Source organism: Anabaena azotica FACHB-119, assembly GCF_014697625.1.
In the GTDB taxonomy this organism is placed as follows: domain Bacteria; phylum Cyanobacteriota; class Cyanobacteriia; order Cyanobacteriales; family Nostocaceae; genus Trichormus; species Trichormus azoticus_A.
The window spans coordinates 115,344-173,014 of sequence record NZ_JACJSG010000013.1 but is presented as its reverse complement, the minus strand read 5'-3'; the positions used below and the strand labels follow the sequence as shown (position 1 = coordinate 173,014).

The 57,671-nt window shown below is 41.4% G+C and carries 52 protein-coding genes (1 of these 52 only partly in view); 25 read left to right on the top strand and 27 right to left on the bottom strand.

The features are described 5' to 3' along the window. Positions 1 to 92: 92 nt before the first annotated feature. From H6G83_RS11995 to acnB, 3 genes are all read right to left on the bottom strand, one after another. Positions 93 to 803: a DUF4276 family protein gene (locus H6G83_RS11995; RefSeq protein WP_190471843.1), complete on the bottom strand. Its 711-nt coding sequence runs from the start codon at positions 801 to 803 to the stop codon at positions 93 to 95. A gap of 24 nt (positions 804 to 827) precedes the next feature. Further along, positions 828 to 2,006 carry an AAA family ATPase gene (locus H6G83_RS11990; protein WP_190471840.1) on the bottom strand — a complete coding sequence of 393 codons (1,179 nt, stop codon included), beginning with the start codon at positions 2,004 to 2,006 and terminating at the stop codon, positions 828 to 830. 84 nt (positions 2,007 to 2,090) lie between these two features. Next, entirely contained in the window at positions 2,091 to 4,721 is a 2,631-nt protein-coding gene (gene acnB / locus H6G83_RS11985; RefSeq protein ID WP_190471837.1) for a bifunctional aconitate hydratase 2/2-methylisocitrate dehydratase, read from the bottom strand. Positions 4,722 to 5,004: 283 nt separating this feature from the next. Between acnB and H6G83_RS11980 the strand changes: the two genes are divergently transcribed. The 4 genes from H6G83_RS11980 (at position 5,005) to H6G83_RS11965 (ending at position 7,580) form a co-directional block, all read left to right on the top strand. Further along, positions 5,005 to 5,322 (top strand): 2Fe-2S iron-sulfur cluster-binding protein, encoded by a 318-nt coding sequence (locus H6G83_RS11980; protein ID WP_190471833.1) that lies wholly within the window; start codon positions 5,005 to 5,007, stop codon positions 5,320 to 5,322. A gap of 275 nt (positions 5,323 to 5,597) precedes the next feature. Beyond that, on the top strand, positions 5,598 to 5,780 hold the full coding sequence (locus tag H6G83_RS11975; protein ID WP_190471830.1) for a hypothetical protein: 183 nt from the start codon (positions 5,598 to 5,600) through the stop codon (positions 5,778 to 5,780). Positions 5,781 to 5,860: 80 nt separating this feature from the next. After that, positions 5,861 to 6,895 (top strand): DUF3326 domain-containing protein, encoded by a 1,035-nt coding sequence (locus H6G83_RS11970; RefSeq protein WP_190471865.1) that lies wholly within the window; start codon positions 5,861 to 5,863, stop codon positions 6,893 to 6,895. 97 nt (positions 6,896 to 6,992) lie between these two features. Next, entirely contained in the window at positions 6,993 to 7,580 is a 588-nt protein-coding gene (locus tag H6G83_RS11965) for a CPBP family intramembrane glutamic endopeptidase (RefSeq protein ID WP_190471828.1), read from the top strand. 540 nt (positions 7,581 to 8,120) lie between these two features. On the opposite strand, the gene purN is transcribed toward H6G83_RS11965, so the two are convergent. Further along, positions 8,121 to 8,798 carry a phosphoribosylglycinamide formyltransferase gene (gene purN, locus H6G83_RS11960; RefSeq protein WP_190471825.1) on the bottom strand — a complete coding sequence of 226 codons (678 nt, stop codon included), beginning with the start codon at positions 8,796 to 8,798 and terminating at the stop codon, positions 8,121 to 8,123. A 297-nt stretch (positions 8,799 to 9,095) separates the two neighbouring features. On the opposite strand from purN, the gene H6G83_RS11955 reads away from it, so the two are divergent. Beyond that, on the top strand, positions 9,096 to 9,977 hold the full coding sequence (locus tag H6G83_RS11955) for a carbohydrate ABC transporter permease (protein ID WP_190471823.1): 882 nt from the start codon (positions 9,096 to 9,098) through the stop codon (positions 9,975 to 9,977). 185 nt (positions 9,978 to 10,162) lie between these two features. On the opposite strand, the gene H6G83_RS11950 is transcribed toward H6G83_RS11955, so the two are convergent. From H6G83_RS11950 to fraC, 3 genes are all read right to left on the bottom strand, one after another. Further along, positions 10,163 to 10,936: an ABC transporter permease gene (locus H6G83_RS11950; RefSeq protein ID WP_190471820.1), complete on the bottom strand. Its 774-nt coding sequence runs from the start codon at positions 10,934 to 10,936 to the stop codon at positions 10,163 to 10,165. A gap of 158 nt (positions 10,937 to 11,094) precedes the next feature. After that, a complete protein-coding gene (fraD, locus tag H6G83_RS11945) occupies positions 11,095 to 12,123 on the bottom strand; it encodes a septal junction protein FraD (RefSeq protein WP_190471817.1) in 1,029 nt (342 codons plus the stop codon). A 55-nt stretch (positions 12,124 to 12,178) separates the two neighbouring features. Beyond that, entirely contained in the window at positions 12,179 to 12,721 is a 543-nt protein-coding gene (fraC, locus tag H6G83_RS11940; RefSeq protein WP_190471813.1) for a filament integrity protein FraC, read from the bottom strand. Positions 12,722 to 12,978: 257 nt separating this feature from the next. Here fraC and H6G83_RS11935 point away from each other — a divergent pair, with 257 nt between their 5' ends. From H6G83_RS11935 to H6G83_RS11925, 3 genes are all read left to right on the top strand, one after another. Further along, positions 12,979 to 14,115: a cob(I)yrinic acid a,c-diamide adenosyltransferase gene (locus tag H6G83_RS11935; RefSeq protein ID WP_190471810.1), complete on the top strand. Its 1,137-nt coding sequence runs from the start codon at positions 12,979 to 12,981 to the stop codon at positions 14,113 to 14,115. A gap of 566 nt (positions 14,116 to 14,681) precedes the next feature. Beyond that, positions 14,682 to 15,602 (top strand): thylakoid membrane protein ThyD, encoded by a 921-nt coding sequence (gene thyD, locus H6G83_RS11930; RefSeq protein ID WP_190471808.1) that lies wholly within the window; start codon positions 14,682 to 14,684, stop codon positions 15,600 to 15,602. Positions 15,603 to 16,168: 566 nt separating this feature from the next. Continuing rightward, complete coding sequence (locus H6G83_RS11925) at positions 16,169 to 16,675, top strand: GNAT family N-acetyltransferase (protein ID WP_190471802.1); 507 nt, start codon at positions 16,169 to 16,171, stop codon at positions 16,673 to 16,675. A 206-nt stretch (positions 16,676 to 16,881) separates the two neighbouring features. Here H6G83_RS11925 and H6G83_RS11920 read toward each other — a convergent pair whose 3' ends face one another. Beyond that, on the bottom strand, positions 16,882 to 17,283 hold the full coding sequence (locus H6G83_RS11920) for a fasciclin domain-containing protein (RefSeq protein WP_190471801.1): 402 nt from the start codon (positions 17,281 to 17,283) through the stop codon (positions 16,882 to 16,884). Between the two features lie 160 nt (positions 17,284 to 17,443). Here H6G83_RS11920 and H6G83_RS11915 point away from each other — a divergent pair, with 160 nt between their 5' ends. The 4 genes from H6G83_RS11915 to H6G83_RS11900 all read left to right on the top strand — a co-directional run bounded on the left by H6G83_RS11915 (position 17,444) and on the right by H6G83_RS11900 (position 23,281). Next, positions 17,444 to 18,391 (top strand): putative 2-dehydropantoate 2-reductase, encoded by a 948-nt coding sequence (locus H6G83_RS11915; protein WP_190471800.1) that lies wholly within the window; start codon positions 17,444 to 17,446, stop codon positions 18,389 to 18,391. Between the two features lie 192 nt (positions 18,392 to 18,583). Further along, positions 18,584 to 21,598: a valine--tRNA ligase gene (locus tag H6G83_RS11910; protein WP_190471794.1), complete on the top strand. Its 3,015-nt coding sequence runs from the start codon at positions 18,584 to 18,586 to the stop codon at positions 21,596 to 21,598. Positions 21,599 to 21,888: 290 nt separating this feature from the next. Further along, positions 21,889 to 22,332: a hypothetical protein gene (locus tag H6G83_RS11905; RefSeq protein WP_190471778.1), complete on the top strand. Its 444-nt coding sequence runs from the start codon at positions 21,889 to 21,891 to the stop codon at positions 22,330 to 22,332. A gap of 373 nt (positions 22,333 to 22,705) precedes the next feature. After that, the gene (locus H6G83_RS11900) at positions 22,706 to 23,281 is read left to right on the top strand and encodes a Uma2 family endonuclease (protein ID WP_190471774.1); all 576 of its coding nucleotides are present in this window, start codon (positions 22,706 to 22,708) and stop codon (positions 23,279 to 23,281) included. Between the two features lie 37 nt (positions 23,282 to 23,318). Here H6G83_RS11900 and H6G83_RS11895 read toward each other — a convergent pair whose 3' ends face one another. Next, a complete protein-coding gene (locus H6G83_RS11895) occupies positions 23,319 to 23,810 on the bottom strand; it encodes a GNAT family N-acetyltransferase (RefSeq protein ID WP_190471770.1) in 492 nt (163 codons plus the stop codon). A 552-nt stretch (positions 23,811 to 24,362) separates the two neighbouring features. Between H6G83_RS11895 and H6G83_RS11890 the strand changes: the two genes are divergently transcribed. Next, positions 24,363 to 25,286 carry a hypothetical protein gene (locus H6G83_RS11890; RefSeq protein ID WP_190471767.1) on the top strand — a complete coding sequence of 308 codons (924 nt, stop codon included), beginning with the start codon at positions 24,363 to 24,365 and terminating at the stop codon, positions 25,284 to 25,286. A 198-nt stretch (positions 25,287 to 25,484) separates the two neighbouring features. Here the strand turns inward: H6G83_RS11890 and H6G83_RS11885 are convergent, their stop codons facing one another. After that, complete coding sequence (locus H6G83_RS11885; RefSeq protein WP_190471765.1) at positions 25,485 to 27,134, bottom strand: dipeptide ABC transporter ATP-binding protein; 1,650 nt, start codon at positions 27,132 to 27,134, stop codon at positions 25,485 to 25,487. A gap of 169 nt (positions 27,135 to 27,303) precedes the next feature. Between H6G83_RS11885 and H6G83_RS11880 the strand changes: the two genes are divergently transcribed. Both H6G83_RS11880 and H6G83_RS11875 read left to right on the top strand, forming a co-directional pair. After that, entirely contained in the window at positions 27,304 to 27,624 is a 321-nt protein-coding gene (locus H6G83_RS11880) for a hypothetical protein (protein WP_190471764.1), read from the top strand. Continuing rightward, positions 27,615 to 27,998, top strand: a complete 384-nt coding sequence (locus H6G83_RS11875) for an aspartyl protease (protein WP_190471763.1) — start codon at positions 27,615 to 27,617, stop codon at positions 27,996 to 27,998. The genes H6G83_RS11880 and H6G83_RS11875 overlap by 10 nt, the downstream gene beginning before the upstream one ends. Positions 27,999 to 28,097: 99 nt before the next feature. On the opposite strand, the gene H6G83_RS11870 is transcribed toward H6G83_RS11875, so the two are convergent. Next, positions 28,098 to 29,390, bottom strand: coding sequence for a DHA2 family efflux MFS transporter permease subunit (locus H6G83_RS11870; RefSeq protein WP_313935870.1), 1,293 nt, complete (start codon positions 29,388 to 29,390; stop codon positions 28,098 to 28,100). Positions 29,391 to 29,674: 284 nt separating this feature from the next. Continuing rightward, positions 29,675 to 30,025 carry an MFS transporter gene (locus H6G83_RS11865; RefSeq protein WP_242044547.1) on the bottom strand — a complete coding sequence of 117 codons (351 nt, stop codon included), beginning with the start codon at positions 30,023 to 30,025 and terminating at the stop codon, positions 29,675 to 29,677. Between the two features lie 318 nt (positions 30,026 to 30,343). On the opposite strand from H6G83_RS11865, the gene H6G83_RS11860 reads away from it, so the two are divergent. Continuing rightward, positions 30,344 to 30,952, top strand: coding sequence for a TetR/AcrR family transcriptional regulator (locus tag H6G83_RS11860; RefSeq protein ID WP_190471759.1), 609 nt, complete (start codon positions 30,344 to 30,346; stop codon positions 30,950 to 30,952). A 34-nt stretch (positions 30,953 to 30,986) separates the two neighbouring features. Here H6G83_RS11860 and patD read toward each other — a convergent pair whose 3' ends face one another. After that, complete coding sequence (patD, locus tag H6G83_RS11855; RefSeq protein WP_190471756.1) at positions 30,987 to 31,322, bottom strand: heterocyst frequency control protein PatD; 336 nt, start codon at positions 31,320 to 31,322, stop codon at positions 30,987 to 30,989. Positions 31,323 to 31,607: 285 nt separating this feature from the next. Here patD and H6G83_RS11850 point away from each other — a divergent pair, with 285 nt between their 5' ends. Next, the gene (locus H6G83_RS11850) at positions 31,608 to 33,863 is read left to right on the top strand and encodes a RelA/SpoT family protein (protein WP_190471755.1); all 2,256 of its coding nucleotides are present in this window, start codon (positions 31,608 to 31,610) and stop codon (positions 33,861 to 33,863) included. 81 nt (positions 33,864 to 33,944) lie between these two features. Here the strand turns inward: H6G83_RS11850 and H6G83_RS11845 are convergent, their stop codons facing one another. Continuing rightward, positions 33,945 to 34,100, bottom strand: a complete 156-nt coding sequence (locus H6G83_RS11845; protein ID WP_190471752.1) for a hypothetical protein — start codon at positions 34,098 to 34,100, stop codon at positions 33,945 to 33,947. Here H6G83_RS11845 and H6G83_RS11840 point away from each other — a divergent pair. Next, positions 34,099 to 34,332: a hypothetical protein gene (locus tag H6G83_RS11840; protein ID WP_190471749.1), complete on the top strand. Its 234-nt coding sequence runs from the start codon at positions 34,099 to 34,101 to the stop codon at positions 34,330 to 34,332. The two genes, H6G83_RS11845 and H6G83_RS11840, sit on opposite strands and share 2 nt — an antisense overlap. A 451-nt stretch (positions 34,333 to 34,783) precedes the next feature. On the opposite strand, the gene H6G83_RS11835 is transcribed toward H6G83_RS11840, so the two are convergent. From H6G83_RS11835 to prfC, 4 genes are all read right to left on the bottom strand, one after another. Further along, positions 34,784 to 35,287 (bottom strand): RNA recognition motif domain-containing protein, encoded by a 504-nt coding sequence (locus tag H6G83_RS11835; RefSeq protein WP_190471746.1) that lies wholly within the window; start codon positions 35,285 to 35,287, stop codon positions 34,784 to 34,786. A gap of 769 nt (positions 35,288 to 36,056) precedes the next feature. Beyond that, positions 36,057 to 36,200: a hypothetical protein gene (locus H6G83_RS11825; RefSeq protein WP_190471740.1), complete on the bottom strand. Its 144-nt coding sequence runs from the start codon at positions 36,198 to 36,200 to the stop codon at positions 36,057 to 36,059. Positions 36,201 to 36,335: 135 nt separating this feature from the next. Continuing rightward, positions 36,336 to 38,510 (bottom strand): zinc metalloprotease HtpX, encoded by a 2,175-nt coding sequence (locus H6G83_RS11820; RefSeq protein WP_190471737.1) that lies wholly within the window; start codon positions 38,508 to 38,510, stop codon positions 36,336 to 36,338. 328 nt (positions 38,511 to 38,838) lie between these two features. Further along, on the bottom strand, positions 38,839 to 40,461 hold the full coding sequence (gene prfC, locus H6G83_RS11815) for a peptide chain release factor 3 (protein WP_190471734.1): 1,623 nt from the start codon (positions 40,459 to 40,461) through the stop codon (positions 38,839 to 38,841). Positions 40,462 to 41,234: 773 nt separating this feature from the next. On the opposite strand from prfC, the gene hemB reads away from it, so the two are divergent. Both hemB and H6G83_RS11805 read left to right on the top strand, forming a co-directional pair. After that, the gene (gene hemB, locus H6G83_RS11810) at positions 41,235 to 42,215 is read left to right on the top strand and encodes a porphobilinogen synthase (protein WP_190471731.1); all 981 of its coding nucleotides are present in this window, start codon (positions 41,235 to 41,237) and stop codon (positions 42,213 to 42,215) included. A 241-nt stretch (positions 42,216 to 42,456) separates the two neighbouring features. After that, positions 42,457 to 42,792, top strand: coding sequence for a XisI protein (locus H6G83_RS11805; RefSeq protein WP_190471728.1), 336 nt, complete (start codon positions 42,457 to 42,459; stop codon positions 42,790 to 42,792). A gap of 104 nt (positions 42,793 to 42,896) precedes the next feature. Here H6G83_RS11805 and H6G83_RS11800 read toward each other — a convergent pair whose 3' ends face one another. Further along, complete coding sequence (locus tag H6G83_RS11800; protein WP_190471723.1) at positions 42,897 to 44,042, bottom strand: tetratricopeptide repeat protein; 1,146 nt, start codon at positions 44,040 to 44,042, stop codon at positions 42,897 to 42,899. 297 nt (positions 44,043 to 44,339) lie between these two features. Between H6G83_RS11800 and H6G83_RS11795 the strand changes: the two genes are divergently transcribed. Continuing rightward, a complete protein-coding gene (locus H6G83_RS11795; RefSeq protein WP_190471721.1) occupies positions 44,340 to 46,424 on the top strand; it encodes an elongation factor G in 2,085 nt (694 codons plus the stop codon). Positions 46,425 to 46,599: 175 nt separating this feature from the next. After that, complete coding sequence (locus H6G83_RS11790; RefSeq protein WP_190471718.1) at positions 46,600 to 46,788, top strand: hypothetical protein; 189 nt, start codon at positions 46,600 to 46,602, stop codon at positions 46,786 to 46,788. A gap of 37 nt (positions 46,789 to 46,825) precedes the next feature. Here the strand turns inward: H6G83_RS11790 and H6G83_RS11785 are convergent, their stop codons facing one another. Then, positions 46,826 to 47,617, bottom strand: coding sequence for a hypothetical protein (locus H6G83_RS11785; protein ID WP_190471715.1), 792 nt, complete (start codon positions 47,615 to 47,617; stop codon positions 46,826 to 46,828). After that, complete coding sequence (locus tag H6G83_RS11780; protein WP_190471712.1) at positions 47,614 to 48,000, bottom strand: mCpol domain-containing protein; 387 nt, start codon at positions 47,998 to 48,000, stop codon at positions 47,614 to 47,616. The genes H6G83_RS11785 and H6G83_RS11780 overlap by 4 nt, the downstream gene beginning before the upstream one ends. A 96-nt stretch (positions 48,001 to 48,096) precedes the next feature. Between H6G83_RS11780 and H6G83_RS11775 the strand changes: the two genes are divergently transcribed. Beyond that, complete coding sequence (locus tag H6G83_RS11775; RefSeq protein ID WP_190471709.1) at positions 48,097 to 48,744, top strand: Uma2 family endonuclease; 648 nt, start codon at positions 48,097 to 48,099, stop codon at positions 48,742 to 48,744. A 180-nt stretch (positions 48,745 to 48,924) separates the two neighbouring features. Here H6G83_RS11775 and H6G83_RS35305 read toward each other — a convergent pair whose 3' ends face one another. Genes H6G83_RS35305 through H6G83_RS11765 form a run of 3 tightly spaced genes read right to left on the bottom strand, consistent with a single transcriptional unit; the run spans position 48,925 to position 49,621 of the window. Continuing rightward, complete coding sequence (locus H6G83_RS35305; protein ID WP_242044546.1) at positions 48,925 to 49,221, bottom strand: PIN domain-containing protein; 297 nt, start codon at positions 49,219 to 49,221, stop codon at positions 48,925 to 48,927. A 6-nt stretch (positions 49,222 to 49,227) separates the two neighbouring features. Next, positions 49,228 to 49,374 carry a PIN domain-containing protein gene (locus tag H6G83_RS35300; protein WP_242044545.1) on the bottom strand — a complete coding sequence of 49 codons (147 nt, stop codon included), beginning with the start codon at positions 49,372 to 49,374 and terminating at the stop codon, positions 49,228 to 49,230. Then, entirely contained in the window at positions 49,364 to 49,621 is a 258-nt protein-coding gene (locus tag H6G83_RS11765; protein WP_190471706.1) for a ribbon-helix-helix domain-containing protein, read from the bottom strand. Before H6G83_RS11765 ends, H6G83_RS35300 begins: the two co-directional genes overlap by 11 nt. Before the next feature lie 819 nt (positions 49,622 to 50,440). On the opposite strand from H6G83_RS11765, the gene psaK reads away from it, so the two are divergent. Then, positions 50,441 to 50,701, top strand: a complete 261-nt coding sequence (gene psaK / locus H6G83_RS11760) for a photosystem I reaction center subunit PsaK (RefSeq protein WP_190471702.1) — start codon at positions 50,441 to 50,443, stop codon at positions 50,699 to 50,701. 228 nt (positions 50,702 to 50,929) lie between these two features. Here psaK and ftsH read toward each other — a convergent pair whose 3' ends face one another. Continuing rightward, positions 50,930 to 52,828, bottom strand: a complete 1,899-nt coding sequence (ftsH, locus tag H6G83_RS11755; RefSeq protein ID WP_190471697.1) for an ATP-dependent zinc metalloprotease FtsH — start codon at positions 52,826 to 52,828, stop codon at positions 50,930 to 50,932. Between the two features lie 1,046 nt (positions 52,829 to 53,874). Between ftsH and H6G83_RS11750 the strand changes: the two genes are divergently transcribed. After that, a complete protein-coding gene (locus tag H6G83_RS11750; RefSeq protein WP_190471694.1) occupies positions 53,875 to 54,981 on the top strand; it encodes a hypothetical protein in 1,107 nt (368 codons plus the stop codon). Between the two features lie 940 nt (positions 54,982 to 55,921). Here H6G83_RS11750 and H6G83_RS11745 read toward each other — a convergent pair. Together H6G83_RS11745 and cobD are read right to left on the bottom strand one after the other, a co-directional pair. Then, entirely contained in the window at positions 55,922 to 57,403 is a 1,482-nt protein-coding gene (locus H6G83_RS11745; RefSeq protein WP_190471691.1) for a dihydrolipoyl dehydrogenase family protein, read from the bottom strand. A gap of 47 nt (positions 57,404 to 57,450) precedes the next feature. Then, positions 57,451 to 57,671: the final stretch of a threonine-phosphate decarboxylase CobD gene (gene cobD / locus H6G83_RS11740; protein WP_190471688.1), read on the bottom strand. 934 nt of this gene lie beyond the right edge of the window; the window shows 221 of its 1,155 coding nt (coding positions 935-1,155); its start codon lies off the right edge, out of view; it ends in the stop codon at positions 57,451 to 57,453.

Below are 57,671 nucleotides of genomic sequence, written 5' to 3'. Positions count from 1 at the left end.
TAATAGTGATACATGATAAGTTACTAAAATAAATTTAATAGCGACTTGTTGAAAAAACTCATTGTAAACCGTTTCACGGTTATAAATTTATATTATATTAAAAACTTATCAATTTCTTTAATAAAATATCCGAGATATTTAACAGTATTAACTAAATCAAGATATATAAATTCATAATCAAGATTATTGACTATATCTTGTACATCATTAGCATTCTTGCTATATGTCTTATTTACTAAATTATAAATAAAGTTTAAATCTTCAGAAGGGTCTAATCTTTGCTCAACATCTACCAATTGTGGATTAAAACCACAGTTTTGCTCGATGAATTGTAGAGTTAGAGAAGAATCTATTTTCAAGAAATGATTCCATTCAGATAAAAACCATGCTTCTATCTCCTTAACGGCTAAACATACTGACACTGGGATACCACCTTGTGTAAGTGGCTTTAAGTTAGATTGAATACTCTTTTCCAACTTACTAATTTCCGTAAGTAGTGTTTGTTCTAAATCTCTCAATCCTATAATTTTTGAATATCCATTATTATTTAAACTAATATATTGTTTCCTAATGTCAGATAATACATGAGAGTAACTACCGCAATCGTACAAGAGAACATAATAATTACTATCAGGACTACCCAGTTTTACGGTTTCAGTTTTACGATTTGATTTACCACCTGAAAATTTTCTAATTTCAATGCTAATTTGCTTGTATCCGACAATTTCTAGTAATAGTTTTTCAACAAATATTTGCTCTGTCTGACCTTCCACAAAAATAGCCAGCTTTTTGGGATGTTGCATTCTTTTAGTTTTTATGCAGTTTAATTATTGTATTGTTTCTATATCTTGTAAATAAAACTGACTTGTAAAAAAGTCAAAATTATTTAAACCAATAAATTTAAACTCTTCTATTTTTTCTGAATCATTGAATTTATTATGTAGCTTTACACTACCCGGTTTTCTCTCAATTACTGACCAATATTCGAGAGGAACACCGTTCATAATAAATTCATCATTAGTAGTCATAATAAGTTGAACAGAGCCTTTTGCTGCTTTTTCTATTAAAACCTGAATTATCGAAGATGAGCGTTGATAGTCTAATCCTTCTCCAATATCATCAATGACAATACAGCTTGGTTGACTAGACATTAAACAATAGTTGATTTGAATAAATAATGATAATGCTCTAAACATTCCTTGTGACATTTCGGACTGTTCTGTTACAGAAGATAATTCATCCTCTTTAACATATAGAAACTGTGGTAAATTTTCTGAATTATCAGACAAAGAAATATCAGAATTTAAAAATGATGGTATTTTTAAATTTATATCTGATATATTGTACCCAATTCTCTTCATATCTTTAATAATTGCTTGCGTAAACTCTTGATCGAATTCTTTCTGTCCAATAACAAAAATACCTACAACATAATCAGAATCTTTAAAATCAGTTTCATTTTTTATTAATTCTGTTGTTGGTAGAATTTTAATTAATGTATCTTTTCCTAATTCTGTACCAAATTCATAAAATCTTAGTGAATTTGACCATTGATAAATTTTTTCCAGAAAAGGATGTTGAATTGAGTCTCTGCGTTTGACAACAGCAAGTTCCGTTGGAGGAGCTTGGAAACGCATTTCTTGACCGAGTTCTTGAGCAAATATTTTACCTTCACCTGATTGATTTCGCTCTAAAAGAGTCTTTTCGCCTATGACTAATTTTTCTTCAATTACAAAACCTTTTTCTAATTTCAATATATATTCTGTTTTTTCTTGAGCATTATCAATGTCAAAGTATAAATGCCATTCGTCTTTTCTAGAATTAGCTTTAAGAGTGCCACTTTCTGATAATAATTGGGAAATGCGATATATTGTTCGGACAATTTTTGTCTTTCCACTAGCGTTTTTACCAACAATTAAATTAATTGTATTTAATCGAAATTCTTCTATTTCCCATTGACTAGTCCAACCTTGATTGTATATGTATTTTACTATGTCAAGTCTCATAAATTACTGACCTTTATTTTCTATAAATACATTATGTTAAATGTCGTATATAAAAGGTGAGCTAAAAAGCTCACCCTAGTTAAACTATAACAACAAAGCTTGCTCCTCTTGAGAAATCACCCGCCCTTCATCCTCAAAACCGACAATTTGATCAAAGTTTAAATACCGATACAAATTCTCAGCAAAAGGATGAATCTTATTCGCCACAATATCAAGGTATTCCTGTACTGTGGGGATGCGTCCTAACAAGGCACAAACGGCGGCTAATTCGGCGGAACCTAAATACACTCGCGCACCTTTACCCATACGGTTGTTGAAGTTGCGGGTGGAGGTGGAAAATACAGTTGTGCCATCGGCTACTCGCGCCTGATTTCCCATACATAAGCTGCATCCAGGCATTTCTGTTCTCGCGCCAGCCGCACCAAACACGCCATACACACCTTCTTCTTTTAATTGGTGTTCATCCATGCGGGTGGGTGGTGCTATCCACAGGCGAGTTTTGACTGCACCTGCACCTTCCAAAACTTTCGCTGTGGCTCGATAATGACCGATATTTGTCATACAAGAACCGACAAATACTTCTTGTACTGGGTCATTAGCAACTGCCGATAATAATTTAACATTATCGGGGTCATTGGGAGCAGCCACAATTGGTTCTTTGATTTCGTTTAAATCAATCTCAATTATTGCTGCATACTCCGCATCCGCATCGGCTTCTAATAATACGGGGTTGGCTAACCATGCTTCCATTTGGGCGATACGGCGCAAGATAGTACGGGAGTCTTGATAACCCCGTGCAATCATGTTCTTGAGTAGGGCGACGTTGGAACGCAGATATTCGGCTACTGTCTCGACACTCAGCTTAATGGTGGAACCTGCACAGGAACGTTCGGCGGTTGCGTCGGTAAGTTCAAAGGCTTGTTCAACTTTCAAGTCTGGTAAGCCTTCAATTTCCATGATGCGTCCTGAGAAGATATTTTTTTTGTTCTCCTTCTCTACTGTCAGCAAGCCTTGTTGAATGGCGACGTAAGGAATTGCGTTGACAATATCCCGTAGGGTAATTCCTGGTTGCAATTCTCCTGTGAATTTTACCAAAACTGATTCTGGCATATCCAAGGGCATGACACCCAACGCACCCGCGAAGGCTACTAACCCGGAACCGGCGGGGAAGGAAATTCCCAAGGGGAAGCGGGTATGGGAGTCGCCGCCAGTACCTACGGTATCGGGTAATAGCATCCGGTTGAGCCAAGAGTGAATAATACCATCACCTGGACGCAAGGCTACACCGCCACGGGAGGCAAAAAAGTCGGGGAGTTCGTGGTGGGTTTTGATATCTACTGGTTTGGGGTAGGCGGCGGTGTGACAGAAGCTTTGCATTACTAAGTCAGCACTGAAACCCAAACAAGCGAGTTCTTTGAGTTCGTCGCGGGTCATGGGGCCGGTGGTATCTTGGGAACCAACGGTTGTCATGATGGGTTCGCAGGATGTACCGGGACGGACACCGGGTAAACCGCAAGCTTTACCGACCATTTTTTGGGCGAGGGTGTAGCCTTTACCTGTGTCTTTTGGTTGTTGGGGACGGATGAAGACGGTGCTGGGTGGTAAACCAAGGGCTTGGCGGGTTTTGTCGGTGAGGGTACGCCCGATAAGTAGGGGAATACGTCCACCGGCGCGGACTTCATCGAGGATAGTGTCTGGTTTGAGGGTGAAGGTAGAAATGACTTCGCCGGCTTCGTTGGTAATTGTGCCTTTGTAGGGATAGATGGTAATTACCATACCGGTTTCTAGTTTGGTGACATCGCACTGGATGGGCAAAGCACCAGCATCTTCGGCTGTGTTGAAAAAGATGGGCGCGATCGCACCACCTAAAATATACCCCCCAGCGCGTTTGTTGGGAACATAAGGTATATCTTCCCCTGTATGCCACAACACTGAGTTAATCGCTGATTTCCGCGAAGAACCAGTCCCGACAACATCCCCCACATAAGCTACCGGATGTCCTTTCTTCTTCAACTCAGCAATAGTTTCCAAACTACCCGGTTGCCTTGATTCTAACATCGCTAAGGCGTGTAGAGGAATATCTGGGCGGGTGGTGGCGTGGGTGGCGGGAGATAAATCATCGGTGTTGGTTTCCCCAGGCACTTTAAAGACGGTGACGTTAATATATTCTGGTAGTTGGGGGCGAGATGTAAACCATTCCGCCTCTGCCCAGGAGTCTATAACCCGTTTGGCGTAGGGGTTGGTTTTTGCCAATTCCAAAATATCGTGGAAAGCATCATACACCAACAAGGTTTTGCTGAGGGCGGCGGCGGCGTGGGCGGCTATTGGTTCTTTTCCTTCTCCACCCATTACCAAGGGTGTTTCGGAAGAGTCAGAAACAGATACGGTGGGAAATTGCAGCAACTCAATTAAAGATTGGACGTTATAACCGCCTACCATTGTTCCTAACAACTGCACCGCCTGTATGGGTGAGATGATGGGACTTTTTACTTCCTTTTTGGCAATGGCGGTAAGAAACCCAGCTTTGACATAAGCCGCAGGATCAACACCAGGGGATATGCGATCGCGCAATAAATGTAATAATGTATCTTCTTCCCCTTTAGGTGGATTCTTCAGTAATTCACATAATTCTGAAGTTTGTTTTGCATCCAACGGTAAGGGAGGAATCCCTAGTGCTGCTCTTTCAGCAACGTGTTGACGGTATGATTCCAGCATTGTGTACTCCAAGATTGGTTTAACCTTCGTCAAATTTTATAATCACTGTCTACGTCGCAGAAGAATACCACCTGATCAGTCTTCCGTAGCAGAACTAATACAAAGTGAGATTCCTTTTTTGATTTTTTTGTCTGGCAGGGACTTATAATTATCACTGTATAGCTACTTTTGGAGTTATAGCTATTTGCTAATAATTCCTATGTTGCCCTGACTCGATTTGATTGACTACCTATTTATAAGATAAGATATTTTATTTGCCATTTGCTTCACTCAGATTTTGTATATGTCTAAAACATACACCGTTGAAATTCTGCACCAAGGTAAAACCCACACTTTACAAGTCCCTGAAGATAAAACCATCTTATCAGTTGCCGATGAGCTAGGGCTAGAATTGCCTAGTTCTTGCCACGCTGGCGTTTGTACAACTTGTGCTGCTCAAATTATTAACGGCGGCACTGTAGATCAAACCGATGGTATGGGGGTTAGCCCAGAATTACAAAAACAAGGTTACGCTTTACTTTGTGTCGCTTATCCTCGTTCTGATTTGAAAATTGAAACAGAAAAAGAAGACACAGTTTATCAATTGCAATTCGGGAAGTAATATAATTGCGGTAATTGGTAATGGTAAAAAATAATTACCTATTAGCTATTACCCGTTACCGCTTAAATCAATAAATTTAGAAAAAATATATATAACGCTTCCTAATCTGCTGAATTATAAATTTATCTGCGTGCATCTGCGTGCATCTGCGTTCAATTATTCTTGCTTCTGACTGGGGTAAAAAAAACTATATGACTGCTGATTATCCATAATAGTATTGGCATACGGCTGAAATCGGTTATTCTATATTTTACAAATCAACCGGATTGCCAGCCATGACAACTCATTTTATTAGCGCAGAAATCGACATCCAAGAAACACCCACAGAATTACAAGCAGCCATTGAAGCGGAATTGAAAAAGCAAGGTGAACCTCTGCGTTGGGCAATTACTGCTGTCGATGATGAACAGCAAAAGGCTACTGTGGAAGCTGTGGTAACTACGGGGAGTGCTGAATAAATTATGTAGAGACGTTGCATGCAACGTCTCTACATTCAAGAATAAATAGTCTTGTATCTACTCATAACTCAGCACTCATGATGCAACGTCCCTACACTGCCATCCTCATAGTACCAACTGGCGTTGGTGCGGCGATTGGGGGGTATGCAGGTGATGCTATACCCGTAGCTAGATTATTAGCACAGGTTTGCGATCGCCTGATCACCCACCCCAACGTTCTCAACGGTGCTAGCCTATACTGGAATATCCCCAACGCCTTGTATGTGGAAGGCTACGGGCTTGACAAATTTGCCGCCGGATGCTGGGGATTGCGTCCGGTACGTAATAACAAAATTGGTTTACTGTTAGATCAGGCAATCGAACCAGATTTAAAACTCCGCCACCTCCAAGCCGCCGATGCAGCGCGGGCAACATTAGGCTTAACCATCACAGATCATGTAATTACCGATGCCCCCTTGAATGTAGAATTGCGGACAGCCCCATCAGGCGCAAGCTGGGGAACAATTGGCAACCCCGACAGCTTATTACGAGGAGCGGAAACATTAATTAACAAAACAGGGGCAGAGGCGATCGCAGTTGTCGCCCGTTTCCCCGATGATATAGATGAGGAAGCAGCCCAAAACTACCGCCAAGGTAAAGGCGTAGATCCCATAGCTGGCGCAGAAGCAGTCATTAGCCATTTACTAGTCAGAAATTTCCAAATTCCTTGCGCCCATTCCCCCGCCTTCGCCCCAGAACCCCCACATCCAGATTTATCACCCCGTTCGGCGGCAGAAGAATTAGGTTATACTTTTTTACCAAGCGTACTCGTAGGCTTGAGTCGCGCCCCACAATTTATATTAGAGAAAGGATCAATTCAATCTCAGCCGAACGATATCTGGGCAGAGCAAGTAGATGCTATTATCATGCCAGCAACAGCCTGCGGTAGCAGTGCCTTACTCAGCTTAAGCAATAAGCAATGTCAAATTATCACCGTCGAGGAAAATAAAACTCAAATCCAAGTCCCACCCCAAGCGTTAAATATTAAATTCACACAAGTAAAATCTTATTTAGAAGCAGTAGGTCTTATAGTAGCCCATAAAGCAGGTATTAGTCAGTTGACAGTTGACAGTTGACAGTTATCAGTTATCAGTTATCAGTTGTCAGTTGTGCCTTTCCCCCTTCCCCTTTCCCCCTTCCCCTTTCCCCCTTCCCCAGTCCCCAAAAACACCCGTGGTTGAACAACAAAAACAAGAACCAGAAATTCCTTACTTAACACGTACCCAAGTCCTAGTAGCGATGGGTGTAACTGCTGTTTTATTATGGGCAGTTGCCAAAGTGTGGCTACGTTTTGGTAACTTTTTGTTATTTGAATGGCATTGGTATCCAAGGGATTTTGGGCTAGGGTTGGGTGTAGGCTTAATAATTACCGTTTTAAGTGGGATAGTTTATCGTTTCTGGAAACCATATCGCAGAAGTGCTGATTATTACTTAGAATTAGTGCTGAAACCTTTGGCATGGCCGGACTTAATATGGTTGGGGTTACTACCAGGATTAAGTGAAGAATTATTATTTCGTGGTGTAATGTTACCCGCTTTAGGATTAGATCATTTTGCGGTTATTGGCTCTAGTTTATGCTTTGGCATTTTACATCTTAGTGGTTCCCAACAATGGCCTTATGTAGTTTGGGCAACTGTGGTTGGGGTAATATTAGGATACAGTGCCTTGTGGAGTGGAAACTTGCTAGTGCCAATTGTGGCTCATATTGTGACAAATTTAATTTCTAGTTTTTTGTGGAAGCTGCGCCAGTCAAAAAACTAATACTGATAGGACTTACGCAACTGGCATATTTTTTCTGTAGGGTGTGTGACGCTAAGAAAATATTTGAACGTAGTCATAAGACTTGTAGCGTCACGCACCAACCACCAATTGTGACACTTGCGTAAGTCCTGACTGATTCAAAAAATACTTGCAACACATCGATTATTTGTAGGGGCGCACAGCTGTGCGCCCCTACCCATATATCTGTCGCATTCTTTTTTCAAATTGGTATAACTCGCCCATTTGGGTGAGGTTGTGATCACCCAAATGGGTCATCTAATTGTAGGAGGTTAAGGCGAAGAAAAAAGAGGATTCTATTAGATGTATAGCAAGCAAGACATAGGGCGCGGACATTGACGAATCATAAAATCTATACAGAGAAAAGCTTCTTCACCTGTCACCTATAACCTGTCCCCTGCTATAACGATTAGATGAGCGACATCTCACTCTCTTTGGTTAAAATTCATTACTCAAGATAACAACACCCTCTTTAAAAAGAGGGTTTTTATTTTTATCAAAAAATATGCGGCTCATACTATTTCAACCAATACCTGATACAGATACATGGGTAATCAAATTAGCCTGAGCCGCTAGTGCGATCGCCTGTGGTAAAATTCGGTGTTCCTGAACTTGAATTCTGGCGTGGAGTGTTTCGGCTGTATCATCTGGTAATATCGGCACAGCCGCCTGCATCAAAATAGGGCCGCTATCCACTTCTAAACGCACCAAATGCACCGTGCAGCCAGTAATTTTTACACCAGCTTTTAACGCTTGTTCTACAGCATGAATGCCTTTAAAACTAGGTAATAAACTAGGGTGAATATTAATAATTCTGTCAGGAAAAGCATCAATTAAAACTGACGTTACCACCCGCATCCAGCCTGCTAAAATTAGCCATTCCACATCATATTCCCGTAGAGTTTGGACAATTTTTTGGTCAAACACTTCCCGGTTTTTATATTCACGGTGATTTAACAAAACCGTTTCTATCCCCCTCTTAGCAGCTCTACTGGCTGCTTTAGCTGCGGGATTATTGTAAATTAAAACTTGTATTTGGGCATTAAGTTGCTTATCATCAATAGCTTGAGCAACTGCCTCAAAATTGCTACCACTACCAGAAGCCATTATCCCTAATTTCAATGGAGTACCTGCAAAAAATTTATGACTATCAATGTTGGGAGAAACAAGGCTAAAGGTAAAATCAGGGCGGAGGTTCATAAAACAATTCACAATTCAAAATTACCGGGATGTTTTAGAGACTAGAAGCTGGAAGTCAAGGGGATAGGGGACAGGTGACAGGTGAGTCCAGTCCTGTAGGCGGGTTTCCCGCGCCCTGGGAACTGGCGAACCCGGAGGGGGACAGTTTTAAAAGCTTTAAACTATCGCAGTTTTATGATTATTCCATCTCTGAATCTATCTAAACACTGCTATCAAAAAGTTTTCTCTCTCCTCCCTTTCTCCCCTAGCCTCTAACTCCTAACCTCTCTTCTTAAACTAGCCAAGAGGAAAATTATAATGCCAAAAATGTCTACTAAGTCATGGTTAGATAATGATACATTCGCCGCATGGACTTTTCTTGCCCCGGCTGTAATTTTGTTGGGTTTATTTGTCCTATGGCCTATCGCTTATTTGTTTTATCTCAGCTTTACTGCTGGTAGTTTCACTTCTACAGGCATATATTGGGTAGGGTTAAAAAACTACTGGCGATTGTTACTTAACGCTGATTTTTGGCAAGTTCTGGGTAACACCACTTATTTTACCTTAGCTTCCTTAGTTCCTAGCTTAGTTATTCCTCTGGGGTTGGCAGTTTTATTAAACCGTTCCCTAATATTACGGGGAGTGCTGCGGAGTGCTTATTTTCTCCCATCAATTATTTCTTTGGTAGCGGCTGGTTTAGGCTTTCGTTGGTTGTTTCAAACCTCTGGCCCGATAAACGCATTTTTAAATATATTTGACATCCCGCCAATTTCCTGGCTAGGAGATACATTCTGGGCAATGCCTGTAATAATTATTGTCAGTATTTGGAAACAAATCGGATTTAATATGGTGGTGTTTTTGGCGGGGTTACAAGCCATTCCTCCTAGCCGCTATGAAGCCGCAGAATTAGATGGGGCTGATGGTTGGCGACAATTTTGGCATATTACCTTACCAGGATTAAGACCTACTTTAATTTTTGCTACAGTCACCACCGCTATTTTTACATTGCGGAGTTTTGAGCAAGTTTACGTCATAACGGGTGGAGGCCCTTTAAATACAACTAACTTATTGGTTTACTACATTTACCAAGAAGCTTTCGCTCAATTTGATTTTGGTTACGCCGCCGCCGCCGCAACGGTGCTGTTAGCGCTGGCTTTGGTATTGGTGTATCTACAGTTACGTAGTTGGGAAGAAGAGTAATATTAAATACAGCTATTTGTAGGGTGGGCAATGCCCACCAAACCCATGATAAGGTGGGCATTGCCCACCCTACGTTGATTTCCAAAATATGGTGAATTTTAGATATTTATCAAACTACAAGCTACGTCACACCATGATGCCAGATGGAAAGATTCGCCATCCCCAGATAGGGATTTTTGAATGAGCTAAAATTCTCGTCGTGAAAACAGAGAAATAGCGATCGCCAATAACATCACAATATAAATCAAACCATAGCCAGCGTTACCAAACAAGGCAAATGGATCAGGTAGTGCTTGTAGACCATATACAGCATCATTTTTCAAATCTAATCGAGATAAATCTGGCAAAACCAAGTATAAAATCTGACTAATACTTTCAATTACAGGGTTACGACTCAGCCGACTAAAATCTACCAAATTTTGCGTAATATTCCCCATTAAATACACAGCAAAAGTTAAAGCGACAGCCAACAATGTGCTAGTAAATACCCCAAAGGTAATAGCCACAGCAGCCATCAAAGATAGCTGTAAACATAAAAATACGGCGGCGATTAAAATACTTGCAGTTGTATGGGGAATATTGCCAAACTGCAAAAATAGCAAATAAATCACTGTCATACTGGCAATTAAAACAGCCAGCACAGAAGATAAACCAAAAAATTTCCCTGTGATAATTTCTCCCCGACTCACAGGTTTAGCAATTAATAACAAAATAGTGCGCTTCTCTATTTCCTTATTAATCAATCCTGTACCCACAAATATAGCGATAATTAAACTGATAGCACTCATCGCCGCCAAACCGAAGTCGAGAAACATTTTATTTTGAGTGGAAGCAGCAAACTCAGGTAAAGCGCGGATAGCCACAGCCAAAGCTAAAACGTAAAAACCGATAATATAGAGGATGCGATCGCGCACTACTTCCTGAAATACATTCTTAGCAATTACAAAAGTTTTCATCATAGTCAGTTATCAGTTATCAGTTGACAGTTATCAGTTATCAGTTGACAGTTATCAGTTATCAGTTGACAGTTATCAGTTATCAGTTGACAGTTATCAGTTATCAGTTATCAGGTGATGTTCACTGTTCACTGATAACTGTTCACTGACTCCCCAGTCCCTCACTGCTGCGGTGGTACTGCACCTGAGAACAATTTACTGTTGCGATCGCATTGTATTTCTGCAACTGCGCTTTTATCCTCCGGTATTCTACTGTTTGTGGTAGTTCTTGGTGTTGCGCTTACAGGATTGATTGAACAGGATTTGCGAAGAAAGTAACCACGAGGGCTAGCAGTTGGGCCTGTCCAAATACTAAGTAAATCTAATCTATAGCCAGATTTAATGTTAAACACCCGTGGTTCCACACGCCAGAGTTCCTTCTCTTCGTACTGCGACAAATTATTATCTAATACTTGTTTACCCAATTTAGCTACATTGGTATTCGCTTCTATCAGCCATCTTTCAACTTGCGACCAAGGTTTTTCACCAATTTCTTCCTCAACTAATGGTTGCAGTCTATCTAAAATCAGCACTCCATTACGGGGAATTTTTTCTCGCTCTATTCTAGTAAGTACAAAATTACTACGTCCAAAATCTTCAGCTAATAAACTAGGATATTGCTTTAACCAATTATCCATCACAAAATAAAATTGCAGCCAGCAACTAATAATCATACAACTAGCTACTAAAACAATAATTTTTTGCCGAGCCTCTGGTTTAGGAATCCGAGTTTTAGACTCAACATCATTTCCTTCAATAAATTCGGGAATTGCTGTAATTAATGCTGATATTGTCGGCCAAAGTACAATTGTTCTAGGTGTGATTACATTTTGCTGATCACCAAAAGCAAAAACACTAACTAGAAATCCTGTAATCACTGCTCCTACTGGCATAAAAGTACCAGGGACTCGCAAAGGATCATCAGTTGTGTACCAAGCTGTACCTGCTATTAAAAACAACCAACCGCAGAGTGCAATAATATCTCTAATGTAACCAGTAGCACAATAAGACATTATCCAAGAAAAAAGACTCAAATAAATAAATGTTTGCCAAGAATAAGCCTTGGGTGGGATTAATATTTTTCTGGCTCGTTCATAAACACCTTCAAAAATATTGAAGATACCAAAAAGGTCTTTAAAGAATAAATTCACAACTTTACCTCCAGCATTTTCGTTAGAGAATTTGATAAAAAGTAATTGATTTTAACTATCTATTGTTGCGAATTAATAGAACAGCAGTGATGGCAGTGTAACTTAAAGAATTGGCAATAAGTGTTGTAGTAACTAAATTAGTATCCTGAAAATTTATTTTACTAATAAAGCGATTACTTTGGCGGGGAAATGATTGTGGTTCTTCTTTCTTTTTACCGATATCTTCACTTAAAGTGAAAACAAAAATCCGCAACAGAAAGAATTTCATTATAAATGTGGCGAAGAAAATTATGAATGTAGTGACAATAAGAATACCTTGACTATTACTAGCTCTAAGACTGTTAAAAAATATGTAGCTAATTAACTCTGCCTTTAAAGGCGCTGCTAATAAAGGCTCTATAATAAAAAATATTACCCAACCAATTACACCAGAAAAGCAATTGACGGCGATCGCATAAAAAATACTAGTCTTTTTATCAAAGTTCAGCCGCTTATGGTACACATAGCCCTCTATAGGAATAGCTATCAGTAAAAACAACAAGTTAAATAAGATTGTGCCAATCGGCCACACCCTGGGTAGATCCAAATCTTCAAACATAAACACTCACAAAAAGAGAAACTGTAGAGAGTATAGCTGTAATAATGGGGACTGGGGAAAAGGGGAAGGGGGAAGGGGAAAGGGGAAAGGGGAAAAGGGGAAAGGGAAAGGGGAAGGGGGAAAAGGGGGAAAAGGGGAAAGGGGAAAGGCACAACTGATAACTGATAACTGATAACTGACAACTGACAACTGACAACTGACAACTGACAACTGACTCCGGTAAGATAGGAAACTGCCATGATAGAGCTTTTCAACAGATGACAAGGAACGGCATCGGTATTCGCACAGCGCAAGTGCGTTCAGAACGGCTTACTGGCCAAATTCACGTATATGATGGTGTCGGTAAGGGTAAATCTCAAGCGGCTTTGGGTGTAGTTTTACGCTCGATTGGCTTGGGGATAAACACACCAAATAATTCCAATCGCGTATTATTACTGCGCTTTCTCAAAGGGCCGGAACGGGATTATGATGAAGATGGGGCGATCGCAGCTTTACAGCGTGGTTTTCCCCATTTAATCGACCAAGTACGCACCGGGAGAGCAGAATTTTTTGGCCCAGAGGAAATCACAACCTTTGACCGTGCTGAGGCGGGACGGGGTTGGGATGTGGCTAAAGGTGCGATCGCTTCTGGTTTATATTCGGTCGTAGTCTTAGATGAAATTAACCCAGTCTTAGATTTAGGATTACTTTCTGTAGATGAGGTAGTTCAGACCTTAAAATCTAAACCTCAAGAATTAGAAATCATCGCCACAGGAAGAGGTGCGCCGCAAAAGTTACTGGACATTGCCGATTTACATTCGGAAATGAAACCCATGCACCATCCCACAGCCAAAGAACTTTTGATGAATGGGATTGAAATTTACACAGGTGCAGGTAAAGGTAAATCTACAAGTGCGCTAGGTAAAGCATTACAAGCTATTGGTAGAGGAATCAACCATCCGGGGTCAACGCGGGTACTAATTATGCAGTGGCTCAAAGGTGGTAGCGGTTATACAGAAGATGCGGCGATCGCTGCCCTACGGCAATCATACCCTGAAGTTGTAGACCATCAACGCTGCGGCAGAGATGCGATCGTCTGGCGCAATTCCCGCCAAGAGTTAGACTATGTAGAAGCACAAAGAGGTTGGGAAATAGCGAAAACTGCGATCGCCTCTGGACTCTACAAAACCATCATCCTCGACGAACTCAACCCCACCGTAGACTTAGAACTACTTCCTGTAGAACCCATTGTCCAAGCCTTACTCCGCAAACCCCGCGACACCGAAATCATCATCACAGGCCGTTGCCAAAATCATCCCGCCTACTTTGACCTAGCCAGCATTCACTCTGAAGTTTACTGCCATAAACACTACGCCAATCAAGGCGTAGAACTCAAACGGGGAGTAGATTTTTAAATTGGTCAATAGTCAACAGTCAATAGTCAATAGTCAACAGTCAACCGTTATAAACTATGGACTATGGACTTTTAACTACGGACTTTTGACTATGGATAATCAACATCTGCTGGACTGGATTACAGGAGGATTGGCGCTGACGATTTTTATAGGTGGTATTTTGATGATGTTCACCACCATATTCACCACCAAAAACAAATAACTATACTTAACTTAACGTGAGTTCGATGAACCTCTCCCTCCCAACCTCCCTCTCTCTTGAAAAGTTCTGTACGCCGGAAGCCGGCGCACCCTACGGGAAGCAAGCTACAGACTTTTCGCTCCTACGAGGAGAGGGAGGAGAAACGAAAAAATCACCCTCTTACTCCCCTCTCCTTGTAGGAGAGGGGTTGGGGGAGAGGTCAAAACAACGCTGGTCGAACTCACGTTAACTTAGTTATATGGGGTATTGGCTAATCCCAATCCCCAGTCCCCAGTCCCCAGTCCCCAGTCCCCAGTCCCGAAACATAAGTTGAAAAGTCGATAAAAAACTTTAAAATAAGGATTTGGTGGAGTATCGGTGCATTATGAAAGTAGCAATTACAGGCGCAACAGGATTTGTCGGTACTCGGTTGGTACAGCGACTACACAAAGAAGGTCATCAAATCATCATCTTGACCCGCAACACTACATCAGCTCGGAGAAACTTTCCGGCTCAAACATTTCCCAATGTAGAAATTGTGGCTTATACACCCACCACATCCGGGGCGTGGCAAGATGTAATTGCTGGTTGTGATGGTGTGGTCAATTTAGCAGGAGAACCCATCGCCGAAACTCGCTGGACACCAGCACACAAAAGAGAAGTTCTCAACAGTCGTCAACTAGGTACGCAAAAAATAGTTGAAGCCATAGCAAAAGCCAATCCCAAACCTACAGTGTTAGTTAATGCTTCCGCGATTGGTTACTATGGTACAAGTGAAACAGCTACCTTTGATGAAAATAGTGCTTCAGGTCAAGATTTTCTCGCCCAAGTTTGTCAAGCTTGGGAAGCCGAAGCTCAAAAAGTGAGAGAATTAGGCGTTCGCTTAGTAATACTGCGTTTAGGTATTGTTTTAGGATTGGGTGGCGCTTTAGGAAAAATGATTACCCCTTTCAAACTCTATGCTGGGGGGCCTATAGGAAGTGGTCGTCAATGGTTTTCTTGGATTCACATTGATGATGTGGTGAATCTGATTGTACAAGCTTTAACCAACCCACAACTACAAGGCGTATATAACGCTACTGCACCAAATCCTGTACGCATGAATGATTTAAGCCAAACAATGGGTCAAGTAATGAACCGTCCTTCGTGGCTACCCGTTCCTGCTTTTGCTTTAGAGGCTCTTTTAGGAGATGGAGCGATCGTTGTTTTAGAAGGTCAGCAGGTACTTCCCAAACGTGCTTTAGAAGCGGGAATTAAATATCAATATTCTAATTTACAACCAGCACTACAAGATATTTTGAAATAGAGCTTAACTAAAAGCCTAAAATCAGTTCAAGGCAACAGACAACAGGAAACTCTTAACATGGCAAGTATGAAAGGGGATTTAAACCCCTTCCAATACATCTGATTTTTCACGGGATCTGGAAGACCTCTCTCCAAACCTCTCTCCTACAAGGAGAGAGGCTTTGATTTTTACCCCTTCCCTTGAAGGGAAGGGGGCTGGGGGGTTAGGTAGGAGCGTTAACTTTTCCACATAACGTGAAAAGTCAGCCAATACATTAGATATATGCACTGCAACTTTTCTAGTCTTATACTAAGTTGCAGTCAAAGATAGTATCTTACTCTGCGCTACTTCTCTTTCCCCTCCTCTTAGGGGCTAGGGGTGGGTTGCTCCCTTGCCTGCCAAAACAAATATCTTTAAATACAACTTGGTATTATTATGGATAGGACTTACGCAAGTGTCATCATCAAACTAAATGTAGTGTGCGTCAGCCCCAATAATTTTGTATAAATTTAAGGATTTTCCACATCTGACGCACCCTACCCCAAGTACTAGTTGTGTAAGTCCTGTATGAAATTAGATTTAAAAACATGAATATACGTTGTGAAACTCCCGCAGACTATTTAGCAATTTCCCAAGTCAACAACTTAGCATTCGGTAGAGAAAACGAAGCCCAATTAATTGCAGCAATTCGTCTTTCTGAATTTTATATTCCCGAACTATCACTAATTGCAGAAATAGATAATATTATAGTTGGGCAGATTCTTTTTAGTTATATTGAATTAGTCAGTGAAGAAAAACTAAAAGCACTTAGTTTAGCACCGATAGCTGTGCATCCTCAATTTCAAAAACAAGGAATTGGCAGCGCACTTATACAAGCAGGGTTAACAAAAGCTGAAGCCAGAGGCGAAAGTTTAGTTATAGTATTGGGCGACCCTCAATTTTATTCACGATTTGGTTTTATCCCATCAATTAACTATGGCATTGCCAGCCCCTTTCCAGTTCCCGATGAAGTTTTCATGGTCAAACCACTACAAAGCTATCAAACAAAATATCAAGGTAAAGTTATTTATCCGCCAGCCTTCCATCAAGTTTAAATATAACAGAATAGATTATTTTGTTACATAGCGAATTATCTTAATAAAACCTCTGCGCTCCCACCGAAGTTATGATCTGCGGGTTCCGCCGAACATACTTCTCTCTGCGTTTAAAAAACTCAAATTTAACCAAACTTCATATATAAAACTTTTGGATTTTGGATATAAATAATCCAAAACCCAACATTACATAATTGCAGCTAAAATCAACCCATCAAAATTACAGTATCAATGACGTGAATCACACCATTATCAGCTTCGATATCAGCCGCTAAAACCGTCGCGTTCTTCACCTCAAAACCATCAGAACAATCAATTCTAATCGTTGAACCTTCAACAGAGGTCACTGTGCCTAGTTTAGCTAAGTCCGCCTGTTTCAGCTTACCAGGAACCACATGATACTTTAAAATCCTTGTTAATTGGGGAATATTCTGCACCAAAGTTTGTATCGTTCCTGGGGGTAACTTAGCAAAAGCAGCGTCATTTGGTGCAAAGACGGTAAACGGGCCTGGACTCTTTAATGTTTCCACTAAACCAGCCGCTTGTACAGCTGTTACCAGGGTTGAGAAACCATCATTACTAACTGCGATATCAACAATATCCGCCATGTGTTATACCTCAATCTCTGCCAAGGATTTTAAATTATTAAACTGTTTTAATTTTTATCACAAAAGTTGTATAAAAATATGACTGTAGGACAATCCGCAAGTCAGCTTGTTTGTTAACGCTCCTCTATGATGATTATCGAAAAATTTTGGCAGAGAATTTATGTATGAAGGTAAGTACGCCATCTTAGGAACTGGCGCATTAGGCGGATATTATGGTGCTAAATTGCAAAAAGCTGGTTTAGATGTCCACTTTTTACTCAGGAGTGACTACGAACAAGTTAGTCAACATGGTTTAATCGTCGAGTCGAAAGACGGTGACTTTACCCTACCCCAGGTCAACGCTTATGACGATGTGGCAAAGATGCCGAAGTGTGATGTGGTAGTGGTAGCCTTGAAGACAACACAAAATCATTTGTTACCCCAGTTATTACCGCCTGTTGTGAAAGATGATGGGGTAGTTTTGGTTTTACAGAATGGGCTTGGGGTAGAAGAAGAAATTGCTGATATCGTTAATCAAGCACATATAATTGGTGGCTTGTGTTTTTTGTGTTCCAATAAAGTAGGGGCTGGACATATTCGTCACCTAGACTATGGGCAAATTACCTTGGGTGAATATGCAGATGGGTATGCAGCTACAGGTATTACAGAGAGGATGCAGCAAATAGCCGATGATTTTCAAGCGGCGGGTATCACAATGGAATTAAGCACAGACTTATTACTGGGACGCTGGAAAAAATTGATGTGGAATATCCCCTACAATGGTTTGTCTGTAGTTCTCAACGCTAGAACTGATGAGTTAATGGCAGATACTTATACTCGCAAATTGGTGGAACAATTAATGTGCGAAGTGCAAGCGGGGGCGAAAAGTATGGGGCGAACAATTGGCGATCGCTTTTTCCAAACCATGCTTGATTATACCGTGAAAATGAAGCCTTACCGCACCAGCATGAAGATAGACTATGATGAATGCCGTCCTTTGGAAGTGGAAGCAATTGTGGGCAACCCACTACGCAAAGCCCAAGCCTTGGGTGTAGACTTGCCAAAGATTAGCTGTTTATATCACCAACTCAAGTTTTTGGATGGGAGAAATAGGACAATTGACAGTTGACAGTTATCAGTTATCAGTTATCAGGTGACAGGAGTTAATAATTTATCCCCCATCTCCTCGTTCCCCTCCTGGGAGGGGTTGGGGGTGGGTTTCTCCCTCATCTCCCCCATCTCCCCCCACTCCCTCATCTCCCCAGTCCCCCAACGCTGTGGCAAAATTTATTAGAGTCCTTCCTTAGTGAAATTTCCCAGAATGACCGCAACTATTCCCAATCTTCCCAGTCTCTACGATCCTTTTACCACTGAGGCGAAGTGGCAAAAATTCTGGGAGGAACATCAAGTTTACAAAGCTGACCCAAGGGCGGGTGGTGAACCTTATTGTGTCGTAATTCCGCCGCCAAATGTGACTGGTAGTCTACACATGGGTCACGCTTTTGAGAGTGCGTTGATTGATGTGTTGGTACGCTATCACCGAATGCAGGGGCGTAATACTTTATGGCTACCGGGAACTGACCACGCTAGTATTGCAGTGCATACAATTCTCGAAAGACAACTCAAAAGCGAGGGTAAAACTCGTCAAGAGTTGGGACGGGAGGAGTTTCTTAAACGTTCTTGGCATTGGAAGGCGGAGTCAGGAGGTACAATTGTTAATCAGCTGCGACGCTTGGGTGTGTCGGTCGATTGGTCGCGGGAAAGGTTTACTCTAGATGATGGTTTATCTAGGGCTGTGGCGGAAGCTTTTGTCAGTCTCTACGATGAAGGGTTGATTTATCGTGGCGAATATTTGGTCAACTGGTGTCCCGCTACGCAGTCGGCGGTGTCTGATGTGGAGGTGGAGTCAAAAGAGGTTGATGGGTCACTTTGGCATTTCCGTTATCCCCTGAGTGATGGTTCTGGTTATGTAGAGGTGGCGACGACTCGACCGGAAACGATGCTGGGTGATACGGCGGTGGCGGTTAATCCTGATGATGATAGATATAAGCATCTGATTGGTAAAACTTTGACTCTGCCAATTATGCAACGGGAAATCCCGATAATTGGCGATGAGTTGGTTGACCCCAGTTTCGGAACGGGTTGTGTGAAGGTGACTCCCGCCCATGACCTGAATGATTTTGAAATGGGTAAGCGTCACAATCTGCCGTTTATTAACATCCTTAATAAGGATGGTACTGTGAATGCTAATGGTGGGGAGTTCGCCGGACAAGACCGTTTTGTAGCCAGAAAGAATGTAGTGTCGCACTTGGAAACTGACGGTGTGCTGGTGAAGGTGGAAGATTATAAGCATACCGTGCCTTATAGCGATCGCGGTAAAGTCCCCATCGAACCCCTACTTTCTACGCAGTGGTTTGTGAAAATTCGTCCCTTAGCAGATAAGGCGTTAGATTTTCTCGACCAAAAAAATAGCCCGGAGTTTGTTCCAGGTCGCTGGACAAAGGTTTATCGTGATTGGTTAGTCAGTCTGCGAGATTGGTGTATCTCTCGTCAGTTATGGTGGGGTCATCAAATCCCAGCTTGGTATGTGGTGAGTGAAAGCGATGGACAAATTACCGATACCACGCCTTTTGTTGTGGCGAAATCTGCCGAGGAAGCATGGGACAAAGCTAAGGCGCAATTTGGGGAGAATGTGCAGTTAGAACAAGACCCAGATGTATTAGATACTTGGTTTTCTTCGGGACTGTGGCCGTTTTCTACTTTAGGCTGGCCAGAACAAACCCCTGATTTAGCCAAATACTACCCCACCACTACCTTAGTTACAGGCTTTGACATCATCTTTTTCTGGGTAGCCAGAATGACAATGATGGCTGGGCATTTCACGGGACAAATGCCTTTCCAAACAGTTTACATCCACGGTTTGGTGCGGGATGAAAATAATAAAAAGATGTCTAAATCGGCTAACAATGGGATTGACCCACTGTTACTGATTGATAAATACGGTACTGATGCCCTACGCTATACCTTGGTGAAGGAAGTGGCGGGTGCAGGTCAAGATATCCGCTTGGAATATGACCGGAAAAAAGATGAATCAACATCGGTGGAAGCATCCCGCAACTTCGCCAATAAGTTGTGGAATGCCGCTCGGTTTGTCATGATGAATTTGGATGGACAGACACCGCAACAATTAGGTGAACCAAAGGCGACGGAATTGAGCGATCGCTGGATTATTTCCCGCTATCATCAAGTTATCCAACAAACCACCAACTACATCGATAACTACGGTTTAGGGGAAGCCGCCAAGGGAATTTACGAGTTTATCTGGGGTGATTTCTGCGACTGGTACATTGAATTAGTAAAGTCCAGATTGCAGAAGGATGCAGACCCCGCATCACGCCGGGTAGCCCAACAAACCCTCGCCTATGTATTAGAAGGGATTTTAAAGCTACTGCATCCCTTTATGCCCCATATTACCGAGGAGATTTGGCAGACTCTCACCCAACAACCCACCGACTCTACCCAAACTTTAGCATTACAACCCTACCCCCAAGCAGAAGCAAACTTCATTAATTCCCCATTGGAAGCACAGTTTGACCTGCTAATTGGCACTATCCGCACAATTCGTAACTTACGCGCCGAGGCGGAAGTGAAGCCAGGGGCTAAAATTATTACCAATTTGCAAACCGATAGTGAGTCAGAACGGCAAATTCTCACGGCTGGACAATCTTATATTCAAGATTTAGCCAAGGTAGAGACTTTGACTATTGCTGGTGGAGAACAAGCCGCAACTGTCACCGAGAAGAAACCCCAAAAAGGTTTAAAGACAATTGGCTTAATTATTGTCGCTCTTGTCTTGTTGAGGGTAGCGATCGCCGTAGGCAATACAATTAATCATGTGCCGATTTTCGGGACTTTCTTTGAAACAGTTGGTTTGGGTTATACTATTTGGTTTGTCAGCCGTACCCTATTATCCGCCCCAGCTAGACAACGTTTCTTAGCTAAGTTCTTCGCCCCACGCCCAGACAAGCATATCTCGGCGACAACACCGCAACCACAAGTAGCCGCAAAACCAGAGAAATCTATAGCTGGTGTCGTTGGAACTGTACAGGTAGTCATCCCCTTAGCTGGGGTGGTGGATATTGAAACCTTACAAGCCAAACTCAAGAAAAACATCAGCAAAGTAGAAGCCGAGGTGCAATCTCTGCAAGGAAGGTTAAGTAATCCTAAATTTGTAGATAAAGCACCCCAGGATGTGGTAAAGGCTGCAAGAGATGCTTTAGCCGAGGCGGAAAAACAATTGGAAATTTTGCGCGATCGCCTGCAAGAGTTGCAATAGGCATCGACTACATGGTTTAGCATAGTTGCACAGGGTACTGACTTTTCACGGGATCTGGAAAACCTCTCTCCTCGTAGGAGAGAGGCTTTGATTTCTCCCCCTTCCCTTGTAGGGAAGGGGGCTGGGGGGTTAGGTAGGAGCGTTAACTTTTCCACATAACGTGAAAAGTCAGGCACAGGGTAATGGGAAATATAAAATCTCATTACCCTTTAAAAACAAATTTATTCAAAAATTAAAAATTTAAAATAACTTATAAACTTAAAATCTAAAATGAAAACACAACTAATGCCATGCTATATCTAGCCCAGGTACATAAAAATGAATTTCTAGACCAGTACCAATTACGCTTATTAGCTCGTCAAGAAGCTGATTATCTTTGGACAATAATTCCAGAAGAAGCTTTCATCCTCTTGGGTAAAGGCAACACCATGAGCAAAAATTTACTAGTTTTAGTCGAGCTTTCTTCTCAGGGAGATATTGAAAAGATAGAAGATGCTAGTAGCTGGATACTAAACATCATCCAAACCTATCTTAGTACTGGTATGACCCCAGAATTGTTACAGCAAGAAGTAGAGCGAGCCGAAGAATGGCGACAAACTCTAACTCTACAAAATCAAGACTTAGCACGTCGCACTTTAGAATTAGAGGCTCGTCGTGAACAAATTCAAGCTTTAGAAGAAAGTCTTAAACGTGATAAAAATGGATGTCAAAAAGATAAAAGTGATGAAGTTTGAATTAACAAAATAGTTATATAGCAGGTGACAGGTGACAGCTTTAAAAGCTGCTTAATATAAGGTTTTGATAATTAACTTATGTCCTGACCTATGTGGCTACTGCTATAATTTAGAATTTCATTAACATCTATTATATTTACAAAATAACACTTTTTTAAATTCTAAAAATAAAATTATATTCGATAGTAGATAAGGTAGTTCAAATTGCAACTTGAAAAAAGAATGTGACAAATACCAGATGTCAGAGCGCTCTTGCCTTGCGTCCTTATGGATAATGGAGGTGTTACCCATATTTTTTGAATTAGTATTAGTTACCAATAAAGGGCTAGAATATTATCTAGACTGACTTAATTTTTCAGACTGCGATATAACTATGAATGCTTTAACAGTCAATTTGCGATCGGTCTTAGAACTGACAGATGAGCAGTTTTTCCAGCTATGTCAAGCAAACCGCGATTTAAGGTTTGAACGCACCGCCACGGGGGAGTTAATTATTATGCCACCTACAGGGGGAGAAACGGGCAACAGAAATGCGAGAATTACTCAACAAGTAATGAATTGGACTGATGCTGATGGTACTGGCATCGCTTTTGATTCCTCAACTTGTTTTAAATTGCCTAATGGTGCAGATCGTTCTCCTGATGCGGCTTGGATACAGTTGGCAAGATGGAATGCTTTAACAGAAGCAGAAAAAGAAAAGTTTCCTCCTATATGTCCTGATTTCGTGATTGAGTTACTTTCCCCAAGCGACAGTTTGAAAGTAGCTCAAGAAAAGATGAAAGAATATATAGAAAATGGTGTGCGTTTAGGTTTTTTAATTAATCGTAAGTCACGCCAAGTAATGATTTATAGGCAAGGTAAAGAGGTTGAAGTTTTAGAATCGCCTGCTACAGTCTCAGGTGAAGAAGTTCTAAATGGTTTTGTGCTGAATTTGGCAATGATTTGGTAATCTATGATAATTTACTCGTATACCTTACAACCAAAGCTTAACTAATTCGCAATCCCATAATTACTAAATCCCGTTCTACACCATCTAATTGTGCAACTTGTGGTAAATGTCCCCATTTTTGAAACCCGAAAGTTTCAAATAGCTTTAAACTAGGTTGATTGTGAGCGAAAATAAATCCTAATAAAGTTTTTAATCCTAAATTTGGGCTTTCGTGAATTGCTTTTGCTAACAATTGCTTACCTAAACCGCAGCGATGAAAAGCTGGAGCAATATAAATACTGAGTTCAGCCGTAGAAATGTAAGCTGGCCTGCCGTAAAATGATTGAAAACTCAACCATCCAGCGATTACTCCCTCTTGTTCGATTACCCAAAGGGGACGTTTAGTAGGCGATCGCGCACCAAACCAAGCCAAACGACTCTCCACAGACACTGGTTCCAAATCAGCAGTTGCGATGCGGCCAGGAACAGCAGCATTATAAATAGCTACAATCGCAGGTAAATCACTTGTAATTGCATGACGAATGGCCATGACTATCGTTTAGAAGTTAGTTTTGAGAAAATACTTACAAATAATACAGCTTTAATAGTGATAATTCTATGAATTTCACAAAATTTTTTTCTATAATATTATCAGTTCTGTACATCTGCCAATCTTTAAAAAGTTAAAATGCTACTTTTTAAAATTCGCAGTGTTTAATTATTCCTTCTCTATTTCTTCAGATAAATATACTTAATTGTCACTTTCATTAAAATACTTCCTCTCTCTATAGTTTTATATTATTAAACTTATTTTCTCTGCAAATGAAGATGTTTAGAATAACGTCTGATGTGAATTAGGAAAACATTTTATATCCAAAAAATAGCCTATGCTTGGAGCCTATGAGACTCGGTAGGGGCGGGTTAATCAAATATCATCAACAATTAACGATGATCTCGGTGAACCCGCCCCGACAAATGTCTACCCAATTACAAGATTTTTGTTCACATTAGACGTGAATATTATTTTACAGCCAGAGGTAGAGTGCAATTATATTAACTTTCATTAAAATGAAGCTAGTAATGAAAAGTTAAATTAATTTTTATGAGTGAGAATCTATCTAAAGATATCTATCATTTAGACGATAAACCAGAAACAAATACTTCTATAGAGTTAGAATTTTATCAATTTATCAATAAATTAAAAACAGGAATTTGGTTTATTGGTATTCCATCTTGGCTGTTTGGTCTTACAGATAGAAGTGTCTCTGCATTTGCTGATAGCTATTTAACTGCACAAGAAATATTGCAGCTTTTGACAACCTGCTTCTTCTTTATAAGCTGGATTTATTTAAAACCAGAACCTACATCTTCAGAAGACGCAGGCTTATTATGTGCGAATCAAACAGGTAGGTTTGAGCTAAAAAAACGGCACATGATTAGCCAAGAGTATATTTTACCCTTTCCCTACCTCTGCCAAATTTACCATCTCTTAAATCTGAAGCATTTGGAAACAATTCACAAATTTAGTTTGAATAATTTGCGAGTTTTGAGTGTGAGTGAATTTCAACCAACAAGATTTGGCGGGATAATCAAATTTAATACACTTCTAGATTCGCCTATCAACGCTTTGAGAATTTGGAGACAACCTATAGTAGAAGTAGATTTGATATTACACAGCCCTTATACGGTTGAATTAAGTATTCCTGTTTATGACAATAAAAGAATTACCGTAATATTTTATGCTTTTCCTTTAAATGAGAGAGAACACAAATTATTTATAGAAATTTATAGTGATTTAGCTTGGCCTAAGCCATTGCTGCAAGTTTTATTGCATTTTGCTTCTTGTTTAACTCTGTTTGAAGATTTACCTTATTTACGAGATTTGGCTGAAGTCAACATTGAACGTTTATTCAAATTGAGCAAATTCTCTAAACAAGCAAATATGCAGCTTTTTAAAAGATTTGTGGAACTATATGGTGCAAGTGGCGATAAAGTTAAATTGCTGGAAGGTAGTAATTCAAATTAATCGAAATTAAGAGCTAGACAAGGATAGCTAATATCATGTTCCCTTAAATACTTATCATATCACGGGGATTGGTAATTGGTAATAGCTAATTGGTAATGGTAAAAAACAATTAGCTATTTGCTATTACCCATTACCAACTAAACCAACCATATCGTAAGTAATTAACCGAACTTAATATAACCCTTAACTTTGATTTTACTATGCTCTTGCAAGTAAAGGCGCAGCAGCTAAAAGAGTTTGAGTATATGGATGTTGAGGATTGGCGAAAATTTGTTTGGTTGGGCCGAGTTCGACAATTTTACCACCGTGCATGACAGCAATGCGATCGCACAAAAACCTCGCCAACCACAAATCATGAGTAATAAACAAGTAAGTTAACTCAAACTCTGCTTTTAATTGCAACATCAAATCTAGCACTTGCGACTGCACACTAGCATCTAACATACTCACGGGTTCATCGCAGATTAACATTTTAGGACGAGTAATCAAAGCACGAGCGATCGCCACTCTTTGCTGTTGTCCCCCAGATAAATCAGATGGGTAGCGCTGATAATAAACTTCAGCTGGTGTTAAGCCGACTTTCTCCAACATCCACAAAACCTGTTCTTTCGCCTTAGCCGCATCAGCCAAATTATGTATTAATAAAGGGTCAGCAATACTTTCCCCTACCGTCATTGCTGGGTTGAGACAAGCATGGGGGTCTTGAAACACCATTTGAATTTGTCGCCGGGAAGCACGAATTTCTTGACGTGACAACCGCGTTAAATCTTGTCCTAAAAATTCAACTTTACCAGATGTTGGACGAATTAACTGTAAAATCGTTCGTGAAAGCGTACTCTTACCGCATCCAGACTCACCCACTAACCCCAAAATTTCCCCTGGGTATAATTCCAAGTTAATCCCATCTACAGCCTTAATTGTTTGGCTTTCCGCCTTGAATAATCTTTCTACAAAACTGGGTTCTATTGTGTAATATTGCTTCAGTTCCGTAATTCGTAGGATTGGGGATTGGGGATTGGGGATTGGGGATTGGGTGTTACTACTGTCCTCATCTACTGCTTGAATATGTAGGGCTGCTTGTAGGAGCGATCGCGTATATTCATGTTGGGGGTTTCTAAACACCGACTCAGTAGTACCCATTTCTACCATTTTGCCGTTATACATCACACCAATACGGCTACAATACTCAGCCACCATTGCCAAATCGTGAGAAATTAGCAACAGTGCCATATTTTCTTCACTACACAGGCGGGTCAACTCTTGTAAAATCTGAGCAGAAACCGTGACATCCAAGCTAGTCGTGGGTTCATCTGCAACGATTAACTTGGGGTTGAGGAGGAGGGCGAGAGCGATCGCTACCCTTTGGCGCATTCCTCCGCTAAACTCATGGGGGTACTGATGCCAACGACTAGCAGGAATTTTCACCTTCTCCAAAGTCGCCAGCGCCTTCTCCTTAGCTTCCTTCGCTGATAATTGGGGTGAATGCGCTTGTAAAGTTTCAATACAATGATTGCCAATTGTCATCAACGGGTCAAGGCGCGTCATCGGGTCTTGGAAAATTAATGCTACAGCCTCTCCCCGAAACTTCCGCAACTGAGGCGCAGTTAAATCAAATACTGATTCTCCCTGAAATAATACTCGTCCCTCCACCCGACTAGAAGCTGGCAATAAACGCATCGCCGCCCGTCCCAAGGTAGATTTACCACAACCAGATTCACCCACCAATCCCATCCTTTCCCCTGGCTGCAAGGTAAAAGATACATCATCAACCGCCCATCGTAGTTCTTCCCCACCACGCTGCGGATAGGCGACACGTAAATTTTCTATACAAAATAAATCTTTATTCATAATTAGTTATCAACCCAAAGCTACTAGCTGGGATATTTTTAAATTTAAGCTAGTGTATCAAATTCTTGAAAATAGCTGTTCAAGGTAATCAAAATAATGAATAGAGTCATACCACCTTACAAATGAGTATCACGCCATAATATAAGATACACAAGCGCTTATCCTTGATATGACTCAAGTTTCTCAACCTCGCCGTAGCCGTATCCTACCACCATCAGCCATAACGCCAGAAGAACTTAACCATCGCCGGGAACAAAGCGATATGCTTGCTATGCAATGTCGTGTTGTTTTTAATCGCCTACGAGAGCAGTTGATAGAGACACATTATAACTGGTTTATTGCTATTGACCCTGACAGTGAAAATTATCTAATTGATCCAACTCTTATAGGACTAAGCCAACAAATTCGTCATTCTTATAGCGATACCGATGTCAAGCTGACTATCTTTCGACTAAACGACACTGGAACCTGTGGCAGACTATGGGTGTAGGTTCATTTGGAGATAACGGTGAGTTATGGTTTGAGATCCAACTGGTTGCTGCCAATGGAGATATGTTTTCTGTCGAAGCTTTGTTTGATACTGGCTTTACGGCTGGATGGTTAGCTATTAACACCCAAGACTTGGAAGCCTTGGAGTGGTTAAGAATTGCTGCCCAAATTTCTATGACAACCGCACGCGGTGAAGGACAGTTCAATTTGTATGAAGGCAGGGTCATCATTGATGCTACTGAGTTTGTTATTCCTGTTCATGTTGGAGATGATGTTCCCGATACTTTGATGGGTTCTGCTTGGTTGGACATTATGCAACTTCTTGTTAATAAACCTCAAGGAATCTTGACTCTAGAAACTTTACAACCAAACTAACTACAACTTCTGTCTAGATAGGGGTATAGGTGCAAAACCCTTACACCCAGTCGCAACAGATAATCTTGGCGCGTGGGGACTTCCAGATAAAAAATTACCTCAATGCCCTACAGGTGCTTTCGCTCCTGCGCCGCCTTTGCCTAAGAATAATAACAGGGGTAAGGAACAAAGGAACGCCACCCCAACGACACGAAAGATATCTGCAAACGATAAAATAGCAGCTTGGGTATTCACAGTTTGCTGAAGTAAAGCTAGGGCTTGTTGTCCGGCTTTGGCTGCATCCATACCTTGAGCTTGTAATGCACCTTGCAATATATTCAGACGTTCATTTGTTGCGGGACTGTAAGGAGTTAAGTCTGTTAATAGAATTGCTTGATGAAATGCCTCGCGTTTATCTAGTAAGGTAGTAAGCAGGGCAATACCAACACTACCACCTAGTTGTCGGGTGAGGTTGTAAAATCCCGAACCTGCCGAGATATCTTGTTTAGGTAAGGGGCCAAGAGTTGCCAAACTTAAGGGTAGAAACATCAAGACTGTAAAAGCACCACGCCATACCAAAGGCCAAAATAAGTCATCGGTTCCGGTGTTGATGGTAATATTTGATAAGTCAAACATGACGGCGGCTGTACCTACACCACCGATCGCAATTAATATCCGCGCATCAATTTTAGTAGATAATTTTCCTAACATCACCATCACGATCGCTGATGCTAACGCCCCTGGTGCTAATAATAATCCTGTCTGAGTCGCTGTAAATTGTAAGATACTTTGAGCAAAAATTGGCACGGCAAATAGTGCGCCATACAAACCCATACCGACAATTGCTGATAAAAAGCTTCCCGCCGCTAAGGAACGGTGACGCAAAACTCGTAAATCAACAGCAGGATGTGCTATTTTCAACTCCCACCAAATAAACAAAACTAAACCGATGACGCTAGCAATAGCTAAACTCGTAATGAAACCGGAAGAAAACCAATCATCTTGTTCTCCTTCTTCCAACACAGTTTGCATACAGCCAACAGCGACAATTAATAACCCAATCCCTAACCAGTCTACAGCTTGATTCCTGGCTTTGTTTTTACCTTGGTCTTTGGGAAGAAATAGCCAAGCCATCCCCACAGCTAACATACCGAAGGGGATATTCACAAAGAAAATCCATCGCCAGCCTAAACCATCGACCAAAAAACCGCCCAAGGTGGGGCCTATTGCGGGGCCTGCTATTACACCTACACCAAATACAGCTTGTGCTAAACCTTGTTCCGCCGGGGGAAAGGTTTCAAACAGAATTGCTTGAGCTTTGGCGAGTAACCCACCACCACACAAACCTTGCAAAATTCGAGAAATCACCAGCGTGGGTAAATTCAACGATAAGCCACACAATACAGAGGCGATGTTGACACTCCTCGCTCTAAAGAGACGTTCGCGTTAGCGTCCCGGAGGGAGGATTCTTGCTTCATCCGTCCTCTCTAGAAATCTGAATACTAGTATTCAACTTTCTCCGTTTGGAACGTCCACAAGCTCACACGGACTGCCCGACCGCGTTTGAAAAGGTTTTTAATTTCTGCGTTTACTCCCACATTTGTACAAGATTTAGGATTTATACTACCAGGGTTCCGGATCAGGAGCAGTCCGCTTGACCTACTTCGTCTTTTATTTGTGCGCTTTACCGCTATTAGTCATACTACCACAAAAGCCGCCCTAGAAGGGCGGGGCTTTAAACCCAGTTTTTCGGTAAACCCAATCAGGGAAAAGATAAAGTAGCTTTTTTTACCAAAATAATCACCCAACCAAGCGGACAAAGGAATTAACACCACGTTGGCGATCGCATATCCAGTCACCACCCAGCCAATTTCGCTCACAGTCGCCCCTAAACTAGCCTGCATATCTGTCAGCGCCACATTGACAATACTGGTATCTATCACTTCCAAAATTGCCCCCAAGGAAGCCGCAAATGCGATCGCCCACTTTAAAGACCCCTGAACATAACCCGATGCGTTAACAGTAGATGCTTTGGTAATACTAGCCATTTTCTTACAAAATAAGAGTTCCCGTAGCCTTGGATTTATAGCAATTCGCAATTAAAAAATAATTCAACGTTCGTAGTGAGGACTTCAGTCCTCACTACGAGACGCTACGCAAACACTACGAGCTGTACATTGGTATTACAAGTATAAAGAAAAGTTAAATTATCTATACGCTACGGTAGCGTATCGTATCAAATTGGTCAAGGATAAACTAGCAAAATAAATAGTACGAAGGTATGAGGATATAGGGATATATCTTTTCAAGACCCTTACACCCCTACACCCTTACACCCTTACACCCTTACACCCCTACACCTTGTCATGAGCAAGCAGATACACAACCCATCAGGAAGACCCAGAAGCACCCAAGCAGACCAAGCAATTGTGCAAGCTACCCTAGACTTACTGGCAGAGGTAGGGTATCAAAGCATGAGTATAGAAGCGATCGCCAATCGTGCTGGCGTAGGTAAAACAACCATATATAGACGCTATACTTCCAAAGAAGAACTAGTCGCTGATGCCATTGAAAGCTTAAGAGAAGATATCCAAATACCAGACACTGGCAGTTTTTGGGGAGATATGGACATTCTCCTCGATGATATGTCCCAGAAAATATTTAGTCACTTAGGTAGACAAACCCTAGCCCTCATCATCAGCAGCGCTTCCAGCAACCCCCAATTTGCCCAACTCTACTGGACAAAATACACCAAACCCAGACGAGAAGCCTTTGCGACAGTCTTAGAACGTGCCAAAATCAGACAAGAAATTCAAGCAGATGCGGACATAGACTTAATTATCAACCTCTTAAGCGGCTCCCTCTATTACGCCCTCATTTTCCAACCGACAACAGAACCATTAGAAACCTATATGCGCCGGACGATGCAAGTTTTGATGAAGGGTGTGGGGAGTGGGGGGAGATGGGGAGAATAACAACTGTCCCCTGTCCCCTGTCCCCTATCAACTGTCACCCTTGTTGCAGTATGGCATGGCAATATTGAATTAAAGTATTAAGGCGATCGCCAATGACATTTATTCTTGTTTGTGCAGTCGCGGGTTGTCTCGCCCCTTGCAGAAACATTACATCTACCTCCAGAAGACGCAATTGTTTGCTAATTTCCGTCTTATAAGACTGGATGCGCCAATCATCCTCCATTAAAGGTGCAATTTCCTGCCCAAACAATTGCTTTAACGCAGCTAGGCGCTGACGCACTTCTACTACATCAATTTGAGTGATGATCCCCTGACGTAATTCGTCTAGTAATGTTACTAGACTCTGATATTTTTCAAGATTTAAAGACATCTAGGGTTATTTACGATAGTATTAATGTCAAGAAATTTATTTATACAATAAACCATTACAGGATATTATCAGCATCACCAGCCTCAACTGTTGTACTGAGGCTGTGTTTGCAATATACATTATTTTCAACTTATGTTTTTTTAAACCCTAAATAGACAACTACCATAGTCTCATAGGGTATCTGACATAGCTTAAACTGCCCTCACCAGGGCAACAGCATCACCATTACAGAATGCTGTTATTGCGTCCACCTCTCAACTATCCACCGATCACCTCTTCTACTGTATGAGCAGCATCGCTATTAGTTCCCCAACCGATCTTAGCCTTCCAGAATGGCTGAAGAAATGTTTGCGGGATTCATCAACACATGGCAGCAAAGCGGAAAATGACCGAATATCTAGTGATAACAATTTAATCTGTCGGGCGTTTGATTTTGCTTACCAACTTCATCAGGGACAATATCGCAAATCTGGAGAACTATATATCAGTCATCCCATCGCCGTAGCTGGCTTGCTACGCGACTTAGGGGGAAGTCCTGCTATGATAGCAGCTGGATTTCTTCATGATGTAGTCGAAGATACAGATGTGACAATTGAGGAAATAGAAGAGCGTTTTGGCCCGGAAGTGAGACAATTAGTCGAGGGTGTCACCAAGCTTTCTAAAATCAATTTCACCAGCAAAAAAGAAAGTCAAGCCGAAAACTTCCGGCGGATGTTTTTGGCGATGGCGCAAGATATCCGGGTAATTGTCGTGAAGTTAGCAGACCGTTTGCATAATATGCGAACTCTGCAATATATGTCAGAAGAAAGCCGTCGCCGTTCAGCCCAGGAAACAAGAGATATATTCGCGCCTTTAGCTAACCGTCTGGGGATCTGGCGCATTAAGTGGGAATTAGAAGATTTAGCATTTAAAAATTTAGAGCCGGAAGCGTTTAGACAAATTCAAAAGTATGTTTCGGAAAAACGCGACTCACGGGAAGAAAAACTAGCCAAGGCTACGTCCATTTTACGCGATCGCCTCCAGCAAGCCGGCATCCGATGTCTAGATATCAGTGGTCGTCCCAAGCATCTCTACAGTATTTACCAAAAGATGCAGCGACAGCAAAAAGAATTTAGTGAAATCTACGATTTAGCCGCACTGCGGATTATTGTGGAGACAAATGAGGAATGTTACCGTGCGTTAGCAGTGGTACATGATGCTTTCCGTCCTATTCCCGGCAGATTTAAAGATTACATCGGACTCCCCAAACCAAACCGTTACCAATCACTACATACAGGCGTTATTGGTTTAACTGGTCGTCCTTTGGAAGTGCAAATTCGCACAATGGAAATGCACAGAATTGCGGAATATGGTATCGCCGCCCATTGGAAGTATAAAGAAACAGGCGGTTCTAATGCCCAGTTAACCACATCCGATGAAAAGTTTACCTGGCTGCGTCAATTGTTGGAATGGCAAAGTGACCTCAAGGACGCGCAAGAATATCTCGATAGCGTTAAAGATAACTTATTTGAAGATGATGTTTATGTCTTCACTCCCAAAGGCGATGTCATTCCTTTAAGCCCCGGTTCTACCACTATAGATTTTGCCTATCATATTCACACCGAAGTCGGCAATCATTGTTCAGGAGCGCGAGTCAACGGGCGGATGGTTCCCCTATCTACTAGACTACAAAATGGGGACATTGTAGAAATTCTCACACAAAAGAATAGTCATCCTAGCTTAGATTGGCTTAACTTCGTCAGAACTTCAGCAGCGAAGTATCGCATCAAACAATGGTACAAGCGATCGCGCCGGGAAGAAAATCTGGCTCGTGGTCGAGAATTGTTAGAAAAAGAATTGGGGAAAACCGGTTTAGATAGTCTGTTGAAATCAGAAGCCATGCAGACTGTCGCCGAAAAATGTAATTATCACAGTGCAGAAGATTTACTTGCAGGTTTAGGCTATGGCGAAATCACCTTAAACCTAGTATTAAATCGCTGGCGGGAAGTTGTCAAATCCCAACAGCCAGTAGCAGATACACCGATACTCTTACCAAAAGAATCATCTGCAACCAAAGCGCCCACACCCATCACCCGCGCCACAGATTCACCAATTGTAGGTGTAGAAGGGTTAGTTTATCATTTGGCTGGCTGTTGTACACCCATCCCTGGCGAACCAATTATTGGCGTAGTCACAAGGGGTAGAGGAATTTCCATCCATCGCCAAGGGTGTAATAATTTGGAGAATGTAGAATGCGATCGCCTAGTCCCAGTCAGTTGGAACCCAGGCGCAGAAAATAGAGGTCGCCCGCAAACTTACCCAGTTAACATTCAAATTGAAGCCCTTGACCGCGTAGGAGTCTTAAAAGACATCTTATCCCGACTCAGCGACCAAGGGATTAACGTGCGTTATGCCCAAGTAAAAACAGCAGTGAATCAACCAGCATTAATGGACTTAGGTATAGATATACGCGATCGCTCACAACTAGAGCAAGTCTTCATCCAAATCAAAAAAATGAGCGACATCCTCAACATCCGTCGTGTAGGTCAAATTGATGAGTAATTGGGGAAGGGGGAAGGGGGAAAGCCTTCTGTTACCTGTCACCTGTCACCTGTCACCTGTCACCTATCACCTGACTAAGGACTAATTACACGCCATTGTAGAGACTTTGTGATTTTGATGACCTTCAACTATCGCCGTGAGTAATTCCTGTTTCAAACAAAAGCCGATGACTTGATCAATCGAGTTATTAGCCGTAGCATACTGTTTCCCAAAATTGGGAATGAAAAATATCCTCATGAACGGTTATTTTTATTATGAACAGGACTTACGCAAGTGTCACAATTGGTTGTTGGTGCGTGACGCTACAAGTCTCATGACTACGTTCAAATATTATCGCCAGTCACACACCCTACAGAAAAAATATGCCAGTTGCGTAAGTCCTAATGAATTAATCTTCATTGTGCTACTCAAGAAACGGAAATGGAAAGTTTGTAGTAAGGACTTTAGTCCTTATTACGAACCGCAATAAAAATCCCCTAAGTCTTCATCAAAGCCTCAATGAAACACTAGGGGTAAATAAATTATTTGACATTTACTGTCATCTATTGTAGATATTCGTAGATATTACCTAAGTAATTTAAATTGATTCCAGTCCAGGCATTTTACCTTGCCTTCACCCTGATGCTTCTGACTCTGGAAGATGAAAAAATTTAGTTGAATAAGTACAATGAACTATACTCCGACGTAGGTAAACGGGGCTTTTAAGAGAATTTACTGTTGCTATCTAGCACATATTAAGTAAATAGGCAAGTTCAACATTTCCTCAAAAACAGCATTAGCCCACGATGGGGCATAGCTCATCGTACTTACAAAAATGGTGATAGTTAACCATTGAGGTAGTGAATAGTTTTCTATTAACAATTAAAAATTAAAAATCAAAAAATCATGACTTTTAATTTTTAATTTCCTGTACTGTTCACTTAATTTGTAGCTTGGGCGGCTAGCATCTGCTTCAGCTGTTCTAACTTAGAAGCCCAACGGGGATCTGGACGAATAGCATCGGAATCAGAGGTGCTTGTGGTAGTGGTTGTTTCACGGTTCCCACCGCCGCGTCGAGACTTCTTAGAACTCTTGTCACGACGACTGCCTTCTTTGTTAGTGTTAGGAGCAGGATTACCACTAGAAGCATTTGCTGCTTTGGGGGCTGCTTGCTCTTCGCCTTCATCACCTTTTGTACGGGGTAAGGCTTTTTCTAACTTGATAGGCGTTTCTTTGAACAGTTGACCATTATACTTTTCGATAATTTGGTCAGCTTGTTCATCATTGTTGACTGTCAAAAACCCAAAACCACGGCATTTACCTGTTTTGCGGTCTTTGATCAGTTTAGTCGTCACAGCATCGCCCTCTGCGGCAAAAACAGCTTGCAATTCTTGACGATCTATTTCTTCTTTTGGCAAATTGCCTATGTATAGGCGCACGGACATGAACTATACCTCCAGAGTTGATTGAACATGGTGAACATGGCAAGGCAATTAATGATTGCTTGGCTTTGACTTTTATTTGTTATTGACCAAGACTGCCGTAAACCAATTTTTTACTCCAAACTGTCAACTTATACAATACAGTTTTTTGTTGGGATCAAGCTTGTTTAATCATAGAGCGTACTAACGCCCGACTACCACCTTAATTCTAAAAGTTGTAAATTTGTCATTTTACTGCTTAACTACAGTAAAAATTTTCGCCTGCCCTTGCCCGCAGAGTTGAATACCACTCCTTACATTATCACGGTATTTTCTACGTAGCTAGTTCATCATACACTTTTTTAGCCGTAGCATTAGGAAATCGTAGCATAAATGATTGGGGATTGGGGATTGGGGATTGGGGATTGGGGATTGGGGACTGGGGATTGGGGATGAGAAAACTCAGTTTTTCATCGAAACTCCAGGGTTTGAAACCCCGTCCTAGAAGGACGGCTTTTTGATATAATTGCTATGGTCAACGACCCACTGTCCGTCGATGGAGACATAAACCCTAACACCAAAGCATGCAATTTTTTGCAACGGGGAAGAAAAATCGGTAGACCGGGAAAAGAGGATGGGGCAATGGACAGTCCAACCCTTGAATCAAAATACATCAGAACTCTCTGGTGGAGATTTCGATACATATGGCGGTGGCACTCACCGTGTCAGTCTGTGGAGCGAACATAAGACCAAAACTCCTTGTGGGTGTAGGCAGTTGCTATGAAACAGAAACCTAAATCGTGAGGTTTAGGAATCGCCGCACTTTTAGGGCGGTGAGGATGTCAAAAGGAAACAAAAACCAGCCTGTGGCTGGTCGATTTGCTGCTGTGTTGGGAGGATAAAACATATAGGTTGGCGCAAGCATCCATGTAGCCATAACTAAGTTTGTTAGCTATGTAATTTTGGTTGCTTATTTATTTTTAGAAAAACGTAACATTTTTTAAATTAAATTGCAACTTTTCTTTACATTTTGGTCATTGGTCATTAGTCATTATTTCCCAATCCCCAGTCCCTACCCTACAAGGAAAATATAAGCTCCCCAAGCTTGGGCGGCGACGGCTAGAATGGTAGACCAGATGGGATGAGGGCTATGAATGGTTTTGCCGCTTTGGGTTTGGATTGTTTGCACATCTATCCAGGGTGTAGCACCTCGGCGAAACCAGCCTGTAACGATAATTTGCCTACCGATAAAATCTTGAGGATTAATTGGTTGTCCTAACCAAGAAACATGGTGGAGCTTGACTAAGCCTTTGCTGGATTGGAGAATTAAGTCTTGGGATAGAAAGTTACTCATGCCTGGACGACCTAATAATTGACCGACACACTGCACGGGAATGCTATCTATAGGCAAGCTGGGGGGATTGGTTAATAGGTAGGGTAGTTGGTGGTCGGTTTGGGTGCTGCTGGGTTTGATGTCGGGAAAGAAGAAGTTCATCCTGATGATGATACCAATGCTGAAGCAGATAAGTAAGCAGCCTGTAACGAATGATAAGTCTTCGTAAATCCACTTCAGGTTTAAAAATTTGAGTGTAAAGGCAGTTTGCCAACCTAGCCAAATCAATCCAGCAAAGACGAAACCTAGAGGTATGCCTAAAAAGGGAGCTATTTGTAATAAGAATGATTGCTGAGTGACTTGTAGTGTCTTTTCGCTGAGTGATTGCTGACTAGTTATGTGAACTTCTGGATCTATATGCCAATGTTGGGCTATGAGGCATAGTTTACGGATGCGATCGCCTATCAATGGATGAGTGTTATTAATTGTCAACCATCGGCGGTAGGGATTTACGTTATCCCACATCAACATCGATTCAAAGTTGAGTTGTCCAGCAATACTTCCCAAAGAAATGCTTTGTTGATAACCTACTGGCAACAAGATATTTAAACTTTCTATTTGACTGCTGGTCTGTTCGGCTTTTTTAATATCAGTGGCAATACCGATGCTAATTTTCAGCAATGCACGTACTAGGGCATTGGGATTACCTGTAACTTCCGCAGCTAGGCGATCGCTATGGTAAGGTCTAAGGCGTGAGTATAGTATTGCTGTACCTGTCAGCACAGACCAGAGCAGATAAACTAAACTAGAAGCGATGGTAAACGGCCAATGAAATACGCCTTGGGAAAATCTATCTGCCCATACCGCAATTTGTCGATAAAGTTGGTAAATTGGCAGGGTGACTAGCAGTACCAATGACATCAAGACAAAATCTTGGTTGGTAATTTGTCCTAGTTGTGCGGCGTAGATAGTAGCAATTTCCTCATCTGCTAGTTGTTCTAATAACCCTTGACTGACAACAATTCTGGCGTTGCGAGGTAAGTTACCGTAGGTAAAGGCTATGGGTGCAGCTATTGGTAAAATCCTTAGTTGGGGGGATGGCCAATGTTTCTGTTGACAGTAACGATGCAAGACACGGGGCGTTTCTCGGCTGTAATTCGGCAAGATATCTTTTGATAACTCTTTTTGACCATAGAAATAAGCCAGTAGCCAATCTAGTAACCAAGGCGATATAGCGATCGCTATCAACAATAGTGCCAAAATCAATTGGCTAGGGTCTCGATATAAAAACTGTAATGGTTCCAAGTATGGCAAATCAACTAAAGTTTTGTTAATGCTTGCCATGACGAACTTGATGATTTCTCGCAACACCCAATACAGGGCGATGAATGTACCTGCTGACAACAGCTTTAAGGGTATGAGGTTGGGCTTTTTTAAGGGTTGCCAGATTTTGGCGCGTTTTGCTTGTCGCCAATAAATGCCAATTTCTTTAACTTGTGTGTAACTGGAATTTAATAACTCATTGCCTATATATTTATTTTGGTAGCCTACAGATGGTACATCTGATGCGTGACGCGGCTTTGTTGTTGCTGGAGAATGATCTGCGGCTACATCATTATTTTGTGATTTTTGACTAGGTTTGCGCTTTTTTGTTAAATGTGTCAATGCCACATTAGCCCATTCTTTCACCTGGGTGTTTTGGCTTTCTGTCAGGGTTTGACACAGAGCGATCGCTTTTTTGAGTTCGCCACAGCGTGCATAAGCCATAACTAAACCTACCTTGGCTTGTAGGCTAGCATTGCTGTTACCCTGATTTGTGGCTATGGGTTCTAGTTGAGCGATCGCACTTTGATAATTTCCCTGCTTGAGGGCAGCTAAACCAGCCTCTAAAGCCGATTCAGTATGTGAAGGCATAGAAATTCTGGCACTCCATCTCTGCTAATTGATCTACGGTGATGCAACAGCGCGGTTGTATCAATTCAAAATTCAAAATTCAAAATGAATAAACCTAAGCTTGGCAAGGGTTTCTGAGTTGATTTTTGAATAATAAATTTAGTTGAACTGATTTTATAGCAGTCGAAGCATAAGTTAGGACATCATACAATTTTAAAACCTTTAATTTCAAAGGCTTTCAGCCCTGTCACCTGTCCCCTGCTATAAATGCCAGTAATTTCCAGCCTAGCAATTTCTAATTCGTAATTCGTAATTCGTAATTAATACGTTCAGTATTATTAATTTTGAATTACTCCACTGGTTGGCTAGAAAAAACTGGAGCGATCGCGCTGAGTTTTAACTCTGGATGATCTCCCTGTAACTGTTGACAGTTCCACTCGTTGCGGAACAGTAAAACTGGGCGGTTCATGCTGTCTTTGACTGTGGTGGTGTTGAAAATACGTCCCACCTTGTTCAAAGCTTCCCAACCACCTTCAACCCAACGGGCGACGCTGTAGGGTAGAAGTTCCAGAATTGTTTCTACACCATACTCGTTTTGTAAGCGAAACTGCACCACCTCGAATTGCAACTGACCCACGGCTGCCATAATGGGGTCGCGCTTGGCTTCATCAACTGAGTACATAATTTGTACTGCACCCTCTTCGCGCAATTCGGAGATGCCTTTCTGAAACTGCTTAAATTTCGAGGGGTTGGGGTTGCGTAATGTCGCAAATAGTTCTGGCGAAAAATACGGAATCCCTTCATATTCCAGCTTTTGTCCCGTGTAAATTGTATCGCCGATCGCAAAAACGCCTGGATTGTTTAAACCGATGACATCACCTGGATAAGCTACATCAATCGATTCCCGTTCTTGGGCGAAAAGTTTTTGTGGACGCGATAGGCGTACAACTTTACCAGTTCGAGCATGATTGACTGTCATATCTTTTTCAAACTTACCAGTGCAGACCCGGATAAAAGCGACGCGATCGCGATGTTTTGGATCCATATTTGCTTGGAGTTTAAATACAAACCCGGAGAACTCTGGATAGGTAGGATCTACTTCCCCAATACTACTGATGTGGACACCAGGCTTCAAGGCGTACTCCAAGAAATACTTCAGGAATAACTCTACCCCGAAGTTCGTCATGGCACTACCAAAGAACACAGGTGTCATTTTTCCTTGATGCACTAAATCTAGGTCTAGTTCCGGGCCGACACCTTCTAAAAGTTCCAGGTCGTTTTTGAGTTGGTAGTATAAATCCTGTTCTAATAGTTCTTCAATGCTGGGGTCGCCTAAGTCTACTATTGTATCACGAGCTTCCTTACTACCGTGGGCGCTACGTTCAAACAGGTGGATTTGATGCTTGTTTCTATCGAAGACACCCTTAAAGCGATCGCCCATACCTATCGGCCAGTTAACCGCGTAGGTTTGTAACCCCAATTCTTGCTCAATCTCGTCCAATAATTCCAACGGTTCCCTACCCGGACGGTCGAGTTTGTTGACAAATGTGAAAATTGGTAAACCCCGTAATTTACACACCTCAAATAACTTGCGGGTTTGCGGTTCCAAACCCTTAGCCGCGTCAATTAACATCACCGCATTATCAGCCGCCGCCAGGGTGCGATAAGTATCTTCACTAAAATCTTGGTGTCCGGGAGTGTCAAGTAAATTAATCTGGCAATTTTCGTACTCAAACTGTAATACTGTAGATGTAATGGAAATACCCCGTTGTTGTTCCATTGCCATCCAGTCCGAAGTCGCCTTACGTTGGGCGCGACGGGCTTTCACTGCACCAGCTTCGTGAATTGCACCCCCGTACAATAGTAATTTTTCCGTCAGCGTAGTTTTACCTGCGTCAGGGTGAGAGATAATAGCAAAATTGCGGCGAAGCTCAACTGCTTGGTGGAGTTCCGTCTGGATTTCAGTTGACATAAACCTAAGTTAATTTTTTTCTACTTTAGCGAGTCCTTTCATCTTAAAACAACGATGCTCATGCTAGGAAAGCATCTTCCTCTTCTTGTCTCCGTGCCTCCGTGGTTCATAAAATCAGTTTTTCACACAGAGACACAGTGAACCAGCGCTGTAGGATGGTTTCCCTCTCTTCGAGACGCTTACGCGAACCGCAGGCGACGGCTGAACCCGTTGGCGCAGCCTCTCGCAGAGAAGAGAGGCACAGAGAAATTAACAAGCTTTAATTGTGTTGAAGAAAAAGCTAAATCATCAAATCAATTGCACTTTTATCTTGGATTTTGTGGAATTATATCTACAGTCTAGATGCGCTGAAGTTGTGGGTGGAGTTCTTGTTTGGAGGAAATCAGGTAAATTTCTGACCCATACTTAATTATCACTTTTTTTTAATAAAAATTATCATAAATATCTGTCAAAAATTGAGAAGTTAAAAGTAGATAGTTGAAGATTTAGAACTTCTCCACTTTTGGGATGTCATACGGATGCCTACCAATTCAGTCAGGGCGGGTTTACTAAGATCATCATGAATCGTGGTAGATATTTGTCAACCCGCCCCTACCTAAGCAACTGACACGCGATCGCGCGGTAAAATACAAAATTGCCCCACAACTTCACGTAGAGTAGGGCAAAGGACAGTTAAGCACTTTTTGTAGTCTGTCCGACAACAACGGAGTTTCGTCAGACTTTTGTGACGCTTTGTTTTGTGTCCATTCCATTGTTATTCTTTACAAAACTTTATGTTTCCAACACATCGCCCTCGTCGTTTGCGTACTCATCCTCAATTACGCCGCATGGTACGCGAGACTGTATTGACTACCAATGACTTGATCTATCCGTTGTTTGCTATCCCAGGTGAAGGAATTGCTAATGAAGTAAAATCTATGCCTGGTGTCTACCAATTGACGGTAGATAAAATTGTGGAAGAGGCTAAGGAAGTTTACGATTTAGGCATTCCCGCAATAATTCTGTTTGGTATTCCCGCAGATAAGGATACAGATGCTACTGGTGCTTGGCATGATTGTGGTATAGTTCAGAAAGCTGCAACTGCGGTGAAAGAAGCTGTACCAGATTTGATTGTGATTGCTGATACCTGTTTGTGTGAGTATACCAGTCACGGTCATTGCGGTTATTTGCAAGTGGGTGATTTGACAGGACGAGTATTGAATGACCCCACTTTAGAATTGTTGAAGAAAACCGCCGTGTCTCAAGCCAAAGCTGGCGCGGATATTATCGCTCCTTCTGGGATGATGGATGGCTTTGTGCAAGCAATTCGTGCTGGTTTGGATGAGGCAGGATTCCCAGATACACCGATTTTGTCCTATGCTGCTAAGTATGCTTCGGCTTACTATGGGCCTTTTAGGGATGCTGCTGATTCTACACCACAATTTGGCGATCGCCGAACTTACCAAATGGACCCCGGAAACTCCCGCGAAGCCATCAAGGAAATTGAATTGGATATCGCCGAAGGCGCTGATATGTTGATGGTGAAGCCTGCTTTGGCTTACATGGACATCATTTGGCGGGTGAAGGAAGCCAGTAATTTACCTGTGGCTGCTTACAATGTGTCTGGTGAGTATTCTATGGTGAAAGCTGCGGCTTTGAATGGTTGGATTGATGAACAGCGCGTGGTGATGGAAACTCTGACTGGGTTTAAGCGTGCTGGTGCGGATTTGATTCTGACTTATCACGCTAAGGATGCGGCGCGTTGGTTGCGGTAAGGTGGGTGTTCTCACGCAAAGGCGCATTCGCCAAAGGCGTTCTCGCAGAGTAGGCGCAGAGTGTATCTTTGGTTTTTGCGTCTCGGCGTGAGATTGTTAATTTATATAGCAGGGGACAGGTGACAGGTGAGTCCATTCCTGTAGGCGGGTTTCCCGCCGTAGGGAACTGGCGAACCCGGAGGGTGACAGGTGATAGGCTGAAAAGCTGCTTAACCTATGTGGCTACTGCTATATTTACTAAATGGATAAATTAACGGAATATCGACAATATATTCAGCAGTTATTATTAGAAGAATCTCAAGGAAAGACGATTGGTGGTGATGTTGAATCACAAACAGTATTTGATTTAGCCAATGACCGTTATTTATTAATTGACTTAGGATGGAATGGACATAGGCGAATTTACAACTGCGTGCTGCATCTGGAAATTAGAGAAGGTAAAATTTGGATTCAAAGGAATCAAACAGATACAGTAATTGCCGATAAATTAATAGCCAAGGGTGTAGCAAAAGAAGATATCATTTTAGGACTACAACCCCCCTATTTTCGAGAATATACCAAATTTGGTGTCAGTTAAACAGAAAACCAAGAACATTATTACTGTACAAAAACATTCTCCTTTCCTTCTTTGTGCCTTCTCTACGAGACGCTACGCGAATGCGCCTTTGCGTGAGCCTAAAATTATTTTTGGACTAATCGAAGAGATTGTAATTTTAAATCCTTAACTTTACCTCCGCCTTGTTGCGACTTAAGACTTTGTACTTTCTGCAATAATTGTTCGGCATTTTTTGCCCATTGCGGATTCTTTTGAATATTATATAGATTTCTGGCGTAAGTCAATACCTTTGTTGCGTCGTTATATTGCTTTAACTGCATAAAAGCTAATCCTGCACCATAATAAGCATTAGGATAATTAGGATTCGCTTCGGCTGATTTTCTAAATGCTGCTAATGCTGCTTGGGAATTGCCTTGATTAAAGGCAATTACACCCAGATTATAATGAGCTTCTGGATATTTAGGATTAATTTTTACAGCTTGATTAAAAGCGTTTTGGGCTTCTGGGAATTTACCTTGTTGTAGATAACATATGCCTAAATGATAATGAGGTTCGGGGGCGTTTTTACTATATGCTGATGCTTTTTTGAAAGAGGCGATCGCACCATCCCAATTCCGTTGCAGTTGTCTCACCAACCCCAAGTTATAATGGGCAAACCCTAACTTTGGATCTAGTTCTAAAGCCCGTTGTAAATAATCATTGGCTTGTGGTAAATTATAACCTTCCAACAATGCACCGCCTAAGTTAGCATAGGCTAAAGCAAATTTGGGGTCGCTTTGGGTAGCACGATAGAATGCGTCGGCGGCTGGTTGTAATCTGCCGCTTTGTCGCAGTGCTAAACCCAGGTTATAATGTGCTGGAGCTAAGGTAGGATCTAACTGTGCGGCTTGTTGAAAAGCGGCGATCGCATCTTGAACTCTCCCGGCTTGAATATCTTGTAATCCCTGGTTTAATAAGGTTGTGGCTGTTGGTAGATTATATTGTGCCAATTTTGGCTGAACCGGGATATTTGCATTGACCTGACTGTTCACGTCATGTGGAAAAGCTAACGTTAAACCTAACCCCCCAACCCCCTTCCCTACAAGGGAAGGGGGAGAAATCAAAGCTTCTACAAGGGAAGGGGGAGAAATCAAAGCCTCTCTCCTTGTAGGAGAGAGGTTTGGAGAGAGGTCTTGCAGATACCGTGAAGTTGCGTTAACAGGTGTCAAGCTTGCGCCGAGAAATAGCAAACTCAGCAATACTTTTAAGCGATATTTATTAAATAATCTCATTGATGGGCTTCTTTAGTTAAACTCAACTGACATTAAAAGAGACGTTTTAACAAAGATTTTAGATTCTGCATGAAAGTTCGTATCGCTTAATCTTTCTTAAGGTAAATCTTACGAGAGACTACAATTTTTTTGATCATTGGTTAAAAGAAGGATAATTACAAATTAAAGAGAGGATAAAGCAATCTCTCAAATTTTGTCAGTGAACTGATAACTGTTAACTGATAACTGTTAACTGATAACTGACAAGCGTAATAAACAGGGCAATGCGGTAGATAAGCTTACCGCAAGGGAGGTTTTATGAGCGAAAAAGTCAGATTAGGTTCGCGGAATGTTGCCATTGTCGGCCCTTATTTAAGTGGAAAAACAACATTACTAGAAAGCTTATTATTTGTTACAGGAGCGATTACTCGCAAAGGCAGCGTTAAGGATAGTAACACAGTTGGGGATAGTGCGACAGAATCACGCGATCGCCACATGAGCGTAGAAATTAGTACCGCTTGCGCCGAGTATAATGATATTCGTTTTACCTTTATAGATTGCCCAGGTAGCGTTGAGTTTGCTCAAGAAACATATAATGCTTTAATGGGTGTTGATGCGGCAATTGTAGTTTGCGAACCAATACGCGATCGCGTCCTCACCCTCGCTCCTCTATTTAAATTCCTAGACGACTGGGAAATTCCCCATCTTGTCTTTGTGAATAAAATGGATCGAGCAAACATTCATGTCCTCGAAACATTACACGCCCTCAAAGCAGTTTCTAGCCGTCCATTAGTAGCGCATCAATACCCCATCATGCAAAGAGAAGTTGGAGCGGCGGCTTCCGCCGATCCAAACTTCGGAGGGGAACAACTCACCGGCTTTATCGATATGGTGAGTGAACAAGCTTATCAATATCATCCCGGCGCACCTGCTGATCCTATTCCCTTCCCAGAACATCTTAAACAAGAAGAACATACCGCCAGAGCAGAAATGCTCGAAGCTTTAGCAAATTTTGATGACCACTTATTGGAAGAACTATTAGAAGATATTGAACCACCCCAAGAAGAAATCCTCAAAGATTTAAAAATGGAATTAGGGGCTGATTTAGTAGTTCCCGTCTTCTTTGGTGTAGCTGAACAAGATTATGGTGTCAGACCTTTATTAGAAGCTTTACTGCGCGAGTCTCCCGAACCCGAAACCACAGCCGCCCGTCGCCTCAAAGGTAAAGCCAGCAATACACCCATAGCCCAAGTATTGAAAACCTTTTACACGCCCCAAGGTGGTAAACTCTCCCTAGTGCGGGTATGGCAAGGCAAATTAACCGATGGTATCGTCCTCAACGGTGTTCGCACTGGTGGTATTTATCGCCTCATGGGACAGCAGCAGCAGTCGTTAAATGAAGCCGTTGCGGGGGAAATTGTCGCCCTCAGCCGTTTAGAAGGAGTTAAAACTGGCGATACCATCTCCACCGAACGTCCGGCGCAATTAGCCAAAGCTGAACAGTTAGAACCAGTTTACGCCCTAGCTATCACCCCCGAAAAGCGCAACGATGAAGTCAAACTCAGTGGCGCTATCACCAAGTTATTAGAAGAAGACCCTTCTCTGGCTTGGGAACAGCATGGTGATACCCACGAAGTGATTTTGTGGGGACAAGGGGAAATACATTTGCAAGTCGCCCTGGATAGACTACGCCGCAAGTATAACTTGCCAATGTCTACCCATATGCCACAAGTACCTTATAAAGAAACCATCCGTAAACCAGTCACCTCAGTGCATGGACGTTACAAACATCAAAGCGGTGGACATGGACAGTTTGGTGATGTGTTCCTCGATATCAAACCCCTACCCAGGGGCGAAGGCTTCAACTTTAAGGAAACCATCGTTGGCGGTGTAGTTCCCAGACAGTACATTCCAGGTGTAGAAATGGGTGTGCGGGAATTTCTAGTACATGGGCCTTTGGGTTTCCCAGTGGTGGATGTGGCGGTGACATTAACCAACGGTTCCTATCACACCGTCGATAGTTCCGAACAAGCCTTCAAACAAGCCGCCCGTTTGGCGATGCAAACCGGGATACCCCAAGCCCAACCCACCTTATTAGAGCCAATTTTGCGGGTGGAAGTGACCACACCCAGCGAATTTACTTCTAAGGTGCTGCAATTGCTGAGTGGTAGACGGGGGCAGATTTTAGGCTACGAAGGCAGACAAGACTGGCAAGGTTGGGATAATATCACAGCTTACCTACCACAAGCTGAGATGCAGAATTTTATTGTAGAGCTGCGATCGCTCACTCTCGGCGTTGGTTCCTTCCACTGGGCTTACGACCACCTGCAAGAAGTCCCAGAAAAGCTTGCTGAAAAAGTGCTTGCTAGTAACGGTCATGGTCATAACGGTAATAGCAAGTAGTATCAGTTAACAAATGTCTCCTCTATTCAGAATTTTTGGAGTGGTAATAATATTTATCACTCCATTTTCTTTTCTGGGGACTGGGGACTGGGGACTGGGGACTGGGAATGTGAGCAGATAAAATTTATGAAGAAGCCGAAAATATAGATGCCTTGATAATTGAATTGGAGGGACAATGAAAACTGTAGAACAATTAAAAAATCGCATTCTAGAATTAGGTAAACAAGCTGCACATTTCAGTCAGCAAGCGGCTGAGATTAGTCAAACCAATCGTGAACAAAGCAAAATTTTAATGCAACAAGCGAAAGAAGCTAGTAGACGCTGCCAATTATTGATACAAGAATTAAAAAGAAACAATTTCTAGGTATACTTTAAGCTAAGAAGAGAGTATAATTCTCTTTTTATTTGCCTCTTACTGGAAAGTATATTAAGAAAAATGAAATTATACCTAAAGCTGTACCAATAGCACTAATAGCTTGCGTAATATTACTTGCATTACCTAGTATGAAATTTGCAGCCAATGTCAAGATTACAAATAAAACTGTGCCAATGATTGAAATTAGCAAAGGAGTTGTACGAATTAAAATATCTTGACAACTAGCTTGAAATATAGGCGTTTCTAATAAATTTAAATATCTATATTGCTTTCCTTCTTCTAAGTCATGAAATAATATTGTCCAAGGCTCATCATAATTTGGTTTTATTAGTAATTCAAAACTGTAAAGCTTGTCAAAATTCTCAATTAAACAGCAGGCTATTATATCTCCAATATAACTTTTACTTACTGAAGTCACATCAATTATTATATTATTTGCATTTTTCTTTTTTATTAAAGATATGTATTTTCTTAAATCAAGATACTTAATCCTATCAATATCCCATTGAATATCATCTGTTAAGAGATGAACATATTGCGCTTTTAATTTAGCTATATCGTTAATACTATAATAATTATCTAAATTAACAACCGTATCTTTTAAATTACCAGTATAATATTTATATTCCCCTCTTGCAAGATTTTTTATTAAATCATAGACATTTGTTCGTAATAAATTAAGTTGAACTTGGTTTGTTCTAGAGTCATCAATCTGAACAAATATAATATGATTTGTACCTCTTACAACGGAATGTACAATAGGATTTATATATTGATCTGGTCTATCAGTAGTTACAAAAATATATAATTTCTTCAATCTATACCTCCAAAAATGACTACACAACCTTTACCTGAAACCTTAGCTTTTCTGAGACATACTAATGCTTCTAATGAATTTGTTCCCACACCAAATGAAATTGTCTTTCCAGTAATTTGCAAAAATAAATTTGAATAATTATTTAAATTTTGTCTTATATTCTTTTCTGGTGATACCTCAAAGCATATATCATCACCAGCTACATAAACTAAAGAAGCTTCCATTTGAGCTTCAACAAGCTCTGCTATTTTTGTAATAGCATTTTCCACTTGATAAGAAAAATTTTTGGCTGCATCTAAATTGCCAGAAAGTAAATAAAGTTCAATAGCATCTCCTATATTGTCCCCATCCCCTAAACAAACAAGTGATTTATTATACAGCATTTATTTTCCTTAAAGAAACTAAATTTTAGCTATAAGAATAGTTTTATATTGGTTGTAACAATCCCAAACTCATAATACCAATTGAAGTAATTAATTATGGTAACACTTCAATTAAGACAATTAACTGTACCGCCGGGGCATAGAGTCATACTGCACAATATTAACTGGCAAGAATTTGAAGCAATTCTTACTGAACTAGGCGACCATCGTGCAACTCGGTTGGCTTACAGTCAGGGAACGTTGGAGATGAGAATGCCTTTACCTAAGCATGAGGTAGCCAAAGTCATAATTGGGGACTTGGTAAAAATTCTTCTAGAAGAGTTAGAAATTGATAGTGAATCCTTTGGTTCAACCACCTTTAAACGTGAAGATATGAATTTTGGTGTAGAACCTGATGACTCTTTCTATATTCAAAATCATGCTCAGATGATAGGTAAAGAGCGAATTGATTTAAAAGTTGATCCTCCACCTGATCTAGTTATTGAAGTTGATGTTACCTCTAAAACTCAACTTGATGCTTATGAAGCATTACAGGTTCCTGAATTATGGCGATATGAAGCAGGGAAGTTACAAATTAACGTCTTTCAAGATGATAAATATGTCGAATCTGACATTAGCCCAAATTTTCCTAACTTGCCAATTATTGAAGCAATTCCTACATTTGTTGAGCAAAGCCGCACTATAGGGAGAAGCGCAGCACTAAGGGCATTTCGTAATTGGGTAAGAGATACAAAAAACATCTGATAAGCACTTAATGTAGCGTTAGATAACAAGGTGCGTTACGGCTTCGCCTAACACACCCTACTGGCGTGGCAAGCTTAAAATGTTGCATTAATTAACCACAGAGGCACAGAGACACAGAGGTTAGAGAGGAAACTTATTGCACTATTTTAGCCTTGCCACGCTACTACTGGCATGACCGGACTAATTTTGTGCATTAGCCAACAATCTATCATCTTGTTCATCTGCGTGCATCTGCGTGCATCTGCGTTCGATTTTTCCCCATCTAATGCAACATTTTAGTCCGGTCGCGCCACTACTGGCTGTTGCCCAGATTTGTGCATCCCAAAATTGAAAATTATGAATCTCTACACCACGAATTGCTTCTAAAGTAATCAGCCGTGTAATATCAACAACATGACAAGCCGCTAAATAGGTACGCATTCTCTCTAGTGCTTCAGCAGGAGTTAACAGCAACCTACGATTACGAGTTGTCGCCATAAAAAATTATCCCATTATCTGGGTACTAATTACAGCTTTCCCAGAACGAATTAAGCGGTCAGTAATTGCGATCGCCTGTGCTTGTTTCGCTGCATCCAATGGGTCGTAAATATAAACTAGAATATTAGTATCGAGTAAAACTCTACCGTTCATAGAGGTCTGCACGCTGCCAATCTCTTCCTCCTGGTTGAACAGGTCGAGTTTTTATCTCTTCAATAAATTTCATTTCCGCTTCCCAAGCCGCGAGATTTGTTTGAGTTACAGTTATTTCGCTTAGATGTAAGTCAATTGCTTGGCGGATAATTTCTGCTTCACTGACACCCGTTTGTTGTGCGATCGCTTTTAGTAGGTTCTCTTGACGCGGCTCAATATATATTTGCTTACGAATTTTACTTGACAATGTTTCAGTAAGATAATGTATACATTACATTATACATTATTTTATCGCTTACCCTCGGCGTTGGTTCCTTCGATTGGGCTTACGACCACCTGCAAGAAGTCTCAGAAAAGCTTGCTGAAAAAGTACTTGCTAGTAACGGTCATGGTAATAACGGTAATAGCAAGTAGTATCAGTTAACAAATGTCTCCTCTATTCAGACTCTTTGAAGTGGTAATATTTATCACTCTATTTTCTTAAGGACTTACGCAACTGGCACTTGGGGTAGGGTGCGTCAGATGTGGAAAATCCTTGAATTTGTACGAAATTATTGGGGCTGACGCACCCTACAGTTAACGTGAGTTCGACCAGCGTTGTTTTGACCTCTCCCCCAACCCCTCTGTCTTGAAAAGTTCTGAACGCCGCAAGCCCGCGCACCCTACGGGTTCGCGTAGCGTCTCGTTAGAGAAGCAAGCTACAGACTTTTCGCTCCTACGAGGAGAGGGGTTGCGGGTGAGGTATTTTTTCGTTTCTCCTCCCTCTCCTACGAGGAGAGGGAGGTTGGGAGGGTGAGGTTCTTCGAACTCAGGTTACAGTTAGTTTGAGTATGACACTTGCGTAAGTCCTATTCTTTTTACAATTACCTATTACCAACTAAACCAAGCATATCGTAAGTAATTAGCCGGACTTAATATTACGATTTATCAATTTCCATAATCTCTATCTATTAAGCAATGAGAAGGAATGTTAAATAATAATGCAAAAACGGGATTTCTCTTGAATTTAGTTGAGAAATTTCCCCATTATATTTTCAATCATGAATAAATTTCAGGAGCTAATTTGGTGTTAACTTCAACCTTACTCGCTGCTGCAACCACACCCCTGGAATGGAGTCCTACAGTAGGCATTATTTTCATTATTGCCAACATCATCGCCATTATCTTTGGCAAGCTGACCATCAAGTATCCTAGTTCAGATCCAGCCTTACCTTCAGCCAAATTCTTTGGTGGTTTTGGTGTACCTGCTTTACTAGCAACTACCGCTTTCGGTCATATTTTAGGTGCAGGACTCGTTTTAGGATTGCATAATCTAGGCAGAATCTAGTTAACAAAGTCAACACAGAAAATTACTCATACTGTGGACTATTTGCTGATTCTCAATGAGGTTTATACCTTGCGCCACACCGTAATAGGCTATTACCGAAGTTAATCTTCAGGTGATTTTTGTTGTGTCTGTAACAAGCCAGAGAAGTTAATCTCTGGCTTTTTCTTATGAAGTCATGCAACTAAGTCGCACATCTATCTTTTGTGTTGGCTCTCAACTGTCAACTCACTACTGACTATTAACCATTGTCAATTGTTCGTCAGTCACTTGATTTTGACTTTCAGCAACAATTTTACGGAACAACTCACCCTCAATAGTTTCTTGTTCTGTCAATAAATCTACCAGCCTTTCCATAACTACACGGTTAGTTTCTAGCAATTGTTTGGCGGTTTGATAGCAACTATTGATGATTTCGCGGACTTGAGCATCTATCTTGGCGGCAATTTCTTCAGAATAGTCTGATTTATTCATCCAGTCGCGTCCCAAGAAGACCTCACCGCCTTGATTTTCTAAGGACAAGGGGCCTAATTCAGACATCCCAAAGCGTGTTACCATTTGCCGAGCCATTGATGTGACTTTTTGGAGGTCATCACCTGCACCTGTGGTGACTTCCGGCTTACCAAAGACAATTTCCTCAGCAGCGCGACCCCCTAAAGTAGATGTAATTCTGGCTTTGAGTTGGGAACGAGAAATTAAACCTTGTTCTTCGTTGGGGGTAAACCAAGTTAAACCTTGGGCTTGTCCTCTGGGAATGAGGGTAACTTTCTGTACTGGGTCATGGTCTTTTAATAAAGTCCCAATTAAACCATGTCCAACTTCGTGATACGCAATTAAGCGCTTACTCTTGCTGTCTACTAGGGGTGTTCCTTCCATCCCCGCCACTACTCTGTCTACCGCATCATCAATTTCTAAAATTGTAATTGCTTCTTTGCGTCTGCGGGCTGTGAGAATGGCGGCTTCGTTGAGGAGGTTGGCTAAGTCTGCACCTGTGAAGCCGGGGGTGCGGCGGGCGATCGCCTCCAATGATACGCTAGGATCAACCTTCTTATTCCGTGCATGGACTTGCAGAATTTCTAAGCGTCCTTTCAAGTCTGGTGCATCAACTATTACTTGTCTATCAAAACGACCTGGACGTAACAAGGCTGCGTCTAATACATCAGGACGGTTGGTAGCAGCGATAATAATGATGCCAGTGTTACCTTCAAAACCATCCATTTCGGTGAGTAATTGGTTGAGGGTTTGTTCTCTTTCATCGTTACCGCCACCGATACCCGCACCCCGTTGTCTCCCAACTGCGTCGATTTCATCGATAAATATTAAGCAAGGTGCATTGTCCTTAGCTTTTTTAAATAAGTCACGGACGCGGGAAGCACCTACACCGACAAACATTTCTACAAATTCCGAACCGGAAATACTGAAGAAAGGAACAGCCGCTTCCCCGGCGATCGCTTTTGCTAGTAAAGTTTTACCAGTCCCTGGAGGCCCTACCAACAGCACACCTTTAGGAATACGCGCACCCACAGCCGTAAATCTTTCTGGCTGCTTGAGGAATGTGACAACTTCTTGTAATTCTTCCTTCGCTTCTTCGATCCCCGCTACATCGTCAAACTTCACCCCAGTTTTCGCTTCCATTTGGAAACGCGCTCTCGACTTGCCAAAATTCATGGCTTGGCTAGAAGCATTAGTAGAACGGCGGAGGAATAATAGCATTAACGCTACCAGTGGCAAAATCCACATCAGGTTAATTAATAAACCTACTGCTGCTCTACTATTGGCAGAAGACACTTCACCAAAGTCAACATTTTTTTCTTTAAGCTTATTAATCAACTCGCTGTTCTGCTCCAACAACCTCACCGATATGGGTGGTGCGTCTGGCTTTTGACTTTTTAAATAGACTTTAGCTATCTGTTCGGTTTCGTCTAATTCTACCTTTTTAACTTGGTCTTGATTGACCTTTTGAATCAACTCCCCATATGACAGAGACTCGCGCTCTGGTTTCTGCGCTAGGACAGGATTACCACCAAACATTGTTGGTAACATAATCAAACTGGCTGCTAACGCACCAGTCCAAGCGACGCGCTTTGGTGATTGCCTTTTTCTCAATGCCTTGTTCCCAAAATTTTCCATAACAATTACCTTTTGTCTGCTGTCATAGGCTGAGTGCCGATTTAAGCCTATTCTTCAAGCAAAAATTGCTTTAACTGGACATCCTTTATCTAAATCTAGTGTAACTCTCATAAGAGAGAAGGAGAGTAGATATGGACTTACGCATAAAAACGAAAAATCAAGGGTTTGGGCAAGGGTGTAGGGGTATAGCGCAAAGTCTGAGCGGTTCGCGTAGCGTCTCTTAGAGAGGCTTCCTCCGAACAGAACTTTGTAACAGAGGGGTATAGGGGTGTAAATCTTTAAAACCCTTACACCCTTACACCCTTACCCCCCTACACCCTGTCTCAACAGATAACCTTGGTGCGTAAGTCCTGTAGATATTAGGTAATAGATGATCCATATATAATATTACGGTTTGAGGACTGAATACTGGATAGGGTATAGGTTACAGGTTATAGGCTACAGGTAACAAGGAATAAGAGATAAATATACACTCAATTCTGCTCAAAAATCTCATATTAAGCCCACAGTAGTTGGTATATAGATTAGGACTTACGCAATTGTCATCATCAAACTAACTGTAGGGTGCGTCAGCCCCAATAATTTCTTACATATTTAGGACTTACGCAATTGTCACAATTGGTGGTTGGTGCGTGACGCTACAAGTCTCATGACTACGTTCAAATATTTTCGCAGCTTCACACACCCTACAGAAAAAATATGCCAGTTGCGTAAGTCCTAATATTCAAGGGTTTTCCACATCTGACGCACCCTACCCCAACAGGACTTACGCATCGAAGTTTTCTGTTGAGGCAGGGTGTAAGGGTGTAAGGGTGTAAGGCTTTTAAAGATTTACACCCCTATACCCCTATACCCCCACACCCTTGCCCAAACGCTTGATTTTTCGTTTTTATGCGTAAGTCCTACCCCAAGTGCGAGTTGCGTAAGTCCTGAATAAGTCGCAGATGGGGTTACAAATTCTTTATGTATCTATATATACTAATTTAGTAGTAACTTAAAGAAGTAATTGGTTGTTTTGTTCTAGCAAATTAGCAAGGAGAACACTTTTGATATCTGGAATAAAAGCTTATCTCAACCCACAACAGCTACTAATTGAACCTTATGAAAGGTTACGCTTTATTACTCTGTATGTATTGGCAACACTGCTAGCCAATTTTGGTGCAAGATTTCTTTCTCTCAACGTCATCTCTCGTTTTTCACCCGAACCTGTTTCTCTTGTAGATGCAGCAGTTTTAGGAACTGTCTTTGGTGTAATTCTGGGAGCTTGTCAGTGGCTTGTTATACGTGAGTTTATACCAAATTTGTATTGGATTGTTGCTACAGCTACAGGATTTTGTTACTTTCAAGTGATTCTTCAATCATATCAAAATCTAGTGATTCAGCTTGTTCAATCAGGTCAGCTTCAACTTCAGTTGGTAACAGGTTTCTTACTGAGTTTAGTAGTGACATTTTTTGCTACAATCTGGCTTGGTTTATTGCAGTGGCTAATCCTCAGATACTATATCAAATCTGCTCGATGGTGGGTGCTGATTTTTCCTGCCCTATTTCTGATTTCGTTTGCTATGATTGTGCTGACGAATTCTGCACAGTTAATCTTTAGATGGAATCTCACAGTTGATTGGAACATAGTTTTTCCAGCAATATTGGGAATCAGCCAAGCAACTGCTCTATGTTTACTGAAGCGCAAAGTACAAAATAATGACCAATTCGCACCTAGCCAAGTCAATAAACTACTGATCACAACTCCTGAGATTGGAAATTTGAGAAAACTTTGGGATTTGTCTAATCGCCTTTACCACCAAATTCACAAATCCTGGGAACAAGAAACATCACTTCCTGCTCGTCTTATATATTTATTAGGTGTGACAGAAACAGGAAATATTATCATCTGCCAACCTGCTAATCAGATGGCAACTTATTATATTAGTCAAACTCCACTACCAAATTTAATCAGTAGTTTGAATGATGATGTAGAGCAATCCTACCATCAACCTCTAGCTCGGTTTTTAGTGACTTTTACGACTTTAGGAGGCTTAGAAATTCGCATCTGTAAAAGTTATAAACTTATTTGGATAACATTATCTCTGTTGGGTTTTCTCTTATTAGTTAGTACCTATCCAACTTGGCTGCATATTATTTATTTGTCAACTTAAGCCAGGGCGAATGGAATGCGCGGCTATACAAACAAAGTCCCTCCGGGACGCTACGCGAACGGGTTCGCCAGAACAAACAACTGATTCCAGCCTTACTCAGGTTCCGTAAATACAGAAAAAAGCGAGTGTAAGCACTAGTCTATGTTTTCAAAAGTAAATCTTGATGACTGTGCTACTCGCTTGGGGATATACAAGGGTTTTTGAGAAAAGCTGTACTTAATATATAGTGAGAAACCGAAAATTGGATGTTGTATAGATAACAAATCGCTATTTTTTTAAACTTTTTATAAGTAATTTTTTTAACTATGGTAGGGGACAGGTGATAGGGTACAGGTGACAGGGCTGAAAGCCTTTGAAATTGAAGGTTTTAAAATTGTATGATGTCCTAACCTATGCTTCGACTGCTATATAACCTGTGTTTTATAGTTAGGATTTACGCAAGTGTCATAATCAAACTAACTTTAGGGTGCGTCAGCCCCAATAATGTCGTACATATTCAAAGATTTTCCACATCTGACGCACCCTACAATTGTGCCAGTTGCGTAAGTTCTGATAGTTGACCTTGCTTAAACAATGTATCAGCCTAACTGAAATCTTGCACCTTCTCAATAAGCAGGTGGTGGGCAATGCCCACCCTACGAAATCATAAGGGTTTCGAGCTTTGATTTTCGCAATAAAGTAATGGTGCAAGACATAAGCCTCCCACGGGCGCGGTTAACGCTCCCGCAAAATATGAAAGAAACACAATTATTCCCTATTTTCTGGTTTCTGTAACCTGTCACCTGTAACCTGTCACCTGTGTTTCTTAGGAGCTAAACAATTTTGAATTTTGCATTAAGTTGTTGACAAATATGACAGCTTGTGGTTTTGAAATTCAAGGTATAAACTTATCAGCGAGTCTATGAACCAAGAATCCCCGCACCTTTAGGTTAACGGACTGTCAAAAATTCCAATTACGACGCAAATGAAAGAAGCCTTCTAACCAATCTTGCCAAGCCGTGTTGCTATTTAACCTTTGCTGACTGAACTCATGTGCTGTTTGCTCTATAATTTGGGAAAAACTGGGATAGACAGCAGATAAATTAGCTAAGTGTTGGACAGAAATTTTCTCAGATATGGCTAAGGCAATAAGATTAATTAAATCTGCGGCTTCTGTACCGAATATAGTCGCGCCTAAAATTTCTCCGTTGCGCCGCACCACTAATTTGCAAATACCTGTAATTTCATTCCTAAATTGTGATGCTGCTATTGATTTATAGTAATGTCGGACAACTAAAACTTCTTGCTTGTTATATTGGCGCTGTGCTTGATTTTCTGTTAAACCTACTTGCGCTATTGTGGGTGAAGATAATATTGCCCAAGGAATAGGTAGATAATCAACTTGTGACTTGGGAAAAAATAGCGCATTGTTGAGAGCAATTCTGGCTTCGTAATTAGCTATGTTGGGGAAGTCGTAACCGCCAATAACATCTCCACAAGCATAAATCCGGCGATTAGTGGTTTGTAGCTTGTCATTGACTAGCAAACGATGCTGATGCCATTTTACACCTACCTCTGCTAAATTTAAAGATTTTAGATTTGGTTGCTGTTTGGTAGCTACTAAAATCTCATCAGTCTCGATCGCTTTCTCTCCTGCTTGAATCCATTTTTTATCCTCAATTCGCATGACTTGCGTAACTAATTTCTCAGCAATAACACGCACACCATCAACTTCTAACTGTGCTTGCAGCAACTGGGCAATTTCTGGGTCAAGCTGAGGTAGAAGATGAGGAGACTTAACTACTAGAGTAACGCTACAACCCAGCCTGGCTAAAGTTTGCGAGATTTCAATGCTTTGAGGACTACCGCCAATAATTACCCAATTTTGCGGTAGCTTTGGAGAGTCAGAGACTTGCTTGTAGACTTGCTTGTATAAATACTGCCAAATATTTGCGGGTGTTAGGTAGCCAGTGGCTTGTAGTCCTTCAATTTGAGGAATTGCTGGTATGGAACCACTGGCAAGTAAATAAGTACGACCACGTAGTAAGCGCTGATTTACGGCAAATGCTAAATGAGGGGAAGTCTGAAACTGACCCGTCTCAAGAATGACATCAACTCCTTGTGCTGCTAAGTTAGCAACTGACATTTGTTCTTGGACGTTAGCAACAACACCTTGAGCAGATAACAATGCTTCTGCCCATGCTACAGATATTTGGCAGTTTTCGGAAGTCTCAGCTTGTATAGGATTAATACCAAAACTAGTTAAATCACGGAACTTGTGAGCAAAGTTAGTAACTTCACTGATGGCTTGGTGAATAATCAAGCTGTTATTTAGTTGAGGCTCCACTAATGCCACTTTAGCTTTCATTTGGGTGGCAGTTAAGGCGGCATAGCGTGCTGCCAAACTGCCGCCAATAATCACGACATCATAATCTATAGTCATTGGTCATTGGTCATTGGTCATTAGTCAACAGTCAACAGATTTTTAAGCTATGGACTATTAACTATGGTGTTGAGTGCTGTTAATAAGCGGTGGTTATCTGAGTGAGAACGGACGGCGATGCGGAAAAAGCGATCGCCTAGTTCTTTAAAGCTCAGACAATCTCGAATTAAAATCTGATACTGTTGGAGTAATTTTTGCTGTAACTGCACAGTCGATTGTTGTGTCTCCACTAGAAGGAAATTTGCCGCACTGGGATGGGGTTGTAATC

Excerpts from the sequence above, each read along its gene's own strand:
- H6G83_RS11880 (WP_190471764.1), top strand. The coding sequence starts at position 27,304 with ATGACTCAAGTTTCTCAACCTCGCCGTAGCCGTATCCTACCACCATCA.
- H6G83_RS11900 (WP_190471774.1), top strand. The coding sequence starts at position 22,706 with ATGAATGCTTTAACAGTCAATTTGCGATCGGTCTTAGAACTGACAGAT.
- H6G83_RS11995 (WP_190471843.1), bottom strand. The coding sequence starts at position 803 with ATGCAACATCCCAAAAAGCTGGCTATTTTTGTGGAAGGTCAGACAGAG.
- ftsH (WP_190471697.1), bottom strand. The coding sequence starts at position 52,828 with ATGGAAAATTTTGGGAACAAGGCATTGAGAAAAAGGCAATCACCAAAG.
- patD (WP_190471756.1), bottom strand. The coding sequence starts at position 31,322 with ATGTCTTTAAATCTTGAAAAATATCAGAGTCTAGTAACATTACTAGAC.
- fraC (WP_190471813.1), bottom strand. The coding sequence starts at position 12,721 with ATGTTTGAAGATTTGGATCTACCCAGGGTGTGGCCGATTGGCACAATC.
- H6G83_RS11935 (WP_190471810.1), top strand. The coding sequence starts at position 12,979 with ATGACAAGGAACGGCATCGGTATTCGCACAGCGCAAGTGCGTTCAGAA.
- H6G83_RS11905 (WP_190471778.1), top strand. The coding sequence starts at position 21,889 with ATGCTATATCTAGCCCAGGTACATAAAAATGAATTTCTAGACCAGTAC.
- H6G83_RS11885 (WP_190471765.1), bottom strand. The coding sequence starts at position 27,134 with ATGAATAAAGATTTATTTTGTATAGAAAATTTACGTGTCGCCTATCCG.
- acnB (WP_190471837.1), bottom strand. The coding sequence starts at position 4,721 with ATGCTGGAATCATACCGTCAACACGTTGCTGAAAGAGCAGCACTAGGG.
- H6G83_RS11780 (WP_190471712.1), bottom strand. The coding sequence starts at position 48,000 with ATGCTGTATAATAAATCACTTGTTTGTTTAGGGGATGGGGACAATATA.
- H6G83_RS11875 (WP_190471763.1), top strand. The coding sequence starts at position 27,615 with ATGGGTGTAGGTTCATTTGGAGATAACGGTGAGTTATGGTTTGAGATC.
- H6G83_RS11865 (WP_242044547.1), bottom strand. The coding sequence starts at position 30,025 with ATGGCTAGTATTACCAAAGCATCTACTGTTAACGCATCGGGTTATGTT.
- H6G83_RS11895 (WP_190471770.1), bottom strand. The coding sequence starts at position 23,810 with ATGGCCATTCGTCATGCAATTACAAGTGATTTACCTGCGATTGTAGCT.
- H6G83_RS11820 (WP_190471737.1), bottom strand. The coding sequence starts at position 38,510 with ATGCCTTCACATACTGAATCGGCTTTAGAGGCTGGTTTAGCTGCCCTC.
- H6G83_RS11950 (WP_190471820.1), bottom strand. The coding sequence starts at position 10,936 with ATGATGAAAACTTTTGTAATTGCTAAGAATGTATTTCAGGAAGTAGTG.
- prfC (WP_190471734.1), bottom strand. The coding sequence starts at position 40,461 with ATGTCAACTGAAATCCAGACGGAACTCCACCAAGCAGTTGAGCTTCGC.
- H6G83_RS11825 (WP_190471740.1), bottom strand. The coding sequence starts at position 36,200 with ATGGCTACATGGATGCTTGCGCCAACCTATATGTTTTATCCTCCCAAC.
- hemB (WP_190471731.1), top strand. The coding sequence starts at position 41,235 with ATGTTTCCAACACATCGCCCTCGTCGTTTGCGTACTCATCCTCAATTA.
- H6G83_RS11920 (WP_190471801.1), bottom strand. The coding sequence starts at position 17,283 with ATGGCGGATATTGTTGATATCGCAGTTAGTAATGATGGTTTCTCAACC.
- purN (WP_190471825.1), bottom strand. The coding sequence starts at position 8,798 with ATGAACCTCCGCCCTGATTTTACCTTTAGCCTTGTTTCTCCCAACATT.
- H6G83_RS11970 (WP_190471865.1), top strand. The coding sequence starts at position 5,861 with ATGCAACGTCCCTACACTGCCATCCTCATAGTACCAACTGGCGTTGGT.
- H6G83_RS11980 (WP_190471833.1), top strand. The coding sequence starts at position 5,005 with ATGTCTAAAACATACACCGTTGAAATTCTGCACCAAGGTAAAACCCAC.
- H6G83_RS11795 (WP_190471721.1), top strand. The coding sequence starts at position 44,340 with ATGAGCGAAAAAGTCAGATTAGGTTCGCGGAATGTTGCCATTGTCGGC.
- H6G83_RS11790 (WP_190471718.1), top strand. The coding sequence starts at position 46,600 with ATGAAAACTGTAGAACAATTAAAAAATCGCATTCTAGAATTAGGTAAA.
- H6G83_RS11915 (WP_190471800.1), top strand. The coding sequence starts at position 17,444 with ATGTATGAAGGTAAGTACGCCATCTTAGGAACTGGCGCATTAGGCGGA.
- H6G83_RS11955 (WP_190471823.1), top strand. The coding sequence starts at position 9,096 with ATGCCAAAAATGTCTACTAAGTCATGGTTAGATAATGATACATTCGCC.
- H6G83_RS11775 (WP_190471709.1), top strand. The coding sequence starts at position 48,097 with ATGGTAACACTTCAATTAAGACAATTAACTGTACCGCCGGGGCATAGA.
- H6G83_RS11835 (WP_190471746.1), bottom strand. The coding sequence starts at position 35,287 with ATGTCCGTGCGCCTATACATAGGCAATTTGCCAAAAGAAGAAATAGAT.
- H6G83_RS35305 (WP_242044546.1), bottom strand. The coding sequence starts at position 49,221 with ATGGCGACAACTCGTAATCGTAGGTTGCTGTTAACTCCTGCTGAAGCA.
- H6G83_RS11925 (WP_190471802.1), top strand. The coding sequence starts at position 16,169 with ATGAATATACGTTGTGAAACTCCCGCAGACTATTTAGCAATTTCCCAA.
- H6G83_RS11890 (WP_190471767.1), top strand. The coding sequence starts at position 24,363 with ATGAGTGAGAATCTATCTAAAGATATCTATCATTTAGACGATAAACCA.
- H6G83_RS11850 (WP_190471755.1), top strand. The coding sequence starts at position 31,608 with ATGAGCAGCATCGCTATTAGTTCCCCAACCGATCTTAGCCTTCCAGAA.
- H6G83_RS11860 (WP_190471759.1), top strand. The coding sequence starts at position 30,344 with ATGAGCAAGCAGATACACAACCCATCAGGAAGACCCAGAAGCACCCAA.
- H6G83_RS11805 (WP_190471728.1), top strand. The coding sequence starts at position 42,457 with ATGGATAAATTAACGGAATATCGACAATATATTCAGCAGTTATTATTA.
- H6G83_RS11990 (WP_190471840.1), bottom strand. The coding sequence starts at position 2,006 with ATGAGACTTGACATAGTAAAATACATATACAATCAAGGTTGGACTAGT.
- H6G83_RS11845 (WP_190471752.1), bottom strand. The coding sequence starts at position 34,100 with ATGAGGATATTTTTCATTCCCAATTTTGGGAAACAGTATGCTACGGCT.
- H6G83_RS11800 (WP_190471723.1), bottom strand. The coding sequence starts at position 44,042 with ATGAGATTATTTAATAAATATCGCTTAAAAGTATTGCTGAGTTTGCTA.
- H6G83_RS11910 (WP_190471794.1), top strand. The coding sequence starts at position 18,584 with ATGACCGCAACTATTCCCAATCTTCCCAGTCTCTACGATCCTTTTACC.
- H6G83_RS11745 (WP_190471691.1), bottom strand. The coding sequence starts at position 57,403 with ATGACTATAGATTATGATGTCGTGATTATTGGCGGCAGTTTGGCAGCA.
- H6G83_RS11840 (WP_190471749.1), top strand. The coding sequence starts at position 34,099 with ATGAACGGTTATTTTTATTATGAACAGGACTTACGCAAGTGTCACAAT.
- H6G83_RS11975 (WP_190471830.1), top strand. The coding sequence starts at position 5,598 with ATGACAACTCATTTTATTAGCGCAGAAATCGACATCCAAGAAACACCC.
- H6G83_RS35300 (WP_242044545.1), bottom strand. The coding sequence starts at position 49,374 with ATGAACGGTAGAGTTTTACTCGATACTAATATTCTAGTTTATATTTAC.
- thyD (WP_190471808.1), top strand. The coding sequence starts at position 14,682 with ATGAAAGTAGCAATTACAGGCGCAACAGGATTTGTCGGTACTCGGTTG.